This window comes from Mesorhizobium sp. (assembly GCF_004963255.1).
Classification (GTDB): Bacteria; Pseudomonadota; Alphaproteobacteria; order Rhizobiales; family Rhizobiaceae; genus Mesorhizobium.
The window spans coordinates 567,399-612,190 of record NZ_SUGA01000001.1 but is presented as its reverse complement, the minus strand read 5'-3'; the positions used below and the strand labels follow the sequence as shown (position 1 = coordinate 612,190).

The following is a 44,792-nucleotide window of genomic DNA, read 5'->3' as shown; positions in this document are numbered from 1 at the left end:
TATGTGAGGCTGGCGCGGGCCGAGGAGCGCGAAGCGATTGCCGAATTCGGCGACGCGTATCGCGCGTACATGAAAAATGTCGCCGGATTCCTGCCGCGGCTGGATTGCGTCCTTGCTCGACCGAGCGGCCAGTCCGGTGAAGGCAAGCCGTCATGACCCGTCGCTCGTAGTCGGACGCGTGCCATGTCGCACCCTGAAACCGCGTCAGCGCTACGGTTGGTGCTGACGGCGTATGATGTTCCCAATGACCCGGTCGAAGTTGTCGAGCGGAAGGGGCTGGGTCACCCGGACACCATCTGCGATGCCCTTGCTGAGACATTCTCGCGTAATCTGTCCCTGGAGTATTCTCGGCGGTTTGACCGCATCCTTCACCACAACGTGGACAAGGCGCTTCTGCTGGGCGGTCGCTCCGTGCCTGCCTTCGGGGGCGGCTCTGTCACCAGTCCGATAAACATCTATCTGGCGGGCAGGGCCACAGCTAAAATCGGCGGGGGAAAGATTCCGGTCGAAGAGATAGCGGTCGAGGGATCCCGGTCTTGGCTGAAATCCAGCCTGCACGCCCTCGATGCGGACCGCGACGTCCGATTCCACGTGCTGACTCGACCCGGTTCACAGGATCTGCAGGAGCTGTTTTCGGGTATGTCCGAAGCTCCGTTGGCCAATGATACTTCGATTGGCGTTGGCTACGCGCCGATGAGCGCCCTTGAAACCCTGGTGCTTGACGTCGAGCGACACATCAACGGAAGAGACCGAATTCGGGTACATCCCGCATGGGGCGAGGATGTAAAGGTGATGGGTGTTCGACAAGGCAGGTCGGTTCGCCTGACCGTCGCCTGCGCCATGATCGGGCGTTATCTCGCTCACAGAGACGATTATCTTGCCGAGAGATCCGAGCTTCGGACACTCGTGGCAGAACTTGCCAGGCAGCATGGGTTCACAGGGTCCAATGTGGACGTCAACGCCGCCGATGGAGCATCCCAGGGCGCGCTTTATCTCACCGTCACCGGGACATCGGCCGAGGCTGGGGATGACGGCCAGGTAGGCCGCGGCAACAGGGTCAACGGCTTGATCACTCCCTGTCGGCCAATGAGCCTTGAAGCAGCCGCGGGCAAGAACCCGGTATCGCATGTCGGGAAGATCTACAACATCGCGGCGCGTGATATCGCCGAGGCGATCTGCGCTGCGCTGCCCGACGTCGCGGCTGCCGAGTGCATGCTGGTGAGCCGGATCGGCGACCCGGTGACTCGGCCCGCCCTCGCGCAGCTGAAAGTCGCGACCCGAGACGGATTGCCAATCGGAAAGATCAGGCAACCCGCAGAAGCAATCACAGCAGATCGCCTGAGCCGGATTCCGAAGCTCATCCAAGATTTCCTCGCCGGCCGGATAACCTCGTTTTGATGGCGCAGACGGGGCAGGTTGGAAACTCATGACTAAAAAAGTATTTGCCGCTCATGATCTGACCAAGACCTATGTCTCGGGCGAGACGCAAGTGCACGCCTTGCGCGGCGTGAACCTGAAGATTTCGGCACGGGAAGTGGTCGTCCTGCTCGGTCCGTCGGGCAGCGGGAATCGACCTTGCTCAACATCATGGGCGGGCTCGATCACGCGACCAGCGGCGAGCTTTCCTTCAAGGACTTGCGGCTGACCGACCTCGACGGCCGGGGGCTGACATCCTATCGCCGCCGCCACGTCGGTTTCGTGTTCCAGTTCTACAATCTGATCCCCAGCCTCACGGCTTACGAGAACGTCGCGCTGGTCACCGAGCAGGGCCGTGGTCAGGATCGGCCACCGGGACAACAGGATGGCCGAGATCGAGCCGGCCTGTCGGAAGGCGATCGGGTCGTGCTGCACCGAGCGACCGGGTGGGCGACGGCGTGGCCGTACGCGAGCGGAATCTCCAATAGATCGCCGACTTGTCCTGACTCGTTGGTGTTCGTGCACCTCTAGGCCTGTCTGCTTTCAGGTACCGGCATAGCGTGGCCGAGCGGCCGACATTGGGCGCAAAGCTGCCATTGAGACGCATGCCTGTTTGCGCAGGAAGCTGAACTAACCAATACCCTGCTGGACCTCCCAGCCCTCTTGTGGTGGAGATCTCTTCGGCCACGGCATCGAGGTACCTTAAGGGCCGAAATCGTCTAAAGCATCGAAGCTCTGCACGGCGGATTTGTGCAACCGACTTGAACAACGGGTCCGACGAGCCACCGTTACGTTTCGTCCTGCCAGTCGTAGTTCCTAACGTAATCCAGAAATGCCCGCATGGTAGCGCTGGGGAGGCGGCGGCTCGGATAGTACAGAAACCAGTGCGGCAATGTCGGGCTCCAATCGGAGAGCAGTTCGACGAGCTCGCCATTCTGGAGGTGGGGCTTGGCATAGTCGTCGAAAACATGGGCTATTCCTCTGCCGGCCAGCGCCGCCTGCAGCTCGTTATGCGCCGAACTGACCATCAGGCGGCCCGTGGGAGCGACCTCGATCTCTTCGTCTCCGTCGGCAAACCGCCAGGTGGCCAGAGTGCCCCCAGGAAATCTGCGCTTGATGCAATCATGACCGACCAGATCGTGTGGTGTCTGGGGTTGGCCGTGCTTTTCGATGTAGTCCGGTGAAGCGACGATCGCATAGCGAAGCGCGGGGCCAAGCGGGAGCGCGATCATATCCTGCGCCAATTGTTTGCCGAATCTGACGCCGGCATCGAAGCCCTGTTCCACGATGTCGACAACCGCCGCATCGCTGACGATTTCAATGCTCACCTCACGATAGGCGTCCATGAAGTCGAAGGCCAATGGGCAAAGAAAATGATCGACGGCCGGCGCCGGGGCGTTGATCCGAAGCGTTCCGGACGGAGTGTCCCTCAACTCGTCGACTTCCGCGATCGCCAGCCTGATGTCACTCAATGCCGGCGCCAGCCGTTCAAGGAGGCGTTTCCCGGCTTCCGTGGGAGACACGCTTCTGGTCGTGCGATTAAGGAGCCGGATGCCGAGGGTCTCTTCGAGCCCGTTCATTGTTTGGCTCAGGGCCGATGAAGATACGCCACGCTAGAGCGCCGCCGCCCGGAAGCCACCGCAGCGGACGATAGAGACGAAGACATCAAAGCTGTCCAGGCGCACAGAGCTCATTGGTAAGGTATTCTAATCAAGCTGATCATAGTTGCGCATCTTATCGGATGAATTGAGCCATGTCATGGTGGGCGAAAAGTTCAGCTATGGCGCTCTGCCAGCTTCCTTTCGCCGATCATTTCCGGCCCCCGTATGGGTGAGAAAGGCGCGGGAGGTGCCCTACGAAGAAGGGAAAACCGATGAATGCCTTCACTCTCAATAGACGCGCTATCATGCTGTCCGCTGTCGCAGGCGCATCAAGCATGCTCATCCCAAGCCTGAGCGGCTCCGGCAACGCCAATGCCCAGGCCGCGCCGTCGTTGGCTGGCAACGCGGGTCACTACCGCTTCCGCGTCGGCGAGATCAGCGCGACCGTCTTGAGCGACGGCGTTATCGGCGGCCCTCCTCGTGTCTATGCCAGCGACGCGCCCGAAGCGGAGCTTGAGGAGGTGTTGCGGCGAGCATTTCTTCCGACCGACCACCTGACGCTCAACCTGAATACGGTTCTGATCGAAACCGATGGCCGCCGGATTCTGATCGAGGCCGGGGCCGGCGCGACGATGGGGCCGCATGGCGGCCGGATCTTCGACAACCTTGCGGCGATCGGCCTGAGCGCGGCGGACATCGACACGATCGTCATCTCGCACACCCATCCGGACCATGTCGGCAATCTCAGAACCGCGGATGGCGGCAAGGCCTTCCCCCGCGCCACGGTCTTCGTACCGAAGGCGGACTGGGATTTCTTCGTCCAAACCGATCCGGATCTCTCCTACATGCCCGTCCCACAGGATTTCCGCGTGCGCTTTGCGGCGAACATCAAGAATAGCCTTGAACCCGTGATGAACGATGTAGAGCTTTACGAAGCCGGGGCCGAGATCGTGCCGGGTCTCACGACGCTCGTCGCCGCCGGCCACACGCCGGGCATGGCGACCTTCCTCGTCCACTCCGGAAACGATCAGCTGCTGCTGACGGCCGACCTTGCCTACCACCCGGTCGTCAATGTCGACAATCCCTGGCTCCCGGGTCCCGATCGCGACAAGCAGACCGCGCTTTCCTCCCGCCGGCGCGTCTTCGACAGGGCGGCAACCGACCGCATCCCGGTGCTCGGCTTCCACTTCCCCTTCCCCGGCCTTGGCCGGATGCTCAAGACCGATGGCGGCTACGCCTGGGTGCCCGCCAACTGGCAGTTTTGAATTCAAAGGTAATCGAACAGGAAGCCACTCATGGATCCGTCAAGAATAAATCGCCGCGGTTTCCTCGGCACAGTGGGTGCCACTGCAACCGGGCTGGCGTTCGCCGCCCAGACCACCATTGCGGCGCAGGCCCAGGATACAAGCTCGGCGGCATCGGCCTCCGGCTCCAATCCCGAGGTGCTGACCCGCACCCTGCCCCGCACCGGTGAACGGGTGACCACGCTGGGCCTTGGTACCTTCCTCACCTTCGACTTGAAGCCCGGCGATCGCCGCGACGCTCTTCGTCAGGTCTTCGAACGCTATGTCGCCGCCGGCGGCCGCGTGGTCGACACATCGCCGCTCTACGGCTCGGCCGAAGTCAGCGTCGGCCAGTTCATGGGTGAGCTCGAAGAACCCGAGGAGATGTTCCTCGCCAATAAGATCTGGGCAACGGGAGACTACCTCGGCGACGAAAGCCATGCCGAGGCCAGCTTCCGCCAGTCGCGGCTGCGCACCTGGCGCGGCACGATCAATCTCATGCAATGCCACAGCATCACCAATGCGCCGGTCATCATCCCGTTGATGAAGGCGTGGAAGGAGGAAGGTCTGGTGCGCCATGTCGGCGTGACCCATCACGAGTCGGCCGCGCAGGAGCAACTGCTGGCAATCGTCGAACGCGATGACGTCGATTTCATCCAGACCAACTACTCGATCTTCAATCGCGACGCCGAGCGCCGCCTGCTTCCGGTGGCCGCCGAAAAAGGCGTCGGCGTGCTGATCAATCTGCCGCTTGAAAAGGCACGCCTGATGAAGGTCGTCGAAGGACAGCCGCTTCCCGGTTTCGCCCAGGAATTCGGCGCGAGGAGTTGGGCCCAGTTCTTCCTGAAATGGGTCATGGCGCATCCCGCGGTCTCCAGCGTGCTGTGCGGCACGTCGAATCCCGACCATATGAGCGACAATGTCCAGGCGATGACCGGCCCGCTTCCCGACACGCGTATGCGCGCCCGTATGGTCGCGCATGTGGAGACGATCCCCGGCTTTGGCTCCATCGGCTCGATGCCCTGGTATCCAGGCAAGGAGAAAATGTACTCCGGCCTCATCAGGGAGGCGCAGGCCAACGCCGTGCAGCGGCTGCGATAACCGCCCCGGCCGGTTCATCAGCAACCTCATCGAATCCCGGAGACCGACCTTGCCCTCCACCCGACGCTCTCTTCTGACGGCCTTTCTGACACTGTCTCTTATCGATGCCGCCAGGATGAGGGCGTTCGCGCAAGCCGCACCCGAATTGCCGCTGACACTCTCCTGCGACGATGGGAACGACGTCACGATCGAAAGGGAGGCCGGCCCCTTCTTCCGGCCGAACTCGCCGCTCGAACGCGATCTTTATCCCGGCGCGCCCGGTGGCGAGCGGATCACGGTCGCGGGGTTCGTCTTAGACAGTCGCTGCCGGCCCCTCGCCGGCAGCCTCGTCGAAATCTGGCATGCGGATGAAAACGGCGCCTATGACAGCATCGGCTTCCGGCTGCGCGGCCACCAGTTCACGGATGTGCAGGGGCGCTGGTGGTTCAACACCATCGTGCCCGCGCTTTATCCCGGCCGGACGCGTCACTTCCATTTCAAGGTCGAGCGTCCTGGAGGCCGCGTCCTCACAACCCAGCTCTACTTTCCTGGAGAGCCCCGAAATCTCGAAGATCAGCTCTTTCACGAAACACTCGTCCTCGACATGAAACAAACCCGCGACGGACGGTTCGGCCGTTTCGACTTCATAGTTTGACCGCAAGCAAAGGCCTAGCTGCCGGACCTGCGCCGCGTCACGCAACGCCGCGGCAGCTGGCTAATAGCGGCGGGGTTAGCTCAGGCGTTGAAGCCGGCATCTACATTCAGGACCGCACCCGTAATCAGACTTGCAGCGGGACCGGCAAGGAACGCGACGGCGCTCGCGACTTCACGGGGCTCGCCAAAACGGCCCAGCGACGTCAGACTTCGCTGATAATCAGCATTCTCGCCATTGGCCGGGTTCATCTCCGTATCGGTCGAGCCGGGCAGAACCAAATTTACGGTAATGCCCTGAGGGCCGAGTTCGCGCGAGAGGCCTCGCGTGAACGACAGCAGTGCCGACTTCGACATGGCGTAAGCCGTCACCCCTGGGAATGGAACACGCTCGGCAAGCGAGGAGCCGATGGAGACGATGCGGCCTCCTGATGAGAGGTGCGGGATCGCTGCCTGGGCAAAGAGGACCGGCGCGCGAACATTAACGTCCAGCATGGCCTGCAGATCGACCAGCGACAGGTCCGCCGTCATTCCAGCCGTTCCGACGCCCGCGCTGTTGACCAGAATATCGAGGCCTCCAAACGCATCGACAGTCTCCGTGACGGCACGGCTGATGGCTTCGGGGTCGGCACTATCGGCCCGGATAGCGAGACCTCGCCGTCCCTTCTCCTCGATCGAACCGACCACAGTTGCGGCCCGATCGGCAGAGCGCTGATAGGTAAAGGCGACATCAGCCCCATTCTCAGCAAGCGCAATCGCGATAGCAGCCCCTATCCCCCGTGACCCACCGTTCACCAGGGCCCGTTTTCCAAGCAAATTCACGGTCATTTCCTTTTATGCAGTGATCGCTGCATTAATCGGTAAACTCGTTGCAAAGCGCCGTCAACCGATTTATACAGTGATCGATGCATAATAAAGCTTCCAAGCTTGCCGACCTGCCACTGCCGACACGCCCCACACGTGGCCGGCCGCGGGAATTCGATCGCATGGCCGCGCTCGCAGCCGCGACAAGACTGTTCTGGATCAGGGGATACGAGGCGACCTCGATCACCGATCTGACGGACGCGATGGGGATCGGAACAAAGAGCCTCTACGCGGCCTTCGGTTCGAAGGACGCTCTCTACGCGGAAGCGCTCCGATACTATTACACCACCTATGAGGGTTTGGTCTGGACGCGTTTCGGCAAGGCGTCGACCGCACGAGAGGCGGCGCTGGCATTTCTTCAGGATTCGGCCGTGGCGATGACGGGTGGAGATTGCGATCTACCCCATGGGTGCATGGCGACCCTCGCCACCGTGGGCAGCGAAGGACATTCCGAACTCGGCGAGTTCATGCGAGCGACCCGCGCGGGTGGTTTCGATCTCCTCAAGGCTCGCTTCGACAAAGCCAAACGCGACGGGGACCTGCAGGCCACCGCAGACACGACCAAACTGGCGAGATTCGTGCAGACGGTACAAAGCGGCATGGCGATCCGCGCCCGTGATGGAGCAGACCGCGCTGAACTTGCAGCCGTCGCGGAAATCGCCCTGTCTGGCTGGGACCATATCACCACTACGATTGGTCACGGGATCCAGCGCAAGGCTTGATCCTCATGGCAACTATGGGCTGCCGCGTCAGCGATTGTCCGCCGTAGTGGGACGTACCCGGATTTCGGGGACACGCGGAGTCTTACGACGCTGAATGCGGTAGACGGCGGCAGGAGGCAAGTTTGCGAAGGTGCCGCCCAGATAGCTGGCCTTGAGGCCCAGCCGGTCGAGCAGCGGTCGCGAAACTGGACAGCGCGGGCTATATGTGAACTGATAAAACGCGCCGTTCGCGCGAAGGTGCGCGAAGGCTCCTTGCAGGATGGAATAGACCGCTCGCGGCGGCATCGACAAATGCGGCAGGCCGCTGATCACGGCCCCTGCAGGGCTGTCACCAAAAAGCTCGATCTCGCGCAAGCGCGCCGCATCTATGCACAAGATCTTCGCGCGCGGGAAATCGGCGCTCAGCTTCGCGGCAAACTCGGTTCCCAATTCGATGAGCGCGAGGTTTTCCTCGGCGATCCCTCGCGCTAGCAGAGCGCGCGTGAACACGCCCGTTCCGGGACCGAGCTCGAGCACCGGTCCGGCCGCCGGGGAAACCTCCGACACGATCAAGGCCGCGAGCGCCCGGCCGGATGGCGCCACGGCCGCAACTCTGAACGGCTCCGATAGCCAGGCTCGGAAGAACTGAAGGGTCTCTGACGACCTGCTCAGCATCGTCGATCCTCCGACGAAGTCCGGCGCCGATAGCTTTGCCCGAACAGCCGCCAAACCAGCATGGATAACGTCTCCGCGCCAAGAACCAGGAGCAGGAGCTTAATCGCCAAGGCTGATGCATTGAGGTCGGGGATCGACCGTGCGGCCAAGTAGCCAGCGGCGAGGAACGCGCCGTTCCATAGCGCGACACCCACCAGAGTGCCGGTGGCAAAGCGCCACGCGTCCAGGCGAACAACGGCAGCGGCCAGCGGCGCGACGAAGCGGACTGTAGGGACGATCTGGGCAATCAGGGACAGGCCCCTTCCGCGCGCTCGAAAGGAGGTCAGCATACCGTCGATGCGCGTCGATGGCTGACCCAGGAGTCGCCCGGTTCCATACAAGAGCTTGGCGGACACATCCTGTCGGACAGTCCGGACGACGAGAAACAGTGCGATGCTGGCGACTACACTAGCGCAGGTCGTCATGATGAAAGCTGCGGGCAGCGACCAACTTCCTCCGGCCGCGGCCATGCCGATTGCAACCAGCATGCCATGGGAAGGCAGAGCCGGGATGAAGCGTTCAGCCAGTCCGGCAGCGAACAAACCGAGCATCCCGTAAAAAGCGATCCAGTCGACGAGGCTTGCGAGCGGGTCCATCCGTCAGGCCTCCCGGACAGAGCTAGGCCAATTCGGAATGATACGAACAGGCGTCGTCGCTGCAACGCCGAAATCGACGTCTGCCAGGTTCTCCGAGACGTCCCAAAGCCGGCGGGCGACATGCACTTCCAACGCGGGCGCCGGAATTGCCGCCTCGCTCGGATAGCCGCGAGTCTCCGAAAGCCTGTCGGGACCGTAGTACCTTCCCCCGCGAGCATCAGGTGACGTCGCCGCGAACAATGTGGGCAGTGCCCCCTGTGCCGCCGGCTGAAACAGGAACCACAAAACCGATCGCAAAAGCCCTTGGGCACTGTAGCGCCCCGGGGCGTTGTGCAGAAGGTCCGTTCGCGAAATCCCGGGATGGGCAGCGATACTCGTCAGGCCCCAGCCGGCTTCGTCGCTGCGGCGCTGAAGTTCGAGCGCGAACATCAGGCAGGCGAGCTTGGATTGCGCGTAGACGGGCATTGGCTGATAGGCCTTTTCGGCATGAAGATCATCGAAATTGATAGCTGCATCCCGGCGCACGGCGATACTGGACAGCGTGACTACACGAGGGTCCCGCCCACGCCTGAGCAAAGGCAAAAGATGCGCGCTCAGCGCGAAGTGGCCGAGATAGTTGGTTCCGAACTGAAGCTCGAACCCATCCGCCGTGGTCTGGCGTTGCGGCGGCGTCATGACGGCGGCATTGTTGATCAGGGTGTCGATCCGCTCCCGGCTCTCCCGCAACCGCTGGCCGAATGCGGCGACCGAGGCCAGATCTGCGAGATCAACAGGCTCGAAGTTCACGCTTGCCTGTCGCACCGACTGTCTTATGCGGGCAACGGCCTCATTTCCCTTGCGAGGGTTTCGCCCGGCGATGATGACGTCGCCGCCGGCGCGGGCAAGCGCAAGTGCATCCTGGAAGCCAAGGCCACCGGTGCCCGTGACGACAATTGTCCTGCCGCTTTGGGACGGCATGTCCTGGGTGGTCCAATTCTTTCGCATCCGGATATTCTTTCGTCGCCCTTAGGAGGAAGCTGTCTGGAGAGGCTGCAACACGGCCTCCGCAAGCGCCGCCTCGCGCATCGGTGCCGCCTTGTCCCGGTAGTCGGCATCCCTCGCCAAATCGGCAAATGCCCGGCGATTGGGGTAGCGGACGAGAGCAACCGCGTCCCAGGCCTGTCCGGGCTCTCCCGAAAGAGCCGGGAGGCCATTGCCCACATAGACGATCTCCGCCCCGAAACGGGCGACGATAGGCGTGGCGACAGCGAGGTAGTCCGCGTATTGCTCCCTGCCGCCGTCCTCTCGGAACCGCAGGAGATTGAGCATGACGACGGCTTGTCCGTCGTCTTCTTTCAGGAAGCTATCGAGTGCATCTTCAATGAGTGTAAGCATACCTAGCTCGGATCTGGGGGCATCGACGGATTCGGCCTGACACTGCCGTTCCGTCGGCCATCATTGTCGAAGGAAGCCGGCAACGCGCAGGTTGGAGGCCGGAATCCAAGCTAAATGGAGTGCCTAATGATCAGAATATCCGAATCTTCAAGAAACTTGCCTGTTCCTGCAGATGGGGGATACCTTCGGCAGGACAGGTACAGCTTTGGCCGCACAGACGTCTGGAGGCCCACATGACGTCTGCCCTATTGGCCGCGGTTCACGCGTATATCGAGGATTGCCCGCAGTCCTGGTTTCCAGCCCGTTGTGCGAACGGTCTATCAATCCCGCGCTTCACGCAGGACCGGCAGCTAGCTGGAGGCCACGGCCCGACGACTCCGAAATGCCGCGCGACCTGACAAGCGATCAGGACCACCAAAAGAGCCGCTCCTGGCGTGCCGGGAGCAGTCCCTCTCAGCACAAAGTGAGACAGCTACGCCGTCTGCATCCGGCGACCGACATATTCGCTATACAGGCGCTGCTGATTCATGACGTCACGCTTCGGAGCAACGCCAAACATCCGGGAGTATTCGCGGCTGAACTGGGACGGGCTTTCGTATCCGACTTGATAGGCGGCGTCGGCGACGTTTGCATCTTCCATCACCATCAGGCGTCGCGCCTCGAGAAGCCGCAACTGCTTCTGGAATTGCAGCGGCGTCATCGAAGTCATCGCCTTGAAGTGCTGATGGAACGACGAAAGGCTCATTCGCGCTACTTCCGCCAATTCCTCCATGCGCAGCGTCCTGGCGATATCTTCGTGCATGAGGTGGAGGGTTTTCGCGATCCGCGCAGCGTTCGACTCAGGCTCAGCCAACTTGCAGAGTTCACCGCCGTTCGGGCCGGTCAGGAGCCAGTAGCAGATCTCGCGCATGACGGACGGAAAAAGGATCGGGATTGCCTTGGGCGTGTCACACATTCGCAGAAGGCGCAGAACACACTCGGCCAGAGGTTCGTCGACCTGCCGCACGAACAGGCATGGACCGGAGTTGGCGGGGGGCGCCGGCGGCGCTTCGAGCTGCTCCAGCACGTCGCGGATCATCGCCACGTCCAGCTCAAGCGTTAAACCGGTATATGGCGCATCGGGACTTGCCTCGACGATGTGCCCAGTCGCTGGCAGCGTCATGCCGACCGCCAGACACTCCATCGCGCCATAGCGAAGCGTGTCCTCCCCGAGGATGATTTCCTTCGCCCCCTGGAGCACGATGCAGATCGACGGCTTGTAAACCTGCCGCATCCGCATTCTCTCCTTGAAGGAACGGACGATATTGAAGCTGTCGATCGATGTCGGGAACACGCCCTGCCCACCGCCCTGGACCTCGATATAGGCGGTGATTGCCCCGAACAGCGATGGCGGCACACGCACCTCCGGAGGATTGCGAGGCCAGCGCAGCACCTGGCCTTCAATTGGCAACCTATCGTCGCCTGCAGGATTGGGCAAGTTTTTTGAGGCTTCCGGCATTCTGATCATCAGACACTCCATCTAGCTTGAGGATGCGAACCAAGCGAGGAGTGTGTGGAACATGACAGAAGCCGCTGCGCGGTCAATAGACATACAAAGAAATTTTCCACCTATTTTAGAGAATCGCTCAAATCAATATGTGCGCGGTTGGCGCGTGGTCGCGATTTTCACGACGCTGCTTCTTATCAATGCATTTTCACAGATCGACAGAATACTTCCTTTCATCCTTGCTGAATCTATTAAGGCCGACCTAGGGCTGAGCGACACCCAGATGGGCCTACTTACAGGTCTCGCCTTCGCGGTCTGCTATTCACTGCTGTCGTTGCCCCTCGCCCGGGCTTCAGATCGCGGATCGCCTCGTTTCGTCCTGGTTTCGTGCATTCTGCTCTGGAGCGCGATGACGGCGCTCGGTGGCTTTGCCGCAAGCTTTCTGCTGCTGGCGCTCACGCGTTTCGGCGTGGCGTTTGGAGAAGCCGGCGCAATACCTGCCGGCCATGCCCTGATCGCCAGAAAGATCCGGCCCGAGCGCCGCGGCCTGGCGATCGGTCTTTTCGCGATGGGCATCCCCCTCGGTACAATGGTCGGCTTCGCCGCCGGCGGGGCGATCGGCGATTCGCTGGGATGGCGCACCGCCATGATCGGTGCCGGAGCCATCGGCGGGCTGATCGCCCTGTTGGCCTTCGTTGTTCTGGGGTCGACCCCGAAGCTCGATCGCACAACCGCCAATAGCGAACCTTTCGTGGGATCCAGTCTTCGGTTGCTGGCGTCGCCGGCGTTTCGCTGGCTGTTCATCGGCGCCATCTTCCTCGGCTTCGCTGCAGCACCCTTCTACGCCTTCTCCGCTCCGTTTCTCATCCGCACGCACGGCTTCAGCGCGAGCGAGGTCGGACTGGCCTTTGGTCTCTTGCAGGGCCTGATGGGGATTGTTGGCACGCTTTTGGGCGGACGCTGGTTCGACCGAGCGCTGAGTTCAGGCAGCGGGAGAGTGCTCGGACCGCCAGCCATTCTGCTCCTGATCGCCAGCGCAACCACGAGTGCAGCCTTGTTCGCGCCGGCTGGCTGGTCGTCGATCGCCTTGCTGGTGCCGGGGATGCTGTCCTTTTCGTTTATGCTGCCATGGGCCTTCGGCGCTGCCCATCTCGTGGCCGGCGAGGGCAAGCAAGCGCAGGCGTCCAGCCTCGTCATGATCGGCTCCGGCCTTCTGGGGCCGGCATTGGGGCCTCTCATCGTCGGCATGGTCAGTGACGCGGTGACGGCTGCGCAGGAACCCAATGGCCTTGGCGTCGGGTTGCTGGTCGTCCCGATCGCGAGCGTCCTGACAGGCATCGCCTTGCTGATCGCAAACCGGCGCATCGCCGCTTCGCTCGGACGGCGGTGACTTTCGCCTCCTCCCGATAGGCCAAGAACAGGCCCTGGCCCGCCAATCGCCGAGCGTGACCTCATGTTTTGCATGCAAACCGCTCATATCGAGAAAGGAACCATCAATGTCCGATGCTGATACTTCGCGCCGCACTTTCATGACGCTCGCGGCTGCCGCTCCCGCGGCTCTCGCCTTCGGAAGCGCGATTTCGGCCCAGGCAGCCACGGCCGCCCAACCCGCCCTCCCCGGCGCCGGCAGGGCGGCCGTCGTCACCGGTTCATCGCGAGGCATCGGCGCTGCCACTGCCAAGCGCTTGGCGCGCGATGGCTTTGCCGTGACCGTGAACTACCTCACCAACCGTGATCTCGCCGCCCGCGTCGTGGCCGACATCGAGGCGGCTGGGGGACGCGCCATCGTTCGGCAGGCCGACGTCGCCGATCCCACAGCGGTCAAGGCTCTTTTCGACGCCAATGACCAGGCGTTCGGGGGTGTTGATGTGGTGGTCAACAACGCTGGTGTCATGAACGTCGGCCCCTTCGCCCAGATGACGGACGCGGCCTTCGATCGAATGATGGCCACCAACGTCAAAGGCAGCTTCAACGTGCTGCGCGAGGCGGCGCGACGTACGCGTGACGGCGGCCGGATCATCAGCCTGGCCTCGAGCATCATCAAGACCCCACCCCCGGCTACGGGCGCATATGCTGCAACGAAGAGCGCCCAGATGCTCTTTTCCAGCGTCCTTGCGAAGGAATTGGCCGGTCGCAACATCTCGGTCAACGCGGTGGCGCCTGGCGCCGTCGACACGCAGCTCCTCCGTCAGCATGGCGAAGAAGCGCTCCGCGGAATTCCCGAACAGACCCCCCTCGGCCGCCTAGGTCTGCCGGAAGACATCGCCAGCGTCATCGCGCTTCTCTGCTCGCAGGACGGCGCCTGGATCGACGCTCAAACCGTATTCGCGAACGGCGGGTTAGGCTGACGGAAAACCGCGTGCTGAACGCAAACTGGCGCATCGCCGATGCGCCCCTCGACCATGTCTTCCGAAAGCTATTTGGTCCCGGCATTTGCTGGAACGGATCGAGTCAGAAGCGTTCGGGCTGGGAAGCCCATGCCTTGCAGATGGACTCGTAGGCGTGAGGCCTTTGAGGGTCTTGAGCCTGCGAGCGAAGTTGTAGGGGGTGACGAAGTCGGCGAGATGCTGGCGGAGTTGATCTTATAGGGGACGGCCTTGATCAGCCGCAGCAGGAAGTCTCTGGAGACGGCGATGGTGGCCTTCTCATGCAACTCGACGAAGGCGAACTTCGAAGTGAGGGCGATGGCAACGAACCTGTGCAGCTTGCCCCGCTCACTGCGCACCTCGGCCACGTCGATGTGTAAGAAGCCGATCAGATGGGTCTTGAACTTTTTCTTCGCCGGTCTGTCGCCTTCGACGTCCGGCAGGCGGCTGATGCCATGGCATTGCAGGCAGCGATGCAATGGCGTTGTAGGCAGTGTTGCAATAAAGACCGCGTCAGATGCGGGATCGTCGATTGTAGCGCATAGAGGCAGTCGTCGAGTGGTAGCAACGTATAGCGCCGAAAGCCAACGATGATTGCCTCTTCCTCCGCGGAAAGAACCATCGACCTCGGCTCTTTTGGGCCGGTTGACAGATCACAGACCGGGGTCCGATTCTTCCATTGCCGACCGTCTTCTGGTTGGTCCCGTAGCGCTTGGCCAATGCCCTCAAGCTCTCTTGACTATGCTGTATCGCTCGACGGACGCCTCTGTCGTCGTGGCGCTCCCGTGAAGAAGCTGGCCATAGCGCATCCTTTTGGTGGACAAGGATGCCCCATCAAAGCTTGGGATCAAACATCTAGAGGATAAAGGACCCAAGGCACCATCTCGGACGACGATGGGAGGCGCGCAGCGCCGACCCCCACACGGACCGCATCCCGGACCACCAAAATCACAACGTTCCCCTGTGGTGTCACAGCCGGTCTTTGAGTGTCGAAATCCTGGGCCTCACGACGGGCCATTTCAAAAGCCGACGAGATCGCCACCCTTCAATCCCAGCATCCTGCGGGCTTCGGCCGGCGTAGCGATTTCGTGGCCGAGTTCGGTCAGGATGGTCCGGATCTTGCGGACCTGTTCGGCGTTCGAGTTCGCCAGCTTGCCGCGGCCGATGTAGAGCGAATCCTCGAGTCCGACACGGACCGAACCGCCGAGTATGGCAGCCTGGGTGGCGAATGGCATCTGGAAACGGCCGGCAGCCAGCACCGACCAGCGATAGTCGCTGCCGAACAGCTTGTCGGCCTTCTGTTTCATGAAGTTGAGATTGTCCATGTCGGGGCCAATGCCGCCCAGGATGCCGAAGATCATCTGGACGAAGAAAGGCGGCCTCACCAGGCCGCGATCGACGAAATGCGCCAGGCTGTAGAGATGTCCGACATCGTAGCATTCGTGCTCGAACCGAGTGCCATGGCCTTCGCCGAGCAATTTCAGGATCCGCTCGATGTCGCGAAAGGTGTTGCGGAAGATGAAGTCGTCGGTGCCGCGCAGATAAGGCTCCTCCCATTCATACTTCCACGACGAATAGCGGTCGGCGAGCGGATAAATGCCGAAATTCATCGAGCCCATGTTGAGCGAGCACATTTCGGGCTTGGCGATCAGCGGCGCCGCCAGCCGCTGCTCGACGCTCATGTTGAGCCCGCCGCCGGTGGTGATGTTGATGACCGCATCTGTCGCCTGCTTGATACGCGGCAGGAACTGCATGAACACGGCAGGATCCGGCGTCGGCCGACCGTCCTTCGGATCGCGCGCGTGCAGATGCAGGATCGACGCACCTGCCTCGGCCGCCTCGATGGACTGACGGGCAATATCATCCGGCGTGAAAGGCAGCGCATCCGACATCGTCGGCGTGTGGATGCCGCCGGTGACGGCGCAGGTGATGATGACTTTCTTTGACAGGTCGGCCACGGGCTGGTCCTTTCCTTGCTGCTTTGGCGGCGATTGTTCTACTGGTCCTGAAAGGTCACGCGCCGGCGTATCGGTACCAGCGACAAGCCGGTCTTCTCGGCGAGAATGCCCCACAGCCCTTTCGGCGCTTTCAGCATGACCAGGATGGCGACCGCGCCGAGGATCAACAGGTAGGCGGTTCCGAGATCGGACAACGCCTCGCGCAGCAGGAAGAACAGGATCGTGCCCACGATCGGGCCTTCGATGGTTCCGATGCCGCCGATGACGGCGATGAAGATGACGTAGGCGGTCCAGTCGTTGACGCTGAAGGCCGCGTCCGGTGAAATGCGCAGCTTCTGCAGGAAGATGAAGGCGCCGGTCATCGAGGTCAGCCCGGCGACCGCGACATAGACGAAAAGCTTGCTACGCCAGATGTCGATGCCGAGGCTTTCGGAGGCGATCTCGCTGTCGCGCAGCGCCGTCAGCGCCAACCCCATGCGCGAGCGCAGCAGCAGGATGACAAAGGCCAGCGCCGCCAGCGCCAGCACCAGCGCCGTCCAGTAGACCAGTATTTCGCGCAGATCGCGGCTTGTTGCGATGCCGGTGACGACGCTTGCCGTGAGGCTGCTTCCGGAGCCACCGCCGAGCGCCGATACCTGCGCGAAGCCGAGGCGAAACACTTCGGCCAGGACCCAGGTGCCGATGGCGAAATAGGCGCCTTGGAGGCGAAAGAGCAGCGGCGCGCTCGGGATGGCGATCAGCGCTCCGAGCACGCCCGCAAACAGAATTGCGAGCAGCGGATGGACGCCGAGAAACATGGCAAGCGCAAACAGCGCGTAGCCGCCGAAACCGACATAAGCCTGCTGGCCGACGGAGACGAGACCGGTATAGCCGGCAAGCAGGTTCCACAGACTCGCCAGGGCGATGAAGGAATAAATCTCACCGAGCAGCCGGACATTGGCGCGGCCGGCCCACCAGGGCGCCGCCGCCAGGCAAACGAGCACGACCAGCGCCGCGGCCGCGGCGATACGGCTGGTCGCGGTGGAGCGTTCGATCGAAAAACTGGCGCTCATCAATCCATCCTCGGGAACAGGCCTTTCGGCCGCAGCGCCAGCACCAGGAAGAAGACAAGATGGCCGGCGAGGATCTGCCAGCCCGGCGAGATCTGCGCGCCGATCGCCTGCGCCACGCCGAGCACGATGCCTCCAGCCAATGTGCCCCATAGATTGCCGAGCCCGCCGATGATGACGGCCTCGAAGCCGAACAGTAGGCGCGCCGGGCCGGATGAGGGATCGAAATTGGTGCGGATGGCAAGAAAGATGCCCGCGATGGCGACGACCGCGGCCGACAGCGCCATCGCCAGGCCGAAGACATGCCGGCGGTCGAGCATCATCAGTTGCGCGATCTCGGCATCATCCGAGGTCGCGCGGAAAGCGCGACCGAGGCTGGTCCGATAGAAAATCCATTCGAGCCCGAGGATCAGCAGAACCGATACCGCGAACATGATCAGCGGCAGGATGCCAAGGCTGAGACCCGGCAGGATGTCGATGCTCGCCGTCTCGATCGGCCCGGCGGCGAGCCGTCGGCTGTCGGCCGTGAAGGTCGCCAGCAGGCCGTTCTGCAGGATCACCGAAATGCCGAAAGTGACGAGCAGCGGCGACAAGAGATCCTTGCCGATGGTTGGGTTGAGCAGCAAGCGTTGCATTCCGTAGCCGATCGCGGCCATCAGCGGCACGACGATGATGGCTGAGGCCAGCGGATGCAGCCCCGTCGCCTGCACCACCACCAGCGCGATGTAGGCGGCGAGCACGATCAGATCGCCATGGGCGATGTTGACCAGGCGCATTACGCCGAAGATCAGCGACAAGCCGGCGGCGAACAGTGCATAAAGCCCGCCAAGCAGTACACCCTGGACGATGGCGTTGACCCACTCCATCAGCGACGCATCCCGAAATAGGCGGCGGTGATCGCCGCGCGGGCGTGCTCGGATGGAAGGCCCGCGAGCGATACCTTGCCTTCCTGCAGACAGACGAAGCTCCTGGCCACGCCAAGCGCCCGCGACACATCCTGTTCGACCAGGATGATCGACACGCCGGTAGCGACGATCGCCGGCAAGGCGGCGTAGATGTCCTTGATGACGACCGGCGCCAGGCCGAGCGAAATCTCGTCGAACAGGATGATGTCGGGATTGGCCATCAGCGCGCGGCCTATTGCCACCATCTGCTGCTGGCCGCCCGACAGCGCCGTGCCCAGGCTTTTGCGCCGCTCGCCCAGGATCGGAAACAGCCGGAAGACCGTTTCCAGCGTCCAGCGGCCGGGTTTCGCGCGCTCGCCGCCGACGACGAGATTTTCCTCGACACTTAGGGAGCGGAACAGGCGGCGTCCCTCCGGCACCAGGGCGATGCCACGCCTGGCAATGCGGTCGGGCCGCGCGCCGCCGATCGGCTCGCCACGCAGCGACACCATCTCGCGGCCGCAGGGCACCAATCCCACGATCGCTTTCAACAGTGTCGATTTTCCTGCCCCATTGGCGCCGATCAGCGCCAGCACCTCGCCTGCCCCGAGGTCGAGATCGATGCCGAACAAAGCCTGGAAATCGCCATAACCGGCTTTCAGACCCCGAATGGACAGCAGCGGTTCAGCCATGCGCGGCCTCTGCGTCCAGACCCATGTAGATTTCGGCGACCTTCGGGCTCGCCATGACGGTGCGAGGGTCGCCATCGGCAATCTTCCTGCCGAAGTCGATCACCGCGATGCGGTCGACCACGGCAAGCAGGGCGTTGACGACGTGCTCGATCCAGATGATCGAGACGCCGGCCGCGCGCACATGGCTGATCGCTTCGACGAGTTCGATGCATTCCGGCTCTGTCAGCCCGCCGGCGATCTCGTCGAGCAACAGCAGTTTCGGATCGCTGGCCAGGGCGCGGGCCATTTCGAGGCGCTTGCGCTCAAGCAGGGTCAGTTGGCCGGCAAGCACATTGGCCTTGCGCCTGAGGCCGGTCAGTTCGAGCACCTCGACTGCCCTCGCCTCGCTGTCGCGCTCCGATGCCTTGCGGCCGAAGGCGGCGCCAACCAGGATGTTCTCGTAGGTCGTCATGCCGGCAAACGGGTGCGGTATCTGGAAGGAACGGCCGATGCCGTGATGGCAGCGCTGGCGCGCCGGCATGCGGGTGACGTCGGAGCCGTTGAAATCGATCGTGCCGGCGTCGGGCTGCACGGTTCCGGCAATCAGGTTGAACAGCGTCGTCTTGCCCGCGCCATTGGGGCCGATAATGCCCAGCGCCTCGCCCTCGGCGACCGACAACGTCACATCGTCCGTGACCTGCAGGGCTCCGTAGCGCTTGCTGACGCCGTTGACAGCCAGAATGGGCAAAAGACGTTCCTTGAAAGAAGCCGGCAGCAACCAGGCCGAGCCCGACCGCTGCCCGAAAGCCTACAGAAGGACGAGCTCGCCGCCGACGGGAATCTCCGGCGCCTGCTTGTTGCTGGTGATCACCAGTTCGAACTTGCCATCCTTCTTCTGCCATTGGCCGGCGACGAGCGGTGTCTTGGAGACGTTCCTCACCGGCCCCTTCGACCAGTCGACGCCACCGACGATGGTCTTCAGATTGGTGGCCTTGATGGCTTCGATGATGGCTGCATGATCCTCGAGATCGGCCGCTCGCTTGACGATATCGGCAACCACTTCGAACAGCGCATGCTTGAAGCCGATCGGCTGCGTCCAGGGACGGCCCGTCGCGGAGACATAGCCATCGGCCAGTGCCTTGGCCGTCTCGCCGGTCAGGCTCGACGCAAAGGGATGGTTCGGCGTCCACCAGACTTCGGAGCTGAGCCCATTGCCACGCTCGCCGAGCGATTCGATCACCGATGGAAACAGCAGCGCCTTGCCGATGGTCACGATCTTCGGCTTGAACCCCTGCTGGCCGGCCTGGCTCCAGAAGGTGGCGAAGTCGGGCGGAATCATGTTGCCGGTGACGATCTCGTCGCCCGCCCCTTTGAAGGCGGAAATCTGTGCGGAGAAGTCGTCGCTGAGCGGCTGGTAGCGGCCGGGATCGGTGAGCGCATAGCCCGCCGCGCCTAGCGGCTTCGGGAAGCCTCGCTCGGCGTCACCCCAGGCATTGCCGTCGGCGTCGTTCGGGAACAGCCCACCGATCTTCTTGCCGACACCCGGATGATCCCACAACGCCATGAAGTTGGCGATGACGTCCTCGAGGCCCCAGAAGAAATGATAGGTCGATTCAAAACCGGTATCGGGTGTGCCGTTGCGGCCGAAGAAATAGGGCTGCCACGGGCAGTCCGTCGTCACGCAGGGCGTGCCGTTGACCTCCGCCTGGTCCGAGACCGGATTGACCGTATCCGGCGTCGAGGCGGCGACGATGATGTCGACCTCCTCCTTCAAAATGAGCTCCGACGCAACTTCAGCCGCGCGGTTTGGATTGGACTGGCTATCCTTCGAGATGACCTCAATCGTCCAGGACTTGCCGTTGTTCTCGATGCCGCCGGAAAATGCCTTGGCGACGCCGGCAAGAATATGTTCGTCGGCCTCGGCGAAACCGGCCAGTGGTCCGGTGCGCGGGCTGACATGCCCGACCTTCAGCTTCGGCGTGTCGGCGTAGGCACGCGTCATCTTGAGGATCGCCGGCGCGGCAAGGGCGGCCCCGGCCGCTGTTTTCAGGAAATCGCGGCGCGTCCTTCTATGTCTTGCGTCGGCTGCCTTCATCGTCTTCGCCATGTTCTCCTCCCGAGCCAGTTGGCGTTGATGCGAAATTCTTCAGATGGCAAAAGACCGAGGCGCGCAGTGCCTGCGCCTGGCTATCGGTCCAATGACGAAATCCCTCGCCCGCCTTCATGCCGAGCCGGCCCGAAGCGACGAGCTCGCTCAGGTAAGGCGACGGGTCGGGCGAGCGGTTCAAATGCCGCAGAACCACATTGTGGATGTCGAGCGTCAGGTCGGTGCCGACGAGGTCGGCATTCTCGAGCGGGCCTAGCACTGCGAGCCGGCGGCCGAAACTTGCCTTGACGACCGTGTCGACGGTCGCGGCGTCGGCGATCCCCTCGGCGACGATGGCGATGGCTTCGCGCCACAACGCGTGCTGAAGCCGGTTGCCAACAAAGCCCGCAACATCCTTCTTCACATGGACCGGCGTCTTGCCGACGGAAGATAACAGCTCGATCATCGCAGCGATCGCGTCGGGCGAGGTGTCGGGCGTTCCCACCACCTCGACCAGCGGTACCAGGAAGGGCGGATTCCACCAATGCGTGCCGAGGATGCGGGCACCTGTTTCGAGCCCTTCGGCGATATGGCCGATCGGGATGACCGATGTGTTGGAAGCAAGCAGGGCCGACTTCGGCGCCAGCCGCACCAGATTCGCGAACACCAAACGTTTTAGGTCAAGCTTTTCCGGTGCGGCCTCGATGACGACATCCGCGTCGGCGACCGCCTCGCCCAAGTCCGTGTGGCCAGACACGTGGCGTTCCGCCCCGGTCTCGAGACCCAGATCAGCAAGGTTTTTCGCGATGCGCGGCCACAGCGTATCCAGAGCCGCCGGTTGTGCGTCGAAGACGCGGACACGATGCCCGGAGTGGGCGAAGACCTGCGCGATGCCATGGCCCATAAGGCCGGCGCCGACGATCGCGATGTTTTTCTTCGCCCGCGCCATGCCTCACCCCGCCGTATAGCCGCCATCGGCATAGAGCGTGTGCCCGGTGTAGAAATCCGAAGCCTTCGAGGCCAGGAACAGCAGCGGCCCGGCCAAATCCTGCGGCTCGCCGAGACGGCCCTTGGGCACGCGCGTCAGAAAGCCCTTACGGACGGTCTCGGCGTCTTCCGTATCTTCGAACATCCAGGCTGTCAGCGGCGAGCGGAAGACGGTTGGTGCAATGGCGTTGACGGTAATGCCGGTCGGCCCCCATTCGCAGCCAAGCGCCCTGGTGATGCCGTCGACGGCGGCCTTCGATGCGCAATAGGCGCTATATCCGGCCGGATGGCCGAGCAGGCCGCGCGCCGAGGACATCAGCACCATTTTGCCGCCTTCCCCTTGCGCCAGCATCTGCTTGCCGGCAGCGCGCGCCATCAGCCAGGATTGCGTGACGTTTGCGTCCATCACGTCGAGGAAGCGCGCCGGCGCCATTTCGGTGATTTTCGCCACGTCGTTCTTGCCCGATGCTACCACGAGGATGTCGATGCGGCCGAAGCGCTCCACCGTCTTCGAGACGATCGCCGCGCAGGCGGCCTCATCGGACGGGCGGGCATTGATCGCTTCGACTTCGGCGCCGAGTTCCTGGCATGCGACCGCCGTCTCTTCCAGGGCATCAACCTTACCGGCGACAAGGGCGAGCTTTGCACCAGCACCTGCAAGCACCTGTGCTGCCAGTGCCCCGAAGGCCCCGGACGCGCCTGTGACAATCGCCACTTTTCCCGCAACGTCGAACAGCGACATCGGGGTTTTGAGGAAATCACTCATGACGTCGCTCCGGCTGGGTAGGGAATGACGACCAGCATCGAGCAGACATGGTTGGTGCGGTTGACAATCTCGCGCACTTCGCCCGGTGCGATCGTGCAGGAATCGTATTTTTGCAGGACCGTCTCGATGCCGTTCGCGATCACCGTCATTTGCCCCTCGAGGACGACGTAGACTTTTTCGAACGGCGTCGAATCCGGTCCTGCCCCGCCCCACGGGAGGAATTGCGACAGGCCGACCCATTGGTTCTCAGGTCCGCCTGACTCGAAGCCCTGGAGACGAAGCCCAACGACGCCGCGATGATTGGGCGCCTCATAGGGCTTCGCATCGGCAAAGCGCTTGACAAGCATCAGAACGCCTCGCCGGGCTCGATGCGGTATTTCTGGGCTTTGTCAATCATCGCTACAAGGCGGATGATGCAGCCGTCTCCGCGGTCCCAGTTGATTGGAAAGAAGGCGAAGGTGCAGCGCTTGCCGGTCACCGCGTCAAGATCGCCGCCGACATTTTCGATACCGAGGATGCCGGCCTTGAAGATCTTCTGGTGCACCGGCTCCCACTCGGGGAAAGCATCCTTCCAGTCGACGCCGCCCGACCATTGCTTGTATTCCTCCGCCAGATGCGGAAGCAGCGGACCGTTGCGCTGCGGCCCGATGGCGGTGGCCAGCGGATGGTCGTTGGCCTGGGTGTCGTGACCGACGACCTTGACGCCCTTCTCGATCATCCAGTCGGCCGCCGACGGCACGAAGCCCGGACAATAGGGGAAGTAGTCGCCGTCCTCGTAGACCTTGTGCCAGCCGGTGTTGATGATCAGCACATCGCCCTTGCGGATCGCCTTGCCGCAGGCCTTCTCAAGGTCGTCCGCGGTGATCTGCTCCCACTTCTTCTTCGGCAGCGACACTACGATGCCCGAGCCGAAGAAATGCGGCAGCGGCACCTCGTCGATGAAGGGGGTGCCCTGCACGACATGCGCCGGCGCATCGATATGTGTCGTAACATGCATTGTCGTGGTGATGGTCTGCGACAGCACGCCGGACTTGGCCATGTAGTGCATGCGCTCGATGCGGACGTCGCGGAAATAGGGCCAATTCGGGCACTGATAGCCGAAGCGATGAGACAGATTGTAGAATTCGATGCCCATCGGATTGTCCAGATTATCCTGGAACTCAATCCCGCGAACCGTGATCGTCATGGCAAAAATCCTCCATCCCCCACCGAGGCAGGGTCAAGTCTTCAGACTGAATGCGGAAAACTCCTCCCGAGTCTCCTGTACTGCAATTTGATACATATGTACCGTATTGCAGTCAAGCTGTATCATGATACGGTTTATCAAACCCACAATGAGGCTGGCGCCCCAAGAATTTCCGTGGCAAACGCCATACGGCGGAAAGGAGCAGGACGATGTCGGAAGCCGATATAGCCGAGGCGAGGAACGGCATTCAGGTCATCGCGCGCGCGGCGTCGGTACTTCGGGCGCTGAAGGGCTCGCAGACCGGGATGAGCCTTGGCCAGATCGCGGAACGGGTCGACCTGCCGAGATCGACCGTGCAGCGCATTGTCGGCGCGCTTCAGGCCGAGCGTTTGGTGATCGCTTCCGGCGCCGGCGCGGGCATAAGGCTCGGCCCCGAGCTGCATTCGCTCGCAGAATCCGCCCACTACAATATCGCCGAGACCATCCGCCCACTGCTGCAGGATCTGTCGCGCAATACCGGGGAGACCGTCGACCTGTCCATACTGCGCGGGAACATCCTAATCTTCATCGACCAGATCACAGGCACGCAAAGGCTGCGCGCCGTTTCTTCGGTTGGGGAAACCTTTCCGCTGACGACAACGGCAAACGGCAAGGCCTGCTTGGCGCTCATGGACAATGACGCTGTGGAACGTTTGGCGCGCGGCGAATGGGCGAGAGCCAGCGTTGAGCGCAACATGTCCAATTTTCTCGAGGAGATCGCGCAGATCCGCCGGGAAGGAGTAGCCTTCGATCTCGACGAGCACACTCCCGGCATTTCGGCGGTGGGCATCGCCTTCAAGGACTGGAAGGGCGACTTTTATGGCGTGTCGATCCCGACGCCGTCAGCGCGCTTCAAGGAAGGCGAGGCCACCCTCACCGCCGCGATCCTGAAATTGCGCTGTAACGTAGAGGCGCTCACCAGCGGGTGATTTTGCAACTTGTGTCAGGCCGGACCCGACGATCGGCACCGATGCATCAGGCGCGATAGAGCGCGTCCGCGGAAGAGATATCGGCAACGAAGCCACGCGCATCCGTGATCGGTCGCAGCGCGGTCGGAGCATTGGGCGCCCTACATGGCGAGAGGGATCATGTCGGCGGCGATCGATTGCCCGGACGCGATCACGCAGGATGCCTCAGTCAGCAGCGTCTTTACAAGACCTATGCCAGCCGGAGCGTGAGGAGGTAGTGTGCTGAGAGTTCTGCAATTTCGCTGAGAGAGGGCGGTCATGGCAGGCTGGTGATGTTCAACGTCACCGATTCCCTCGCGAGGAACGCATGACCAGCAATATGGCCGCCCCCTTTTTGCAGAACTTGACGCACACACCCTAAATTCGGTTCACCGAGTGGCTGGATCAGCTTCTTGAATCGACTTGGGCGAACCGCTTCGTAACCCCTTGCCGAATAACGATTATGTTAGTCGCTAGGGCTGATTGCCAACCCGTTTCCTTTGTATTTTCTGGAATGGTCTGGCAACCCAGTGGCGAGCACTCTGAATAAAGGCATGGCCGAGGTCCAGGCGGGCGATCTTGCAAAACGCAGAAAACCCCAGGCTCGGCGACACGCACCTTCCGCTCGCGAGATTTAGGCACAGATCCCACCATTTTGTTCGGGTCTGTACCTGTTCCAGCACGTCCCAGAGAGAGTTTGTTAGCGCGCAATATGTGCGAGCTAACAGCAACCGACCGATGAGCCAACCGAGCGTTACGATCGTCGAGGTGGGTTGCCGCGACGGCCTGCAGAACGAGAAGACGATCATTGCCAGTGACCGGAAGATCGCCCTGATCGGGCTGCTGGCGGATGCCGGGCTTACGCGGATAGAGGCGACGGCATTCGTTTCGCCAAAATGGGTGCCGCAGATGGCGGACCATGACGAGGTCATGCGTAACGCTCCGCGCCGGCCCGGCCTGGTGCTCTCCGCGCTGGTGCCGAACGAAGAAGGCGCCGCAGCGGCGATTGCGGCCGGCGCCCAGGAACTTGCCGTCTTCGCCAGCGCGTCGGAGACCTTTGCGCAGAAAAACACCAACTGTACGATCGCGCAGAGCATCGAGCGGTTCAGACCGGTGATGGCTCTTGCCGCCGTCCACGGGCTCCCTGTGAGAGGCTACGTCTCCTGCGCCATCGACTGCCCGTATGAAGGAGCCATCGAGCCGGAAGCGGTGAGAAATGTCTCCGAGCGCCTGATTGGCATCGGCTGCGGGGAGGTGGCCGTCGCGGATACGATCGGACGCGCGAGTCCCGAAAGGGTCGATCGGATGCTGGCCGACGTTACCCGTGGCATTGCTGCCTCGCACCTTGCCTGTCACTTCCACGACACGTCGGGCCAGGCCCTGGCGAACATCGATGTTGCCCTGGCCTTCGGCATCCGGATCTTCGACAGCGCTGTCGGCGGGCTGGGCGGTTGCCCCTATGCGCCGGGTGCGGCCGGCAATGTCGCCACGGAGGCTGTCGTCGCGCATTTGACGCGGCTCGGATACGACACCGGAATCGATACCGGGAAGTTGGCGCATGCCCGCGCCCTGGCACTGCGCCTGAAGACCGGTGCCGGTTCGTGCGACTGATCCGTCGCTTTAGCGCAGATCCTAATGGACCGCGGCATACATGATTGCCTCTTCCGTTGCGTTGCGGCGATCCATTTCCTCGACGATCTTGCCTTGGCGCGCAATGAGGATCCGGTCCGACAGCGTGAGGATTTCCGGCAGGTAGGAAGAGATCACCGCGATCGCGATTCCCTGGTCGGCGAGCTGGTTGATGAAGGCGTGGATCTCGGCGATTGCGCCGACATCGACGCCGCGTGTCGGCTCGTCGAAGATCACAAGCCTCGGCTTCTGCACCAGCGCCTTGGCGATGACGACCTTCTGCTGGTTGCCGCCTGACAGCTCGATGACCTTCGCATTGGGGTCGATGGCGCGGATGTTCAGACGCTTGCGCCAGTCTTCGGCGAGCGAGCGCGCCTGCTTCATCGATATGATGTTGAGGCCGCCATAGGGCTGGCCGCCGAGATGGCCCATATAGATGTTCTCTGCGATGCTCATGGTCTCGAAAAAGCCCTCGGCCTTGCGCTCCTCCGTGACGTAGACGATGCCGTCGCGGACGGCGGGCGCCGGCACCAGGTAGCGTTTGGCCTGGCCGTCGATCTTCACCTCGCCGCCGTGGAAGAAATCGCGCTTGAGCACGCCGCTGACAACCTTCAGCGTCTCGGTGCGGCCGGACCCGACCAGGCCGAAGATGCCCGTCACCTGGCCGGCATAAAGCGAGAAGGACGTGTTGCGGACCATGTTGCCCATCGACAGGTTTTCGACCGAAAGCACTTTTGGCCCGCGCGGACGCGGCGCGCGGCTCCGCGAAGCACCGCTGTAGATCTCATCGGTGAGCGTGCGGCCGACCATCGCCTGGATGATCTTCTGGCGGTCGAAGGCGGACGCCCTGTCTGATGCGACCAGCCTGCCGTCGCGCAGGATGGTGATGCGATCCGCCACCAGCAGCGCTTCCTCAAGCGCGTGCGAGATGAAGATGATGGAGACCCCCTCTTCCTTCAGCTTCCTGATCAGCTTGAAGAAATAGCTCTTCTCCTCGGGCGTCAGCGTCGCCGTCGGCTCGTCGAAGATGATCACCTTGGCCTTGTGGTGAACCGCCCGCGCGATCTCCACCATCTGCTTCTGGGCCGCGCCGAGCGAGCCGACGATTGCCGAGGGATCGACATGGAAATTGAGCGACTGCAGGAATTGCTGCGCTGAGATATAGACGCCGCGCAGGCGATTGAGCGGCTTCTCCTTGCCGAGATAGATGTTCTGGGCGACCGTCATCGATGGCACCAGGCTGTTCTCCTGGTAGACCATGGCGATGCCCTTCGCGAGGCCCTCGGCGGGGGTGCTGAGGCGCTCTTCCCGGCCGTTGATGAAAAGCTTGCCGCTGCTCAGCGGATAGACGCCCGCAATGACCTTGGTGAGGGTGGATTTGCCGGCACCGTTTTCGCCGAGCAAAGCGTGGATCTCGCCAGGCAGCAGCTGGAAATCGACATCCAGGAACGCCGGATTGCCGCGGAAATCCTTGGTTGCCGCCTTGAGTTCGACAATGGGAGTCATGCTACCGCATCCAGGGTGGAATCGATGTCCGGCTCGCTGGGATCGAGATGGTCGACGGCGATGATCTCGCCGCAGCCTTTCGAGGTTATGAGAAGCCTCCCGGCCTGCTCCACACAGGAGGTTATCCCGTGGCGTTTGCCGTCGGCCCGGCTGTGGGCGCTCCAGATCGGCTGGAATTGATCGTCGAGCCTGACCACGAGCCCATAGGAGCGCGCGGGGGCCCATGGCTTGTGTATGCCAAGCCGGATGACGCCGCCCGCCTGCAGAGGCTCCTTGAAGCTATGGCCGCTCGAGAGCGTCGGCGCGATCCAGTATTCGGGAGCGACCGTCTCCATCATCTCGCGCTTGTAGCGCTTTTCGCGCAGCACGAATTCCTGCAGTTGGGAGCGCACCGCAAACATGGTCAGCCAGTACCCCCCGTGATCCGACGGACAGACGCGGCCCGGATAGGCTGGCAGATCCGCCAGCGGCGTCGCGCGGTCTTCGCCGCCGATCCCGACGGTCAGCAGGCGGTGCCGCCATGCCTCGCTGACGGCCACGCGATCGCGGCCGGCGATGCACACGCCGGAAGGATAGCCGAGGCCGCCCTGGATCACCGAGGCGTTCTGGCTTGCGATATCGATCTTCAGCACGCTGCCGCTGCGCCCGAGCTCCAGAAGGTCCCGCGCCCATTCGCCAACCGGACAGGCGCCCGAACCGTTGCAGACCACGAGCATGTCTTCGTCGACGAACACGCCGGCGGTCGGACAGTTGAGCCGTTGATTGCCGATGTTGGCGGGCAGCCGCTTTCCATTGTGCGGTCCGCCGGCGATCGCGATCCCCTGGCCATCCAGGCCGACGGCGATCGCTCCGCCGGCGGAGGCCGCCAGGAACGTGATATCCGCCTCATAGGTCGCGCGCGTCGCGACGGAACCGTCGTTCCCGATCTCGACGAGGCTTCTTCCCGACGAGGCCAGGACGAGGTTGCCAGCTATCAACAGATTGTCGGCGTCCTTCAGCGTCCCGATGCCGGAGACCTGTTCAAGAAGATTGTTCGGCTTCAGCGCGCCGTCCATGACCGGCACGGTGATGGAATGCTCGCCGCGGCCGCCCATAAACCGGTCGACGATGCCGCCGACGAAACGCGAGAGGCTCATGCGCGCGCTCCCCAATAGGCGGCGTGCGACGTCCATTCGGGATCGGCATCGGGCAATTTCAGCCGGCCGATCCGGTCGTTGTAGAGTCCGCCGAGATAGAGATAGCCCTTGTGCTCGCGCATCGACGTCACCATGGGATGGTTTTTGCCGCCAAGGTCCCAGTAGGATTCGACGATCTCGCCATCGGGCCTGAACTTCAGGACGCAGCCCGTGTTGATGTTGGGGAACAGCCACTCGTCCCTGGCGACCCGCTTGGCCATGCGTTTGCGCATCGACGGCATCCGCATCGCGAGATCCAGAGCGGGCGACCTCATGCCGACCAGGGCCAGCCAGAAATTGCCGTCCGAGGCGCGATTGATGTTGTCCGGATACCCGGGAAGGTTCGGGATCGTGACCTCGCGCTTGCCCTTATTCGGCCCCGCGAACCAGTACCGGTTTATGCGGCATCCCCAGGTCTCGGCGAAGAAGAAGGATTCTCCGTCGCCGGCCATGCAGACCCCGTTCGGGAACTGCAGGTCGCGCAGGATCGTCGCCGTCGACCGGTCCCGCGGGTCGTAGCAGATCAGGCGTCCGTTGCCGCGGCTCTCCAGCGCATCGGTCGGCCAGTCATGCATGTCGTAGCGGATGGTCGCTTCCGAGAAGAAGATGCGGCCGTCCGGCGCGATGTCGAGGTCGTCGGCGAGCTTGAGGCGGGAATCGTCGATGACCGACAGGAAGGTGCGCTTGGTCTCGTCGGTGAGCTTGGTCACCTTGCGGTCCGGCGAGACCTGATAGAGACCCATGCCGCCGATGCAGACATTGAGGTTGTCATTGGCATCGAACGCCATCCCCAGCGGATGGCCGCCGATATGGACGAAAATCTCCCACCGCGCATAATCGGGCGCCAGGAAGCGCACGATATCTCCGTGCCGATTGGGACAGTAGAGATTGTCCTGGCGGTCGAAGATGACGTCTTCCGGTCCCTCGATCTCGCCCTTGCCGATCAGCGTTACGTCTTTCAGCCGGTCGTTGAGCGCATAGGGGCTCGCCGATCCGGCGTCGGTGTTGGGGAGTTCCGGCAGGCGGAAATAGCTCGGCGACACATAGACCTTGTTGAGCAGCTTGTGCCTGTTCTTCAGCCAGCGCACGTCAATGGCCACGACACAGAGCAGCACGATGCCGAGGATCATCGAGCTGATGCCACCGGTTATGCCGATGCGCACCATGCTGTCGGTGAGGATGAGCACGACCACCGCGCCCAGCACCGACTTCACCACCGAGCCGCGGCCGCCGCCCAGACTGTTGCCGCCGAGGACGGCCGCCGTCAGCGCGGCGATCTCAAGGCCGACGCCGGTATCCGATCCGGCGCTGCCGAGACGCGCGGCGAAAAACACACCGGCCAGCGAGACCAGCACGCTCGACCAGACATAGGTCGAGAAGATGACGAACTTGACCTTCAGGCCGGCATTGTAGGCCGAGCGGCGGCTGCCGCCGACGGCGGTGATGTGCCAGCCCGTCCTGGCGCGGGTCAGCACCACGTGCCACAGCAGGATGACGACCAGAGCCACCAAAAAGGAGAACGGGATCCCGAAGACGCTGCCCTCGCCGATGAAGGCCCAGAGGTCAGAATCCGGGAACACCGCCGAGACGTCGACAGCATAGTGGAGCAGGATGATGTCGACGATCGAGCGGATGATGATCAGCGTGACAAGCGTCGTCAGGAAGGCCCGGATGCGCAGATAGCCGATCAGGAAACCGTTGATCGCGCCGCAGACGGCTCCTACCGCCAGCGTGGCGAGCACCGTGGCCCAGACCGGCCAGCCGAGCAGCGAGATGCAGATCAGGGCCGTGATGTTGGCAAGCGCAAAGACGCTGCCCACCGACAGGTCAAGCCCGCCGGCAAGCAGCACGATGCCCATCGCCACGACCACCAGCGCGAACTCCGAGAGCTGGCGCGACGTCTCGGTCACGCTGTCGAGCGTGAAGAAATGCGGATTTTCCAGCAGGAAGAAACCGACCGTGAGGATCGTGGCGAAAACCGGAACGGCGTTGTCGCTCCAGCGCTTCGACAGCACTTCGCCAAGCACCTTTTCAGGAAAATAACGAAAATAGAGGCGCTCGATCGCTTCCATCACAACGTCCCAATCAAATCCGGCTTGGGCCGGGCCGCCGCGTGCGCGCAACGGCCCGGCCGGTTCCTACTTCTTCAGCTGGTCGAGGTCCCAGCAGCTGGTCGCGGACATGCTGTCCTTGGTGATGAACTTGTTGGGCGTATAGAGCGCGAATTTGAGCGAGCCGGCCGGCTCCTTCGACTGCAGCAGCACCTTGATGGTGTTGTTCAGGTCTCGGCCCTGGCCCTCGACGTCATAGGAGATGACCTCGTTGAACGTGCCGTACTGCACCCCCTGGCACGCGGTCTTGTTGCCGCCGCCCGAGGTGATCAGGTAGATGTCCTTGCCGGACTCCTGAATGGCCGCGCCGGTGCCCGCATCCATGACATCCCAGAAGCCGATGATGCCGCAGAGGTCCGGGTTCTGCTGGATCACCGTCTGGGCGATGCCATGTGCCTTGGACTGGTCCCAGTCACCCGTCTGGCTGGAGACGATCTTGATATCGTCGTGCCCCTTGAGCGTTTCGGTGATGGCGTTGAGCTGATAGACGCTCGCCGCCGCCGTGGCAGGGCCCTGGACGATGGCGATCTTGCCGCTCTTGCCGCTCGCCTTGCCGCATTTCTCGATCATGCGGTTGGCGGCATACTGTCCGATCCCATACCAGTCGGCGCCGACGAAGGCATCGGTCTGATAGCTCGACTTCATATTGACCTGGATGACCTTGATGCCCGAATCCTCGGCCTTCTTCAGGGTGCGCGCGTAGGACGCCACGTCGAAGTTCTGCACGACGATGATGTCCGGCTTCTCGGTGATCGCCTGGGTCAGCGCGCGCGTGCCGGTGTCGGTGCTCCAGTTGGCGTCGCGGATGTCGAGCGTGTAGCCGAGCCGCTTGGCTTCCTTCTCCATGATCGCGGCCCAGCCTTCCGGCAGGTCGAAGCTCATCGACATCGGTACGAAGACCACCTTCTTGCCGGCAAGCGAATCGAGCGTCGGCTGTCTGAGCGCGTCGGCCATGCCCTCCTGCGCCATCGCGCAACCGGTGGAAATGAATACCGCCGTGAGCGCGGCCGCCGCGTATTTCAGGATCATCATCTTGGTTCCTCCCATTCGATGACTGTCGGTTTCAGATGTCCCCTTGCTGCGATGTTTGTTCGTCTCGGGGGTTGAGAAGGGCGTCTATCACCAGGGCGAAGAGCAGCACCGTGCTCTTGAGCAGGTTCTGGACCGTGTAGGAGATGTTGAGGATGGTCATGCCGTTCAGCAGCAGGCCGATCAGCACCGTGCCGACCAGGATGTTGCGGACGCCGCCGCGCCCGCCGGTGAGGCCGATGCCGCCCAATATGACGACCAGAAGCACGTCGTAGATCAGGGTGGAATTGACCATGCGCATGTTCATGCTGGCGACGGAGGCCGCCGTCGCGCAGCCGGCCAGGAAGGCCATGGCGCTCGAGATCACATATTGCAGGATGATGATCGGACGGACCGGGATGCCGGTGATCCGCGCCGTGGAGATGTTGTCTCCGATGCCGTAGATAAAGCGCCCGAGACCGGTCTTCCTGAGGAAGAGATAGAGCGCGGCCGAGCAGATCGCGAAGAGCCAGATCGGCATCGGGATGCCAAGCACGGCGCCGCGCCCGAGAAACAGGAACCAGTGCAGGTTGTCGGGGATGTTGTTGACGTCGAGCGACGCGATCACGCCTCGCCCGAGGCCATAGACGATCGCCGACACCGCAAGCGTCGCGAAGATGGCGGGGATTTCGACATAGGCGATCAGGAAGCCCATCACCACCGCGACGGCGACGGCGAAGGCCAGTCCCAGAGCCAAGGCGGTCGAGAACGCGTAGCCCTGGTTGGCAAGCACGATCGACAAAGTGAGCGACACCGCCATCACCGCGACCAGGGAAAGGTCGACGCCGCGGCCGATGACCACCACCGCCATGCCGAGGCTGAGCATGCCCAGCATGGCGACGTTGCGGATCAGGTTGAGGATGTTCTCCGAGCTCAAGAATCCGTTGAGGGCGACGGAGAAATAGATGAAGAGCAGGACCGCGACGACGAACACGATCAGTTCCTGGGTGAGGCCGATCCGGTGCCTGGTCTTCGGTGTCGCGCTCGGCGCCATCTTTTCGGAAGCTGTAGCCACGGTCACTTGCCCTTGTTGGCGAAAACGTCGAGACCGCGCCTGGCGTCGTCGCTTGTGAAGGTGCGCTGCCCGAGGCGCGCTTCCTGCTGGAAGGCGTCGCCGAGCGGCAGGTGCTGCAACGTCAGCACCGCCTCCTTGATCGTCTGGATGGCCGTCGGGCTGAAGGAAGCGATGCGGTCGGCGACGCCGCGCGCCACGCGCTCGACCTCGCCGCTCGCCACGGCCTGGTTCGCGACGCCCCAGGCGAGCATCTCGGCCGCCGTGAACCGCCTTCCCGTCAACAGGATCTCCATCGCGTGCGCGTAGCCGATCTGGCGCACCAGGCGGACGAGCGTGCCGCCTGCGGGAACGAAGCCATGGGCTGGTTCCGGCAGTTGGAAAATGGCGTCTTCGGCCACGATCCTGATATCGGTGGCCAGCATAAGCTCGAAACCGCCGCCGATGCACAGGCCGCGGACGGCGCCTACCACCGGCTTGTAGAAACCGGCGGTCTTGATATGCGCCGGGTCCCAGGCGGAAATGTCGAAGCTGTCGGAAGCCAGCGCCGGAATGGACTCTTTCAGGTCGGCGCCCACGCAGAAGGCCCGGTCTCCGGCTCCGGCGAGCACCGCCACTCGGATCCGGTCGTCGTCGCGCACCTCGTTGAAGGCACGGCCCAGATCCTCATACATGGCCAGGTTCAAGGCATTGAGCTTTTCCGGACGGTTGATCCGGATCGTGGCCACAGGGCCGTCGACGTCGAAATCGATCGCCATCGCTAGACCGTCCCTCGCGATTTCATGACGCCCAGTTCTTCGGGCGAGAGCCCGACCAGCCGGGCAAGGATGAGATCGTTGTGCTCGCCGGGCGCCGGCGCCTTCTGCGGCGCCGCCTCGGCCATTTCGGAGAGCTTGATGGGCAGCCCGAACATACCGAGAAGCTGCCGCCCTATCGGGACCTGAACGATCATGTTGCGGGCGGCTATGTGCGGGTCCTCGACCACCTCCGCGATGGTCTTGATGGCGCTCAGCGGCACCTGGTCGCCGGCGAGCTCCTCAAGTTCGGCCTTGGTGTAGCGGCTGAACCATCGATCGAGCAGCGGCTTGACCTTGGTCTCGGCAACGACCGGGTCGAAGCGCTTCTCCATCGTATCGATTTCGGGATCCGTCGCCTTGTCGGGCTCGCCGAACAGGCCGCAGGTGATGGCCCAGAACTTGTCGGTGTAGCCGCCGAAGAACACATAGCCGTCCTTGCAGGGAAATTGCCCATAGGGGCGCACGAACGGATGGTCGTTGCCCAGCGGCGAAGCGATCTCTTTCCTGGCCGTGTAGCGCACGACGGCATTCTCGGTAAGCGTCAGGACGGAGTCCTGCTGCGAGACGTCGACCACCTGGCCGATCCCAGTCTTGTCGACCTGGCGCAAGGCGGCCAGCGTGCCGATCGCGGCATAGAGCGCCGCCGCGAGGTCGCCGATGATCGTGCCGACCCTGACCGGCGGCCGATCCGGATAGCCGTTCATCGACCACAAGCCGCCAGCCGCCTGGCCGGTGTTGTCGTAAGCGGGTTTGGAGGAGTTGGGACCGGTACGGCCGAAGCCGCTGATGGCAGTATAGATCAGGCGCGGGTTCTCGGCCTTGAGCACCTCGTAGCCGAGGCCGAGCTTGTCCATCGTGCCCGGCCGGAAGTTTTCGACCAGGACATCGGCCTTTCTCACCAGCCGTTTGAGTAGCGCCTTGCCCTCGGGCGACTTGAGATTGACGGTGAGACCGAGCTTGTTGCGGTTGAACTGGGTGAAGAAGGCGCTGAGCTCGCGACCTTCATCGCCGACGAAAGGCGGAAAGGTGCGCGCATAATCCGGGTCTTCCGGATTCTCGATCTTGATCACCGACGCACCGAGGTCCGCGAGCAGCATCGAGCAGAACGGCCCGGCGACCACGCGCGTTATGTCGAGGACGACAAGGCCAGCGAGCGGACCGCTCCGCACTGGAAAATCGCTGTTGGGGTCCACTTCAGTCACGTCTTGGTTTCCAATGGCTTGGTTTGATGCCGGGCAGCGAAGCGGCGCCGATCATCGCACGCTAGTCGAGGCGACGGGCTCACCGCCATCAAGACGAAGGTTCATACCTTCTCCGCCCGCATCTGCTCGAGCAACTCCCTGGCGCGATCGACACGCACGTCGTGGCTGGCGGAGAGCGAGGACGCGATCCTATCGATCTCGTCTCCAGTCGCCCCCGCCACGATGGCGATGTTGCGGGCATGCAGCGCCATGTGCCCGCGCTGGATGCCTTCGGTCGCCAGCGCGCGAAGCGCGCCCATATTCTGGGCAAGGCCGACCGCCACAGCCACCTCGGCCAGGGTCTGCGCGCTTTCAACGCCAAGTATCTTCAGGCAGGCGCGCGCGGCCGGGTGCGTCTTGGTCGCGCCACCGACGAGTCCCAGCGCCATCGGCATCTCCAGCGTGCCGACGAGATGCCCTTCGGCGTCGAGCTCCCAGGTCGACAGGGACGTGTAGCGCCCGGAACGGGACGCCCACACATGCGCGCCGGCCTCGATGGCCCTCCAGTCGTTGCCCGTGGCCACGACAAGCGGATCGATGCCGTTCATGATCCCCTTGTTGTGCGTGGCGGCGCGATAGGGATCGACGATCGCAAGCGCGCAAGCCTCGACAATGCCGCGGGCGATCCGGTCGCCCTTGTATTCCGCGGTCTCGAGCGTCTCGGGGGCGATCCTCACCATGGCGCGCGCGATGCGCAGGTCGGCGAAGTTGGAAAGGATGCGCAACCGCACCACCCCACCGCTGATGGCCTCGATCATCGGCGCCACCGCTTCAGCCATCGTGTTGACGGTGTTGGCGCCCATGGCGTCGCGCACGTCGACGATGAGATGAACCACGACCATCGGTCCGGCCGCCGTCTGATCGAACACATGAACCTCGACGTCGCGGCAGCCGCCGCCGAGCGAGACGAGGACCTTATCCTTGACGTTGGCCGCCGCGATGATCGCGTCCCGCTCCTTCAGGATGCGCGCCCTGGCGCCATGCGGGTCGCGCAGCTCCAGGACCTGTACCTGAGCCCGCATGATGGGACCGGAGCTGGAGGTGAAGAAGCCGCCGCTCTTTCTCGCCAGCCGCGCCATGAAAGAAGCCGCCGCCACCACGGAAGGCTCCTCGACGGCCATGGGGATCAGGTAGTCCCGCCCATTCACGGTAAAGTTCGTGGCGACCCCGATCGGCAGCTCGAATGTGCCGATCACGTTCTCGATCATCCCGTCGGCCAGCGTCAGCGGCAGGCCGCCCGGCCCGAAGGTCCCGTGCTCCGCCTCGGTCAGAGCCACGGCATCGGCGACCCGGGCCAGACGCTCCGCTGGCGCAAGGTTGCGCAGATTTTCAAGCCGCGAGTTGACGGAGGGGCGCGCTGCGCCCTTCTGGGGATCTGTCACAAGCGCCTCCCACGCAATGTGTCATTTTCTTCTTGCGGCAAGATGGATCATTGTTACCATCCACATAAGGTACAGATATGAGAAATTGTCTTTATCTGTACCCATAAGAGGGATCTGCAGATGGCTGCTTCAGGCGGCAGACAAGGCGCCGTAACCCTGGCGGAGAATGTGGCGGCGCGACTGATCGAGCAGATCCAGTCGGGGGATCGGGTTCCCGGCAGCAAGCTGCCCTCGATCCGCAACGCGGTACGTGAATACGCCGTTTCGAAAAACACCATCGTCGAGGCGTATGAAAGCCTCGCGGCCGGTGGATACATCGTGTCCAAGCCGCGGTCGGGCTTCGTGGTCGCCAAGTCCGCGCAGCCGACGGCAGGCCGGCCCAAGCATCTGTCGGAAGCGGTCGACATCGTGTCGCTGCTCAACGCGCAGTTGGAAGAGAGCTTCGAGATCAGGGTTGGTGACGGCCGTCCGCCAGCCTCATGGACCGAGGAGTCCGAAATCCGGCGTCATCTCGGCCTCGTGGGCAGAGGGCCGTCCTCCAGCACGGACGGCTATGGCTCCGCATGGGGCTTCCCGCCGCTGCGGCAGCAGATTGCCAGGCGGCTGGAAAAACAGCATATCCAGGCGTCCGAGAAGAACATCATCCTCACCTTCGGCGCCAATCACGCGCTCGACCTGGTGATCAGGGCCTTCCTGACGCCTGGCGACGTCGTCCTGGTCGACGAGCCAGGCTATTATCCGCTGTTTGCAAAGCTCAAGCTCGCCCAGGTCCGCGTCGTCGGCGTCAGGCGGCTCCCCGACGGACCGGATGCCGAAGACTTTACGAGCAAGGCCGCCACGGAGCGGCCGAAACTGTTCATCACGCAATCGATCGGGCACAACCCGACCGGCGGCAGCATCAGCCTGTCGGTCGCGCACTCGATCCTCACGGTAGCGGCCAGGCACAATGTAACGATCGTCGAAGACGATCCGTTCGCGGACTTGTCGCCGACGCCGCCCAACAGGCTCGCTACGCTGGATCAGCTCAACCACGTGATCTCGATCGGCACGTTTTCCAAGACGCTGTCGGCAAGCCTTCGTTCGGGGCACATTGCCGGCCATGCCGACAAGATCGCGGCGCTTGCCGAGCTCAAGATGCTGACCACCGTCAACAGCTCCGGCCATGTCGAGCGGCTACTCCACCGGGTGGCGTCGGAAGGGCATTACGACCGCCATTTGAAGCGCCTCGGCCAGCGTATCGAGGCCGCCGCCAATCGGGTCCACGACGCCCTCGCCCGGTCCGGGCATTCGATCTTCGCAGGGAATGGCGGAGGCTATTACCTCTATCTGATGCTGCCGCAGGGCATCAACGATATCGAACTGGCGAGGCTCGGGGCCCAGGAAGGGATTTTCATAGCCCCCGGCAGCGTCTTTTGCCTGGACAAGCAGAATCCGATGGCGGCCGGCATCAGGATCAATGTCGCCCGCGCCGACGAGGATCGGTTCTTTGATTTCCTGCTTAGGAAGCTCTCCTGAGTCGTCAAACGCTATTGGCCGGTGCGCACGGAAGGCGGATCGGAGTTTCCAGTGTAGCGGTTTGCCCGTTCATCAGCGGACATCCGAATTCTGGGAACGACGCATTGTCTTCGCAGTGTGCCAACGCGGAGCGGCGGTGAGGCGTCAACCCATTCCCCGTATGGTCTGGCGAACTCCAAGAGGAGGAGCCGGGCGGTCTATGCCAAGGCGCCGTTCGCCGGGCCGGAAACGGTGCTCGCCTATCTGTCGCGCTACACCCACCGGGTCGCGATCTCGAACCGCCGTCTGATCGTCTTCGACCAGGCTGGCGTCACCTTCCGCTACACGAGCGGCCCACAGCTTTGGTTGGCCGAGAGACGTCGACCTTATTGGCGATCGTGACCATCACTCTAACGAGCGCAATGAAGTCGGCTTCCAGGTAACCCGAGCGCCGCCTTTAATGGCAAGTTAGAGGCGCAAAGCTGACCTTCCTAGCGCCTTTGACTCCCGGACACGCCTAAGATTGAAAGACGCTCGCTTCGCCAATCCCAAAATGATGAGGGTTTCAATCTCGGATACGCTGCCTCAGGGATCACGTAGCGAACCCTTCGGCTCGATCACGCACGCCATCTGAGATACAGTGGCAAGAGACGGACAGGTTCTATTCGGGAACCGAACCTATCCACAGAAATATTTTGTTGGTATTTTTGTTGGTAGCAACTGCGGTTGACCTTGTTCTAAGTATCTGAACGCATAACCAGATTTTTTTCACTTAGATTCCGCCTCTGGCACCATCAACTTCCGGTTGCGCATCCCTGCATGTAGGTATTTGTTTTTCAATTCGATTTTCTTTCGTTACTATCTTCAACAACTTAACCTGCAACATTCGGCTCCGTTAACCGGAACCGAACCCGCGCTTGAGGCGCGTGAGGTCGCGACGGCATTCTGGCCACGCCCACCTTGCAATGAAAACACCTGACTCTTTCCGGCTGGCTGTTGCGCAGAAAGAGGCAACCAGTGGCTGCCCTTCGCGTTGATCGTCATATTCAGCCGGGAAGATTCGATGCCGCTCACCGCTTTCGCCTTGAATTGCACACTCAAGATGCCTCAGGACGATGACGAGTCCTCGACCGACCGAATGCTTGCTGAGTTGACGAACGCCTTGGCGGCACATGACGTCGGATGCGAAACGGCACGTGCGCTCGCCCACAATATCAAGCCCGGCGTGCTCTCCGACATGGGCGAAGGCGACGACTGGCCGAAGTTGCGGGAAAAGATCCTGGCCGCCGACATCTTCATCCTTGGCCTGCCGATCTGGATGGGACAGCCGTCGTCCGTTGCCAAGCGAGTGATGGAGCGAATGGACGCTTTCCTGTCCGAGACCGACGACAGCGGACGCATGCCGGCCGCAGGCAAGGTCGCGCTGGTGGCGATCGTCGGCAACGAGGATGGCGCACACCACTGCCATGCCGAGTGCTATCAGGCGCTCAACGATGTCGGCTTCACCGTTCCCGCCAATGGCGGCGTTTACTGGGTTGGAGAAGCGATGGGCGACGTCAACTTCGTCGATCTTCCCGGGACACCGGAGAAAGTCGTCAGCATGATCAAGATGGCGGCTTCCAACGCCGCTCATCTGGCCGGGCTCTTCAAGACGCAGAACTATGCCGGTGTCCCTGCCGGCGATTGATACCGCTCTCTTATCGCCCGATGGCGTACGCGGCTACGGCGCTACCACCGGCAACCTCGCCTGGGGATGGGCTCACGCTCAAACGAGCAACTGCTCGATCCTGATTGGCAGGTCGCGGATACGCTTGCCGGTGGCGTGGTAGACCGCACTGGCGACGGCAGCGGCCGTGCCGACATTGCCGAGCTCGCCGAGGCCCTTCGCGCCGGCGGGATTGACCGCATGGTCGACCTCCGGCACCAGGATCACCTGCAGGTCCTTGATGTCGGCATTGACGGGCACAAGGTAGTCTTGCAGGTCTCGATTCACATAGCGCGCGTACCGCCTGTCGACCTCGGTCGCCTCATGCAAGGCCTGACCGATGCCCCAGATCATGCCGCCCATCAGCTGGCTGCGCGCCGTGCGGGTGTTCATGATGCGGCCGGCGGCAAAGGCGCCGACAATGCGCGGCACGCGGATTTCCCTGGTAAAGCGGTTGATGCGGACTTCGACGAACTCGGCGCCGAAGGCGTATTTCACGGAATCCTCGTCCTGGTCGGCGCCATGAAACTCCGGCGTTCCGGCATAGAGTTTCTTCAGCGCCTCCGGCGTCGCGTTCTTGGGAGCGAACTCGGCATATTCCTCGATCGCGCCGACCTGCATGGCTTTCAGGACATCCCCGACCTTGGCCGACGCGCCGCTCTTCGCCACGATCTTGCCGCCGGCAAGCTCGAGTTCCTCATTATGGGACCCGACCAGCGGACCGCCTTCCGCGGTCGCTGCGGCGTAGAGCTTGGTTCGGATAGCGTCGCAGGCCATGAGCACCGCCGAGCAAACACTTGCCGTGGAGATCGACCCGCCCGAGACCGGAGCCGGAGGCAGGCTGCTGTCGCCCATTTCGACGCTGATCTTGTCGATGCTCACGCCGAGACGCTCCGACGCCATCTGGCCGGCCACCGTGCGAACGCCTGTGCCGATCTCGTGCGAACCGCATTGCAGCCGCACATCGCCATCGACCGTCAGGCGCACGCGCGCCGCGCATGGCGCGACGGCCGTTGGATAAATCGCCGTTGCGCACCCCATGCCCACCAGCCAGTCGCCGTCGCGCATCGCGCCGACCTTCGGATCGCGGTCGGCCCAGCCAAAAGCTTCCGCCGCCTGGTCGTAGCACTGGATCAGCGAGCGGCTGGAGAACGGCTTCTTGCCGATCGGCTCCACCTTGGGCTCGTTGATCCGGCGGAATTCGACAGGATCCATGCCCAGCGCAACAGCCATCTCGTCCATGGCGTTTTCAAGCGCATAGACATAAGGCGTCTCGGGCGGTGAGCGCATGTAGCCCGGCGTGTTGCGGTCCGTCTGCACCAGCGAGACATGGGTCAGCACAGAGCCATAATCATACATGCGGCCGGTGGCCGAAGTGCCGCCGACGACATAGGCGTCCGGGCGCGACGTCACCTCCCAGCCTTCATGCGCGAAGGCGGAGATACGGCCGTCCTTGCCGGCGCCGATGCGGATGCGGTGCCGGGTTTCGGCCCGATAGGTCTGCGTGCCGAATGCCTGCATGCGGCTGGTCACGCAGCGCACCGGACGTCCGAGGCGCTTGGCGGCCACCGCGACGATTGCCGTGCGTGGTGTCATCGGCCCCTTCGAGCCGAAGGCCCCGCCGATGAACGGGCTGACGATGCGCACCTTCGCAGGGTCGATCTTCAACTGCCTGGCCAGCTCGACCTTCCAGCCGGTCACATTCTGCGACGGCTCGTGAACCGTCAGCTGGTCGCCTTCCCAGAAGGCCGTCGTTGAAAACAGCTCGATCGGGTTGTGATGCTGCGTGGGTGTCGAATAGCGCTGGTCGATCTTGACCGCGGCATCGGCATAGGCCGCATCGAAGTCGCCTGCCTTCACATCTTCCTTGAACAGAGGGCTCTTTCCGGCGGCAGGAATGGTAGCCGTCCCCGGGCTGTCGAAAGTCGCAGTCGGCTTCTCTTCCTCGTACTCGGCGCGGATCAGCCGCGCCGCTTCTTCAGCCGCCTCGAATGTCTCGGCAACCGCGAGCGCGACGATCTGGCCGTCATGGAAGATCCTCCTGTCGTGCAGCGGTCCGATAGAAGTTGCGCCGGAATTGCCGAATTTCGGTTTGTCGACCTTGTCCATGTCGCCATAGGTGACGATGTCGAGCAGGCCGGGCACCGCGCGGACGTCGTCGAGACGAAGCTTCGTCACCTTGCCCTTGGCAATGCTGCTGGTGGCCAGCGCGCCATAAGCAATGTTGGCGGTGGGCAGATCGGCGGGGTAGTGGGCTTGTCCAGTGACTTTCAACCGTGCATCGACGCGCGGCAGCGGTTCGCCCATGTTCTCCTTGGGTCTGGGAGCGGCAGCGTCCATGGTCACACCTTCATGTCTCGGGTTTCAAGCAGTGCCCGCACCAGCGTTCGTTTTCCAAGCTCGATTTTGAATGCGTTGTGCTGGCGCGGTTGGGCTTGGGCGAAGGCGGCGTCGGCCGCCGCTTCTGCCGATGTCTCGTCGAGCTTCTTGCCTTGCAGGCTTTGTTCGGCCGCGCCGGCACGCCAGGGCACGGTCGCCACACCGCCGAGCGCAATGCGTGCCTCGCGCACGGTCTCGCCGTCCAGGTCGAGCGCGACGGCCGCCGAAGCCAGCGCAAAGGCATAGGATTCGCGGTCGCGGATCTTCAGGTAAAGCGAGCGTCGGGCCCACGGCATGGCGGGCACTTCGATCGCAGTGATGATCTCGTCGGCGGCGAGATCGGTCTCGATATGTGGTGTGTCGCCGGGCTGCCGATGCAGCTTGGCGAACGGGATCTTTCGTGCGCCGCGCGAGCCTTCGGCATGGACGACAGCATCGAGCGCTATCAACGCCTGGGCGAAATCGCCATGGTAAGTGGCGATGCATGCATCGCTGTCCCCCAGAACCGCATGCTGCCGGTTGAAGCCTTCCATCGCCGCGCAGCCGGAGCCGGGCACACGCTTATTGCACTGCCAAGACGTCTCGCGAAAATATTCGCAGCGCGTGCGTTGCAGGATGTTTCCAGCCAGGCTTGCCATGTTGCGGATCTGGCCGCTTGCCGCCAAACGCAAACTGTCGGCAATGACGGGATAGCGCTCCTTGACCTCGCGGTGATCCGCAGCCTCGCCCATACGCACCAAGGCGCCGAAGCGGATGCCGTCATCGGTCACCCGGATTTGCCTCAGTCCAGACTCCTTGAGCCGGTTGAGATCAAGCAGGCGGTTGGGTTCCGCCACCCCGAGCTTCATGTAGTCGGCAAGGTTGGTACCCCCCGCGATGAACTGCGCATTTGCTCGCGTGGGTTGATCGTCGCTGGTCGTGAACCGGGACGCGATCGCGACCGCCGCGGAGATGTCGGCAGGCTGTTCATAGACGAACGGACGCATGTCAGGCTCCCTTCGTCTCGTCGCGCGCCTGCAGGATGGCGGCGACGATGTTGGGATAGGCGGCGCAGCGGCAGATATTGCCGCTCATATATTCGCGGATGTCATTCTCGGATTCGGCGTGACCTTCATTGACGCAACCGATCGCCGACAGGATCTGGCCCGGCGTGCAATAGCCGCACTGGAAGGCATCTTGGTCGATGAAGGCCTGCTGCATCGGATGCAGCTTGCCGTCGCTGGAGGCGAGCCCTTCGACCGTCGTGATGTCCTTGCCATCGTTCATCACGGCGAAGCTCAGGCAAGACAGCACCCGCTTGCCGTCGACCAGCACCGTGCAGGCGCCGCACTGGCCGTGGTCGCAGCCCTTTTTGGTGCCGGTCAGGCCGGCGTGGTCGCGGAGGGCGTCGAGCAGGCTGGTTCGGGTGTCGAGCGAAAGTTCATAGGGCTGCTCGTTGATCCTGAGCGACGTTACGACCGGCTGCCTCAATTTTGTTTGGGGGATGACTGGCGCCTCAGCCTGCGCGGTCGATGCTAGCAACGGTGCTGCCGCCGCCGAAACAGTACCTGCCATGAACCTTCTTCGACTGAACCCGTTGTTTGATGCGACTGAAGGCTGGGACATGGCTCGCTCCTGGCTGGCTGGTCTTGTGCGCTAACTTTTCGATGGTTCCATTGTTCCGGCGCTGAACGCAGAACCGCGACACTTCACCAAACTGTGAGGCTCCTGCTCAATCGGAGTGCCGCGAGGCTTCGCCGGGAACATGCGGCGTGGCGAGGCGTTCTGTGCCAGTCCATCTCTCCGTCAGTAGGGCATCATGAAATCGAAGCTGGTCACTGAAACCTCTGGACAACGAATATTCGTGGTCGTGCTCGATCCGGGCGAGGAAGCCTTCGCCTCCCTCACCGCTTTCGCGGGGCAGAAGGGAATTGCCGGCGCCTCGCTGACGGCAATCGGCGCTTTCGAAAGAGCAACGGTCGGCTGGTTCGATTTCGGCTCGAAATCCTACCGCAAGCTACCGGTCGACGAGCAGTGTGAGGTGCTGAGCGCCATCGGCGACATCGCCGTCGACGACAGCGGCAAGCCAAGTCTGCATCTGCATGCGGTGCTGGGCCTGAGCGACGGATCCACCCGCGGTGGGCACCTGCTGGAAGGCGTGGTGAAGCCGACCCTCGAAGTCACGGTGACGGAATCGCCCGTCCATTTGCGGCGCACGAAACGACCGGGCCTCGGCATCGCCCTGATCGATCTCGACGCGTAAAATCTCGCACTCCCGAAACCGCATCTTCGATCGAGCGTTCAAGCTTGATGGAACATGCGGACGTCTCTACGCGAAACGCAGCCTTCGAGCGATATGGCGGATGCCTGTGCGGCAATATCCGCTACCGCCTGACGGGGGAGCCGCGCGTGCATTACTGCCATTGCGATATGTGCCGGCGCACGACCGGAAGCGCCTTCGCCGTGCTTGGCTGGGCGCCTGTCGCCGGCCTCTCGTGGCTGACCATGGAACCAGCCTACCGCCGCTCCTCGCCGATCGCCCGCAGAAGCTTCTGCCAGTCCTGCGGTACGCCGCTTACCCTTGCCTACGACGCGAACCCTTACGAGGT

At 62.8% G+C, this 44,792-nt stretch carries 40 protein-coding genes and 4 pseudogenes (1 of these 44 only partly in view); 15 read left to right on the top strand and 29 right to left on the bottom strand.

The genetic code is table 11. The features are described from left to right. Positions 1 to 183: 183 nt before the first annotated feature. Together E5X34_RS02835 and E5X34_RS02830 are read left to right on the top strand one after the other, a co-directional pair. A complete protein-coding gene (locus E5X34_RS02835) occupies positions 184 to 1,398 on the top strand; it encodes a methionine adenosyltransferase (protein ID WP_292560708.1) in 1,215 nt (404 codons plus the stop codon). Positions 1,399 to 1,426: 28 nt separating this feature from the next. Continuing rightward, positions 1,427 to 1,764, top strand: a pseudogene (locus E5X34_RS02830) (ATP-binding cassette domain-containing protein); the annotation flags it as partial. 440 nt (positions 1,765 to 2,204) lie between these two features. Here the strand turns inward: E5X34_RS02830 and E5X34_RS02825 are convergent. Continuing rightward, positions 2,205 to 3,110: pseudogene (locus E5X34_RS02825) on the bottom strand (LysR family transcriptional regulator). A 179-nt stretch (positions 3,111 to 3,289) separates the two neighbouring features. Between E5X34_RS02825 and E5X34_RS02820 the strand changes: the two are divergent. The 3 genes from E5X34_RS02820 to E5X34_RS02810 are packed head-to-tail and all read left to right on the top strand — an operon-like array spanning position 3,290 to position 6,035. Beyond that, on the top strand, positions 3,290 to 4,282 hold the full coding sequence (locus E5X34_RS02820) for an MBL fold metallo-hydrolase (protein ID WP_292560706.1): 993 nt from the start codon (positions 3,290 to 3,292) through the stop codon (positions 4,280 to 4,282). A gap of 30 nt (positions 4,283 to 4,312) precedes the next feature. Further along, the gene (locus E5X34_RS02815) at positions 4,313 to 5,401 is read left to right on the top strand and encodes an aldo/keto reductase (RefSeq protein WP_292560703.1); all 1,089 of its coding nucleotides are present in this window, start codon (positions 4,313 to 4,315) and stop codon (positions 5,399 to 5,401) included. A 49-nt stretch (positions 5,402 to 5,450) separates the two neighbouring features. Beyond that, positions 5,451 to 6,035, top strand: coding sequence for an intradiol ring-cleavage dioxygenase (locus E5X34_RS02810; protein WP_292560701.1), 585 nt, complete (start codon positions 5,451 to 5,453; stop codon positions 6,033 to 6,035). A gap of 80 nt (positions 6,036 to 6,115) precedes the next feature. Here the strand turns inward: E5X34_RS02810 and E5X34_RS02805 are convergent, their stop codons facing one another. After that, complete coding sequence (locus E5X34_RS02805; RefSeq protein WP_292560698.1) at positions 6,116 to 6,859, bottom strand: SDR family oxidoreductase; 744 nt, start codon at positions 6,857 to 6,859, stop codon at positions 6,116 to 6,118. 158 nt (positions 6,860 to 7,017) lie between these two features. Between E5X34_RS02805 and E5X34_RS02800 the strand changes: the two genes are divergently transcribed. Next, positions 7,018 to 7,617 (top strand): TetR/AcrR family transcriptional regulator, encoded by a 600-nt coding sequence (locus E5X34_RS02800; RefSeq protein WP_366664866.1) that lies wholly within the window; start codon positions 7,018 to 7,020, stop codon positions 7,615 to 7,617. A gap of 27 nt (positions 7,618 to 7,644) precedes the next feature. Here E5X34_RS02800 and E5X34_RS02795 read toward each other — a convergent pair whose 3' ends face one another. From E5X34_RS02795 to E5X34_RS02775, 5 genes are all read right to left on the bottom strand, one after another. Then, the gene (locus E5X34_RS02795; RefSeq protein ID WP_292560693.1) at positions 7,645 to 8,271 is read right to left on the bottom strand and encodes a phospholipid methyltransferase; all 627 of its coding nucleotides are present in this window, start codon (positions 8,269 to 8,271) and stop codon (positions 7,645 to 7,647) included. Further along, entirely contained in the window at positions 8,265 to 8,906 is a 642-nt protein-coding gene (locus tag E5X34_RS02790) for a VTT domain-containing protein (RefSeq protein WP_292560690.1), read from the bottom strand. Before E5X34_RS02790 ends, E5X34_RS02795 begins: the two co-directional genes overlap by 7 nt. 3 nt (positions 8,907 to 8,909) lie before the next feature. Further along, positions 8,910 to 9,890, bottom strand: a complete 981-nt coding sequence (locus E5X34_RS02785; protein WP_292560687.1) for an SDR family oxidoreductase — start codon at positions 9,888 to 9,890, stop codon at positions 8,910 to 8,912. A gap of 21 nt (positions 9,891 to 9,911) precedes the next feature. Continuing rightward, complete coding sequence (locus E5X34_RS02780; protein WP_292560685.1) at positions 9,912 to 10,280, bottom strand: DUF1330 domain-containing protein; 369 nt, start codon at positions 10,278 to 10,280, stop codon at positions 9,912 to 9,914. A gap of 472 nt (positions 10,281 to 10,752) precedes the next feature. Further along, positions 10,753 to 11,676 carry an AraC family transcriptional regulator gene (locus E5X34_RS02775; RefSeq protein WP_292560787.1) on the bottom strand — a complete coding sequence of 308 codons (924 nt, stop codon included), beginning with the start codon at positions 11,674 to 11,676 and terminating at the stop codon, positions 10,753 to 10,755. A gap of 163 nt (positions 11,677 to 11,839) precedes the next feature. Here E5X34_RS02775 and E5X34_RS02770 point away from each other — a divergent pair, with 163 nt between their 5' ends. Both E5X34_RS02770 and E5X34_RS02765 read left to right on the top strand, forming a co-directional pair. Next, on the top strand, positions 11,840 to 13,156 hold the full coding sequence (locus E5X34_RS02770) for an MFS transporter (protein ID WP_292560682.1): 1,317 nt from the start codon (positions 11,840 to 11,842) through the stop codon (positions 13,154 to 13,156). 106 nt (positions 13,157 to 13,262) lie between these two features. Beyond that, complete coding sequence (locus E5X34_RS02765) at positions 13,263 to 14,114, top strand: SDR family oxidoreductase (protein WP_292560679.1); 852 nt, start codon at positions 13,263 to 13,265, stop codon at positions 14,112 to 14,114. Between the two features lie 103 nt (positions 14,115 to 14,217). Here E5X34_RS02765 and E5X34_RS02760 read toward each other — a convergent pair. The 11 genes and pseudogenes from E5X34_RS02760 to E5X34_RS02710 form a co-directional block, all read right to left on the bottom strand. Further along, positions 14,218 to 14,941: pseudogene (locus tag E5X34_RS02760) on the bottom strand (hypothetical protein). 210 nt (positions 14,942 to 15,151) lie between these two features. Next, positions 15,152 to 16,081 carry a 3-keto-5-aminohexanoate cleavage protein gene (locus E5X34_RS02755; RefSeq protein WP_292560784.1) on the bottom strand — a complete coding sequence of 310 codons (930 nt, stop codon included), beginning with the start codon at positions 16,079 to 16,081 and terminating at the stop codon, positions 15,152 to 15,154. A gap of 47 nt (positions 16,082 to 16,128) precedes the next feature. Continuing rightward, positions 16,129 to 17,142: a branched-chain amino acid ABC transporter permease gene (locus tag E5X34_RS02750; protein WP_292560677.1), complete on the bottom strand. Its 1,014-nt coding sequence runs from the start codon at positions 17,140 to 17,142 to the stop codon at positions 16,129 to 16,131. Beyond that, positions 17,142 to 18,005, bottom strand: a complete 864-nt coding sequence (locus tag E5X34_RS02745; RefSeq protein ID WP_292560674.1) for a branched-chain amino acid ABC transporter permease — start codon at positions 18,003 to 18,005, stop codon at positions 17,142 to 17,144. Before E5X34_RS02745 ends, E5X34_RS02750 begins: the two co-directional genes overlap by 1 nt. Next, on the bottom strand, positions 18,005 to 18,715 hold the full coding sequence (locus tag E5X34_RS02740; protein ID WP_292560671.1) for an ABC transporter ATP-binding protein: 711 nt from the start codon (positions 18,713 to 18,715) through the stop codon (positions 18,005 to 18,007). The genes E5X34_RS02745 and E5X34_RS02740 overlap by 1 nt, the downstream gene beginning before the upstream one ends. Beyond that, a complete protein-coding gene (locus E5X34_RS02735) occupies positions 18,708 to 19,442 on the bottom strand; it encodes an ABC transporter ATP-binding protein (protein ID WP_292560668.1) in 735 nt (244 codons plus the stop codon). Before E5X34_RS02735 ends, E5X34_RS02740 begins: the two co-directional genes overlap by 8 nt. Before the next feature lie 60 nt (positions 19,443 to 19,502). After that, positions 19,503 to 20,801, bottom strand: coding sequence for an ABC transporter substrate-binding protein (locus E5X34_RS02730; RefSeq protein WP_292560665.1), 1,299 nt, complete (start codon positions 20,799 to 20,801; stop codon positions 19,503 to 19,505). Continuing rightward, complete coding sequence (locus E5X34_RS02725) at positions 20,764 to 21,729, bottom strand: 3-hydroxyacyl-CoA dehydrogenase family protein (protein WP_292560662.1); 966 nt, start codon at positions 21,727 to 21,729, stop codon at positions 20,764 to 20,766. The genes E5X34_RS02730 and E5X34_RS02725 overlap by 38 nt, the downstream gene beginning before the upstream one ends. Positions 21,730 to 21,732: 3 nt before the next feature. Further along, the gene (locus tag E5X34_RS02720; protein WP_292560659.1) at positions 21,733 to 22,533 is read right to left on the bottom strand and encodes an SDR family oxidoreductase; all 801 of its coding nucleotides are present in this window, start codon (positions 22,531 to 22,533) and stop codon (positions 21,733 to 21,735) included. Continuing rightward, complete coding sequence (locus E5X34_RS02715) at positions 22,530 to 22,880, bottom strand: cupin domain-containing protein (RefSeq protein ID WP_292560657.1); 351 nt, start codon at positions 22,878 to 22,880, stop codon at positions 22,530 to 22,532. The genes E5X34_RS02720 and E5X34_RS02715 overlap by 4 nt, the downstream gene beginning before the upstream one ends. Continuing rightward, positions 22,880 to 23,719, bottom strand: a complete 840-nt coding sequence (locus tag E5X34_RS02710) for a cyclase family protein (RefSeq protein WP_292560654.1) — start codon at positions 23,717 to 23,719, stop codon at positions 22,880 to 22,882. The genes E5X34_RS02715 and E5X34_RS02710 overlap by 1 nt, the downstream gene beginning before the upstream one ends. Before the next feature lie 209 nt (positions 23,720 to 23,928). Between E5X34_RS02710 and E5X34_RS02705 the strand changes: the two genes are divergently transcribed. Then, entirely contained in the window at positions 23,929 to 24,687 is a 759-nt protein-coding gene (locus E5X34_RS02705) for an IclR family transcriptional regulator (RefSeq protein ID WP_292560651.1), read from the top strand. A gap of 756 nt (positions 24,688 to 25,443) precedes the next feature. Next, positions 25,444 to 26,316: a hydroxymethylglutaryl-CoA lyase gene (locus E5X34_RS02700; RefSeq protein WP_292560649.1), complete on the top strand. Its 873-nt coding sequence runs from the start codon at positions 25,444 to 25,446 to the stop codon at positions 26,314 to 26,316. Positions 26,317 to 26,337: 21 nt separating this feature from the next. On the opposite strand, the gene E5X34_RS02695 is transcribed toward E5X34_RS02700, so the two are convergent. The 8 genes from E5X34_RS02695 to E5X34_RS02660 form a co-directional block, all read right to left on the bottom strand. Continuing rightward, positions 26,338 to 27,840 (bottom strand): sugar ABC transporter ATP-binding protein, encoded by a 1,503-nt coding sequence (locus E5X34_RS02695; RefSeq protein WP_292560646.1) that lies wholly within the window; start codon positions 27,838 to 27,840, stop codon positions 26,338 to 26,340. Continuing rightward, the gene (locus tag E5X34_RS02690) at positions 27,837 to 28,976 is read right to left on the bottom strand and encodes a strictosidine synthase (protein WP_292560643.1); all 1,140 of its coding nucleotides are present in this window, start codon (positions 28,974 to 28,976) and stop codon (positions 27,837 to 27,839) included. Before E5X34_RS02690 ends, E5X34_RS02695 begins: the two co-directional genes overlap by 4 nt. After that, the gene (locus E5X34_RS02685; protein WP_292560642.1) at positions 28,973 to 31,087 is read right to left on the bottom strand and encodes an SMP-30/gluconolactonase/LRE family protein; all 2,115 of its coding nucleotides are present in this window, start codon (positions 31,085 to 31,087) and stop codon (positions 28,973 to 28,975) included. The genes E5X34_RS02690 and E5X34_RS02685 overlap by 4 nt, the downstream gene beginning before the upstream one ends. A gap of 66 nt (positions 31,088 to 31,153) precedes the next feature. Further along, on the bottom strand, positions 31,154 to 32,158 hold the full coding sequence (locus tag E5X34_RS02680; protein ID WP_292560638.1) for a sugar ABC transporter substrate-binding protein: 1,005 nt from the start codon (positions 32,156 to 32,158) through the stop codon (positions 31,154 to 31,156). Between the two features lie 31 nt (positions 32,159 to 32,189). Then, on the bottom strand, positions 32,190 to 33,188 hold the full coding sequence (locus tag E5X34_RS02675; protein WP_292560781.1) for an ABC transporter permease: 999 nt from the start codon (positions 33,186 to 33,188) through the stop codon (positions 32,190 to 32,192). A gap of 23 nt (positions 33,189 to 33,211) precedes the next feature. Next, positions 33,212 to 33,964 carry an enoyl-CoA hydratase-related protein gene (locus tag E5X34_RS02670; RefSeq protein ID WP_292560635.1) on the bottom strand — a complete coding sequence of 251 codons (753 nt, stop codon included), beginning with the start codon at positions 33,962 to 33,964 and terminating at the stop codon, positions 33,212 to 33,214. A 2-nt stretch (positions 33,965 to 33,966) separates the two neighbouring features. Then, entirely contained in the window at positions 33,967 to 35,205 is a 1,239-nt protein-coding gene (locus E5X34_RS02665; protein WP_292560632.1) for a CoA transferase, read from the bottom strand. A 101-nt stretch (positions 35,206 to 35,306) separates the two neighbouring features. Beyond that, entirely contained in the window at positions 35,307 to 36,626 is a 1,320-nt protein-coding gene (locus E5X34_RS02660) for a hydroxymethylglutaryl-CoA reductase, degradative (protein WP_292560629.1), read from the bottom strand. A 120-nt stretch (positions 36,627 to 36,746) separates the two neighbouring features. On the opposite strand from E5X34_RS02660, the gene E5X34_RS02655 reads away from it, so the two are divergent. The 3 genes and pseudogenes from E5X34_RS02655 to E5X34_RS02645 all read left to right on the top strand — a co-directional run bounded on the left by E5X34_RS02655 (position 36,747) and on the right by E5X34_RS02645 (position 39,807). Beyond that, on the top strand, positions 36,747 to 38,141 hold the full coding sequence (locus tag E5X34_RS02655; RefSeq protein ID WP_292560626.1) for a PLP-dependent aminotransferase family protein: 1,395 nt from the start codon (positions 36,747 to 36,749) through the stop codon (positions 38,139 to 38,141). A gap of 81 nt (positions 38,142 to 38,222) precedes the next feature. Further along, positions 38,223 to 38,462, top strand: a pseudogene (locus E5X34_RS02650) (transposase); the annotation flags it as partial. A gap of 721 nt (positions 38,463 to 39,183) precedes the next feature. Beyond that, entirely contained in the window at positions 39,184 to 39,807 is a 624-nt protein-coding gene (locus E5X34_RS02645; RefSeq protein ID WP_292560624.1) for an NAD(P)H-dependent oxidoreductase, read from the top strand. A gap of 78 nt (positions 39,808 to 39,885) precedes the next feature. On the opposite strand, the gene E5X34_RS02640 is transcribed toward E5X34_RS02645, so the two are convergent. From E5X34_RS02640 to E5X34_RS02630, 3 genes are read right to left on the bottom strand one after another with little or no spacing between them, the layout of a single operon-like run. Further along, positions 39,886 to 42,165 (bottom strand): xanthine dehydrogenase family protein molybdopterin-binding subunit, encoded by a 2,280-nt coding sequence (locus E5X34_RS02640; protein ID WP_292560621.1) that lies wholly within the window; start codon positions 42,163 to 42,165, stop codon positions 39,886 to 39,888. A 2-nt stretch (positions 42,166 to 42,167) separates the two neighbouring features. Next, positions 42,168 to 43,190, bottom strand: coding sequence for a xanthine dehydrogenase family protein subunit M (locus tag E5X34_RS02635; RefSeq protein ID WP_292560618.1), 1,023 nt, complete (start codon positions 43,188 to 43,190; stop codon positions 42,168 to 42,170). 1 nt (position 43,191) lies between these two features. Next, positions 43,192 to 43,758: a (2Fe-2S)-binding protein gene (locus tag E5X34_RS02630; protein ID WP_292560615.1), complete on the bottom strand. Its 567-nt coding sequence runs from the start codon at positions 43,756 to 43,758 to the stop codon at positions 43,192 to 43,194. 244 nt (positions 43,759 to 44,002) lie between these two features. Here E5X34_RS02630 and E5X34_RS02625 point away from each other — a divergent pair, with 244 nt between their 5' ends. Next, positions 44,003 to 44,446, top strand: a complete 444-nt coding sequence (locus E5X34_RS02625) for a PPC domain-containing DNA-binding protein (protein ID WP_292560613.1) — start codon at positions 44,003 to 44,005, stop codon at positions 44,444 to 44,446. A 47-nt stretch (positions 44,447 to 44,493) separates the two neighbouring features. Then, a protein-coding gene (locus E5X34_RS02620) for a GFA family protein (RefSeq protein WP_292560610.1) crosses the window boundary here: on the top strand, positions 44,494 to 44,792 show its 5' portion. 133 nt of this gene lie beyond the right edge of the window; only the first 299 of its 432 coding nucleotides appear in the window; it begins with the start codon at positions 44,494 to 44,496; its stop codon lies off the right edge, out of view.

Coding starts and splice junctions, on each gene's coding strand:
- E5X34_RS02835 (WP_292560708.1), top strand. CDS start 184: ATGTCGCACCCTGAAACCGCGTCAGCGCTACGGTTGGTGCTGACGGCG.
- E5X34_RS02820 (WP_292560706.1), top strand. CDS start 3,290: ATGAATGCCTTCACTCTCAATAGACGCGCTATCATGCTGTCCGCTGTC.
- E5X34_RS02815 (WP_292560703.1), top strand. CDS start 4,313: ATGGATCCGTCAAGAATAAATCGCCGCGGTTTCCTCGGCACAGTGGGT.
- E5X34_RS02805 (WP_292560698.1), bottom strand. CDS start 6,859: ATGACCGTGAATTTGCTTGGAAAACGGGCCCTGGTGAACGGTGGGTCA.
- E5X34_RS02800 (WP_366664866.1), top strand. CDS start 7,018: ATGGCCGCGCTCGCAGCCGCGACAAGACTGTTCTGGATCAGGGGATAC.
- E5X34_RS02795 (WP_292560693.1), bottom strand. CDS start 8,271: ATGCTGAGCAGGTCGTCAGAGACCCTTCAGTTCTTCCGAGCCTGGCTA.
- E5X34_RS02790 (WP_292560690.1), bottom strand. CDS start 8,906: ATGGACCCGCTCGCAAGCCTCGTCGACTGGATCGCTTTTTACGGGATG.
- E5X34_RS02785 (WP_292560687.1), bottom strand. CDS start 9,890: ATGCGAAAGAATTGGACCACCCAGGACATGCCGTCCCAAAGCGGCAGG.
- E5X34_RS02780 (WP_292560685.1), bottom strand. CDS start 10,280: ATGCTTACACTCATTGAAGATGCACTCGATAGCTTCCTGAAAGAAGAC.
- E5X34_RS02770 (WP_292560682.1), top strand. CDS start 11,840: ATGACAGAAGCCGCTGCGCGGTCAATAGACATACAAAGAAATTTTCCA.
- E5X34_RS02765 (WP_292560679.1), top strand. CDS start 13,263: ATGTCCGATGCTGATACTTCGCGCCGCACTTTCATGACGCTCGCGGCT.
- E5X34_RS02750 (WP_292560677.1), bottom strand. CDS start 17,142: ATGAGCGCCAGTTTTTCGATCGAACGCTCCACCGCGACCAGCCGTATC.
- E5X34_RS02745 (WP_292560674.1), bottom strand. CDS start 18,005: ATGGAGTGGGTCAACGCCATCGTCCAGGGTGTACTGCTTGGCGGGCTT.
- E5X34_RS02740 (WP_292560671.1), bottom strand. CDS start 18,715: ATGGCTGAACCGCTGCTGTCCATTCGGGGTCTGAAAGCCGGTTATGGC.
- E5X34_RS02730 (WP_292560665.1), bottom strand. CDS start 20,801: ATGGCGAAGACGATGAAGGCAGCCGACGCAAGACATAGAAGGACGCGC.
- E5X34_RS02725 (WP_292560662.1), bottom strand. CDS start 21,729: ATGGCGCGGGCGAAGAAAAACATCGCGATCGTCGGCGCCGGCCTTATG.
- E5X34_RS02720 (WP_292560659.1), bottom strand. CDS start 22,533: ATGAGTGATTTCCTCAAAACCCCGATGTCGCTGTTCGACGTTGCGGGA.
- E5X34_RS02715 (WP_292560657.1), bottom strand. CDS start 22,880: ATGCTTGTCAAGCGCTTTGCCGATGCGAAGCCCTATGAGGCGCCCAAT.
- E5X34_RS02710 (WP_292560654.1), bottom strand. CDS start 23,719: ATGACGATCACGGTTCGCGGGATTGAGTTCCAGGATAATCTGGACAAT.
- E5X34_RS02705 (WP_292560651.1), top strand. CDS start 23,929: ATGTCGGAAGCCGATATAGCCGAGGCGAGGAACGGCATTCAGGTCATC.
- E5X34_RS02700 (WP_292560649.1), top strand. CDS start 25,444: ATGAGCCAACCGAGCGTTACGATCGTCGAGGTGGGTTGCCGCGACGGC.
- E5X34_RS02695 (WP_292560646.1), bottom strand. CDS start 27,840: ATGACTCCCATTGTCGAACTCAAGGCGGCAACCAAGGATTTCCGCGGC.
- E5X34_RS02690 (WP_292560643.1), bottom strand. CDS start 28,976: ATGAGCCTCTCGCGTTTCGTCGGCGGCATCGTCGACCGGTTTATGGGC.
- E5X34_RS02685 (WP_292560642.1), bottom strand. CDS start 31,087: ATGGAAGCGATCGAGCGCCTCTATTTTCGTTATTTTCCTGAAAAGGTG.
- E5X34_RS02680 (WP_292560638.1), bottom strand. CDS start 32,158: ATGATGATCCTGAAATACGCGGCGGCCGCGCTCACGGCGGTATTCATT.
- E5X34_RS02675 (WP_292560781.1), bottom strand. CDS start 33,188: ATGGCGCCGAGCGCGACACCGAAGACCAGGCACCGGATCGGCCTCACC.
- E5X34_RS02670 (WP_292560635.1), bottom strand. CDS start 33,964: ATGGCGATCGATTTCGACGTCGACGGCCCTGTGGCCACGATCCGGATC.
- E5X34_RS02655 (WP_292560626.1), top strand. CDS start 36,747: ATGGCTGCTTCAGGCGGCAGACAAGGCGCCGTAACCCTGGCGGAGAAT.
- E5X34_RS02645 (WP_292560624.1), top strand. CDS start 39,184: ATGCCGCTCACCGCTTTCGCCTTGAATTGCACACTCAAGATGCCTCAG.
- E5X34_RS02640 (WP_292560621.1), bottom strand. CDS start 42,165: ATGGACGCTGCCGCTCCCAGACCCAAGGAGAACATGGGCGAACCGCTG.
- E5X34_RS02635 (WP_292560618.1), bottom strand. CDS start 43,190: ATGCGTCCGTTCGTCTATGAACAGCCTGCCGACATCTCCGCGGCGGTC.
- E5X34_RS02630 (WP_292560615.1), bottom strand. CDS start 43,758: ATGGCAGGTACTGTTTCGGCGGCGGCAGCACCGTTGCTAGCATCGACC.
- E5X34_RS02625 (WP_292560613.1), top strand. CDS start 44,003: ATGAAATCGAAGCTGGTCACTGAAACCTCTGGACAACGAATATTCGTG.